We start from the raw sequence: 55,653 nt of genomic DNA, 5'->3' as shown, positions 1-55,653 counted from the left end.
CATGGGGAACTACGACCGGACGCGCGCGATCGTGGACGGCCGCGTGCAGATCGACGGGGTCGATCCGGTTCCGATGCTGCTTTCGCCGGAGGAGATGTTCTTCCGCGCCTTCCGCCACCAGGCCTTCGACATCAGCGAACTGTCGCTGTCCTCCTATTCGATCTCGGTCGCGCGCGGAAACCCGCATTATGTCGCGATCCCGGTCTTCCTCAGCCGCGCCTTCCGCCACACCTCGGTCTATATCCGCACCGACAAGGGCATCGAGACGCCCGAGGACCTGAAGGGCAAGCGGATCGGCATCGCCGAATACCAGCTGTCCGCGAACGTCTGGGTGCGCGGCATTCTCGAGGATGATTACGGCGTGAAGCCCTCCGACGTCATCTGGGTGCGCGGCGGCATGGACACGGCGGGACGCCCCGAGAAGATCAAGGTCGACCTGCCCTCCGACCTGACGGTCGAGGAGGCGCCGGAAGGCAAGACGCTGAACGAGATGCTCGCCGCGGGCGAGATCGATGGCTTCGTCGGTCCGCGCTGGCCGCGCTGCTTCTCCGAAGGTCATCCGCATGTCGGGCGGCTCTTTGCGGACAGCATCGGGGCGGCGGAGGATTACTATCGCCGCACGAAGATCTTCCCGATCATGCACGTCCTCGGCGTGCGCCGCAGCCTCGCGGAGGAATATCCCTTCCTTCCCGCGGCCCTGCTCAAGGCCTTCACGGACTCGAAGCGGCTGGCGGAAGAGGCGCTGTCGGACACTTCCGCGACGAAGGTGACGATGCCCTTCGTCGAGGATACGCTGAACCGCGTCCAGACGCTCATGGGCAAGGATCCCTGGAGCTACGGCGTCGCGGCGAACGCAGGTGTGCTCGACCGCTTCCTCGACTATCATGCAAGCCAGGGCCTCTCGCCGCGCCGTGTCCAGATTGACGAGCTGTTCCACCCGTCGACCCTTGAAGCCTACAGCCTTTGAAGAGGAGTTCTCACGTGGAAGAATACGCACCCGGTGACATCATCGAGATCCAGACGGAGAAGGGGCTGGCCTATGTCCAGCTCACCCATCTGCATCCGAGCTATCCGCCCGTCGTGAAATTCCTCAAGGGCCGCTACAAGGACCGCCCGGACAATGTCCTGTCGCTGTCGGGCAAGGGGGAGGAGACCGTCGCGATGGTCCCTCTGTCCGGAGTCCTGCGGAAGCTGAACCTGCCCCACGCCAAGGTGGGGGAGGCCGAGATCCCGCATGGCGAAAGGAAGTTCCCGACCTTCCGCACCCCGATCCGGGACAAGCAGGGACAGATCATCTACTGGTGGTTCTGGGACGGGCGCGGCCTGACCTATTCCTCGGAGCTCGATGAGGTGCAGGAAAGCCTGCCCCTGCGGGAGGTCATGTCCTCCGAGCGTTTCCTCGAACGGCTGCTCGAAGATGCGGTCTGACGGCCGGCGCCGATGACGCCGGTCCTCGGTGGGCTGCTGGCGACCTTCGGGGCGTTCTGTTACGCGCTCAGTTCGGTCGCCATCGCCAAGAGCTCCCAGTCGGCGCAGGGGCGCGGCAACGACGTCTTCCTGTCCATCCTGCTGACGGCCTCCGTGGCGGGCGTGCTGTGGGTCGCGATCGGCCCGCCGCTGCCCGACTACGAAAGTGCCGTGCTCTACGGCGTCGGCTATTTCGCGGCGGCCGGTCTTCTGGCGAATGTCATCGGGCGGCTCACCCTGTTCCGGTCGGTCGAACTGAGCGGCGCCATCGAGACGGGGCTGATCCGCCGGCTCATTCCCGTCTTTGCGGCGGTTTTCGCCTTCCTGCTGCTGGGCGAGGTCATCACGCCGCTGATCGTCATCGCCTTTTTCCTCGTGACCGCCGGCGTGCTGATCATGATGGTGCGTCCCTTGCAGAAGAGCAGGGCGCTCGCGGAGACGGTGCAGCGCCCGCATGCGGACCGCACCAGGGGCAGGGCGCTCGCGGTCATCTCCGCCGGGGGCTATGGCGGCTCCTTCGTGGCGCGCAAGCTTGCGATGATCACCTTGCCCGATCCGCTTCTGGGCGTGTTCATCGGGGCGCTGACGGGGCTTCTGTGGTTCGGAACCTCCTCCGTGGCGATGCCGCGCTCCCGGATCCGGGTGCGCCTGCCGCTGCAAAGGCCGAGCGGCTGGCAGTTCCTTGCCGCCAGCGCGATGACTGTGGGCCAGATTTCCCAGTTCTTCGCGCTGCGGCTCGCCAACGTGACTTCGGTCGCCATCATCTCCTCGGTCGAGATGTTCTTCGCCGCCTGGCTCGCCGCCCACATCTTCAAGACCGAACGCGCGCCGGGCGCGCGGTTCTACGTCGCCGCGCTGATTGCCGCGATCGGTGTCGTGCTTCTCGCGGTGGCGCCGGTGCTGGAATGAGCGCGCCGCGCTGACCGCGGGGGAGGGGCCGGGCGCCCTCAGATCTCCGAGGCGAGATTCCCGATCATCTTGTCGAGCGCCGTGAAGAGCTGGAGCAGCTCGCCCTCGTCGAAATTCCTCGATGCGAGTTCGGCAACGGCACGGGCCGAGGTCATCGACTGGTCGATCTTCGCACGGCCCTCTGCCGTCAGGCTGACCATGATCATGCGCCGGTCCTGATGGTGGCGTTCGCGATGGATGAGACCCCGCTGCGCGAGTTCGTCGAGAACCCGTGTCGAGGAGGCCTTTTCCAGACCGAGCTGGGCGGAGAGCTCGGACTGGCTGACCCGGCCTTCCTCCCGCAGCGTCCTGAGATGGATATACTGCGCCATACTCAGTTCCGCGCCGACCAGGCGCTTCTGCAACAGCTTGCCGTAAAGGTGATGCGCAAGTCGGAGCGAGGCGCCGAGACCCCGCCTCTGGGAAAGGGGAGCGGGACTGTGGTCGTTTTCCAGCATGATTGTCGAACCTCACTTCTTGACAAACCGTAGTGCAACGATAATAGTAAGACAATCTTACTATACGCACAGTAAGACTATCTTGCCACATTTAGGATAACGGGAGGAGCCTTCATGCCACAAAGACTGTTATGCGCCGCGTCCGATCTCAGCGATACGACTGCGAAAATCTTCGAAATCGACGGTGTCGAGATCGGTGTCATTCGCCACAAGGATCAGGTCGTGGCCTATCGCAACATCTGCCCGCATCAGGGCGGGCCGGTCTGCGAAGGTCTTAAAATGCCGAAGGTTTGCGTCGAGTTCGACGAGGAGAAACGGCCCCTGCGGCAGACTTTCGACGGCGCCGAGCTGCACTTCGTCTGCCCTTGGCACGGCTGGGAATTCAGGATCGAGACCGGCGAGGCCGTGGGCGATCCGAAAATCCGCTTGAGCCGCTACAAGGTGACCGAGCGCGATGAGCAGATCTATGTCGAAGTTTGAGCAGATGAGCGCGGACAAGTCCCAGTTGGACGCATCCTTTGATGACGTCCTCCGTGCCCTGCGTTCGCCGGAGACCGGCGCGCTGAGCCTCGAACAGGTCCAGGCCCTCTTCGCCCAGGTCGTGCGCGTCTACGCCGGCCTGCGGGAGAATGACGAGGGTGTGGCCGCCTTTCCCAGGAACCACGACATTTCGGCGACTGAAGTCGCAATTGCCGCAACCGGGATCCTCGACGCTGCCGATATGGCGGCTTTCGAACTCGGCATGTGGCAAACGCTGAAACACTGAAGACGCGGGAGCGAGACAAATGACACTGACACCGAACTTCGGATCCGACACCGATCCGGCAATCCAGGAATTCAACACCACGACGCTTCTGAAGAACGCGAAGAAGCAGGCGCTGGACCGGAATTACAAGGATTTCTTCATCTGTGATGTGGACAGCCATCACTACGAGACCGAGGCCCTGCCGGAAATCCTGCAATACATGGACGACCCGGTGATGCGCCATCTCGGCCTCTCGGCGGGGAACGTCGGCCGCGCGGGGCTGATCCCGCAGGCCATCGGTTCGCAGGACATGGCCGGCCGCGTGACGCGCTATGCCGGCCGGAACAAGGAGATCGTGCCCGAGACGCCGCATCGCGACATCACGCTGACCCGGCGCTGGATGGACGCGATGGGGGTGGACATGGCCTGCCTGTTCCCGACGCCGATGCTGCTGCTCGCGACCCATCCGCAGCCGGAGGTCGAGGTCACCATGGCCCGCGCCTACAACAGGTGGCTGTGCGAGCGGATCCTCGAGGAAGACAAGCGCATCGTCTCCATGGTCTATCTTCCGATGAACGAGCCGCACGAGGCCGAGAAGATGATCGACGAATTCGCGGAGCGCAAGGGCGTCGTCGGCTTCCTGTCCACGGGCTATCTCAAGCGGCCCGTGCATGACAACGTCAACATGCGCATCTTTGCCAAGCTCGAGGAGCACGGCAAGCCGCTCGGTTTCCATGCCGCCTATCACTGGGCCGATTCCTCGCTGTCGCAGCTGAACAAGTTCATCTCGGTGCACGCGCTCGGCTTCAGCTTCTGCAACATCATCCACATGACGAACTGGGTGCTGAACGGGATGCCGGAGCGTTTCCCCAAGCTCAAGACGCTCTGGATCGAAAGCGGCCTCGCCTGGGTGCCGTTCCTGATGCAGCGGCTCGACAACGAATACATGATGCGCACCTCCGACGCGCCGCTTCTCAAGAAGAAACCGAGCGACTACATGCGCGAGATGTTCTATTCGACGCAGCCGATGGAGCTCGTGGACAACCGCGAGGCGCTGGAAGTCACGTTTAAGATGATGAACGCCGAATCCCAGTTGCTTTATTCCTCGGACTATCCGCACTGGGACATGGACCTGCCGAGCACGATCTACGATCTGCCCTTCCTCGACGAGCAGGCGAAGCGGAACATCCTCGGCGGCAACGCGCAGAAGCTCTTCAACCTCGACCCGGTCATGTCGGAGTGGAAGCTCGACGCGCGGCAGGCCGCCGCCGTCTGATCGCGGACTCCCGTCCGGTCCGGCACTTTGCCGGGCCGGGCGACATTCTCCCGGCACCAGCCGGCGCGGCCGATCCGATTCGACGGGGCGGCGCGTGTGAGGCGGTGAGGTGACACGGGCACGGACGGCGCGGATCCGAGCGAGACGACGGGTCCCGGCGCGGAAAATCCCCGAAAATCCCGAGAAAAACCTGTATTTCTGACAGGGCGTCCCTCGCCGGGCGCCACTATATCTTGTGTGCCCAACCCTTGGGCGGAGAGTCTTCCGCAACCTCAGGATGTGCTTTTCCGGTCGCAGGGCGCTTATCCACAGATGCTTGGGTAAAACCTCAGGCGGCGCGCCGAAATCCATGGAAAACAAAAGAAAAAGTGAACGCACGGCGCGCGCCGAATCGAGGCGTCCTGTGGGCAGTTTTCGTCAACCGATTTTTGGATGCGGAAAGTTTAAAATTGCCGTTGACCAGAGGGGCAGACACGCTGCACATTGTGGGGGCCGATCAGGCGGACACTACATTTAGTGGCGATCTGGGCGGCGAGGGACTAGGCGAGTCGACGAGACGATCTGACGGACCGAAGGTGCGGGCACGGGACGGAACGCCCGGAAGACCGTGCCAGCGGGCGAAAACACGGGAGAGGGAGCGAAGTCGGGCTCTCTCGACAAGGATCGTTTCGCACCGGCCGACCGCGATGAGCGAGGCTTCTGAGGGATTCGCCGGACCGCAGCCGCGGGACCGGAATCGAAAGGGCATGCCTGGGGAACGGGCGTTTCGGTGCCCGTCCGCGCCCCACAAGATGTGGTGGCGCTCAGCGGCGCCGCCGGCACTCGTGCGGGCGCCGGAACGACGGTCCGGTAGGACCAGCGCAAAGACGACCGGGCGGCGGCCTATGCCGCGCGGCGCGATTGAAGAGAGACTTGAGTTAGGTCGGGGCAAGAAGATGAAGATCGAACGGAAATTCACGACGGCAGGGCAGGACGCTTACGCGGCACTGGAGTTCACGACGACCTCTTCGGAGATCCGCAACCCGGACGGCACGATCGTCTTCAAGCTCGACGCCTGCGAGGTGCCGGCGAAATGGTCGCAGGTCGCTTCCGACGTCATCGCGCAGAAATATTTCCGCAAGGCGGGCGTTCCGGCGGCGGTGAAGAAGGTGCGCGAAAAGGGCATGCCTTCCTTCCTGTGGCGCTCCGTGCCCGATGAGGACAAGCTCGCGCAGCTTCCCGAAGAGGACCGTTTCGGCGGGGAGACCTCGGCAAAGCAGGTCTTCGACCGCCTCGCGGGCGCCTGGTGCTACTGGGGCTGGAAGGGCGGCTATTTCTCCTCCGAGGAAGATGCGCGCGCCTATTTCGACGAGATGCGCTTCATGCTGGCCAGGCAGATGGCCGCGCCGAACTCGCCGCAATGGTTCAACACCGGCCTGCACTGGGCCTATGGCATCGACGGTCCGGGGCAGGGACATTACTACGTGGATCACGCCACGGGCGAGCTGACCCGCTCGCAATCCGCCTATGAGCATCCGCAGCCGCATGCCTGCTTCATCCAGTCGGTTGCCGACGACCTGGTCTCCGACGGCGGGATCATGGATCTCTGGGTGCGCGAGGCGCGCCTGTTCAAATACGGATCGGGCACGGGCACGAACTTCTCCAGCCTGCGCGCCGCCAACGAGAAACTCTCGGGCGGCGGCAAGTCCTCGGGCCTCATGGGCTTCCTGAAGATCGGCGACCGGGCGGCGGGCGCGATCAAGTCGGGCGGCACCACGCGCCGCGCGGCGAAGATGGTGATCTGCGACATGGATCACCCGGATATCGAGGAATTCATCAACTGGAAGGTCATCGAAGAACAGAAAGTGGCGTCCATCGTCGCCGGTTCGAAGATGCACGAGCGCCAGCTCAACGCGATCTTCGCCGCGATCCGCGAATGGGACGGCACCGAGGACGGCGCCTTCGACCCGGCGCAGAACACGGCGCTGAAGGCCGCGATCAAGGGGGCGAAACAGGTCGCGATCCCGGAAACCTATGTCAAACGTGTGCTCGACTACGCGAAACAGGGGTATTCCTCGATCGAGTTCCCGACCTATGACACCGACTGGGACAGCGAGGCCTATGCATCGGTCTCCGGGCAGAATTCCAACAATTCCGTGCGCGTCACCGATGCCTTCCTCAAGGCGGTGAAGGACGATGCCGAATGGGAGCTCCTGCGCCGCACCGACGGTAAGGTCGCCAAGGTGGTGAAGGCCCGCGATCTGTGGGAACAGGTCGGCCATGCCGCCTGGGCCTGCGCCGATCCGGGCATCCAGTTCCACGACACGATCAACGCCTGGCACACCTGCCCCGAAGACGGTGAAATCCGCGGCTCGAACCCCTGTTCGGAATACATGTTCCTCGACGACACGGCCTGCAACCTGGCGTCGATGAACCTGCTGACCTTCCTGAAGGACGGCGCCTTCGACGCGGAAAGCTACATGCACGCGACGCGGCTCTGGACGCTGACGCTCGAGATCTCGGTGATGATGGCGCAATTCCCGTCGAAGGAAATCGCGCAGCTCTCCTACGATTTCCGCACGCTCGGCCTCGGCTACGCCAATATCGGCGGGCTTCTGATGAACATGGGGCTCGGCTATGACAGCGACGAGGGCCGGGCGCTCGCAGGCGCTCTGACCGCGATCATGACCGGCGTGGCCTATGCGACCTCGGCGGAGATCGCGGGCGAGCTTGGGGCCTTCTCGGGACACGCCCGCAACGCCGCGCACATGCTGCGCGTGATCCGCAACCACCGCACCGCCGCCTATGGCAAGACCACGGGCTATGAGGGGCTCGAGGTGAAACCCGTCGCGCTCGATCACGCCAACTGCCCGGATGCGCATCTCGTGGAGCTTGCGAAATCGGCCTGGGACGAGGCGCTGGAGCTTGGCGAGAAACACGGTTACCGCAACGCGCAGGTCTCCGTGATCGCACCCACGGGCACCATCGGGCTCGTGATGGATTGCGACACGACCGGCATCGAACCCGATTTCGCGCTGGTGAAGTTCAAGAAACTCGCGGGCGGCGGGTATTTCAAGATCATCAACCGTTCGGTCCCCGCCGCGCTCGAGAAACTCGGCTATTCCTCCGCGCAGATCGAGGAGATCGTCTCCTATGCGGTCGGCCACGGCACGCTCGGCAACGCGCCCGGCATCAACCACACGGCACTGATCGGCCATGGCTTCGGCCCGGCGCAGATCGAGAAGATCGAGGCGGCGCTGCCGTCGGCCTTCGACATCCGCTTCGTCTTCAACCAGTGGACGCTGGGCGAGGAATTCTGCACCGGCACGCTCGGCATCCCGAAGGAGAAGCTCAACGATCCGTCCTTCGACCTGCTGCGCTCGCTCGGCTTCACCCGGAAGGACATCGAGGCGGCGAACGATCACGTTTGCGGCACGATGACCCTCGAAGGCGCGCCTTTCCTCAAGGAAGAACACTATCATATCTTCGACTGCGCCAATGCCTGCGGCAAGAAGGGCAAGCGCTACCTGTCGGTGAACAGCCACATCACCATGATGGCGGCGGCGCAGAGCTTCATCTCCGGCGCGATCTCCAAGACGATCAACATGCCGAACGATGCGACGATCGACGACTGCCTCGCCGCCTACGAACTGTCCTGGTCGCTCGGGGTGAAGGCCAACGCGCTCTATCGCGACGGCTCGAAACTGAGCCAGCCGCTCGCCACCGCGCTCATCGAGGATGACGAGGAGGCCGAGGAGATCCTCGCCACCGGCTCCGCCCAGGAAAGGGCCGCCGTGCTGGCCGAGAAGATCGTCGAGAAGATCGTGATCAAGGAGATCGCCCGCGGCCGCGAGAAACTTCCGTCCCGCCGCAAGGGCTATACCCAGAAATCCATCGTCGGCGGGCACAAGGTCTATCTGCGCACCGGCGAATATGCGGATGGCAAGCTCGGCGAGATCTTCATCGACATGCACAAGGAAGGCGCCGGCTTCCGCGCGATGATGAACAATTTCGCCATTGCCGTTTCTGTCGGCCTGCAATACGGCGTGCCGCTGGAGGAATTCGTGGATGCCTTCACCTTCACCAAGTTCGAACCCTCGGGCATGGTGCAGGGCAACGATTCGATCAAGAACGCGACGTCGATCCTCGACTACATCTTCCGCGAGCTCGCGGTCTCCTATCTCGACCGCACGGATCTCGCCCATGTCAAACCGCAGGGCGCGGCCTTCGACGATCTCGGGCGCGGTGAGGAAGAGGGCGTGTCGAATATCAAGGCGCCCTCGGAAAGCGCCTCGGCGAAGTCCATCGAGGTGCTGAAACAGATCTCCTCCTCGGGCTATCTGCGCAAGCGCCTGCCGCAGGAACTTGTGGTGCTGCAAGGCGGGATGCAGGCGGGCGCGGTCGCGCTCGGCGGTTCGCTCGACGCGGAAACCGCGCTGCACACGCTGGTGCCGGAAACGAAGGCGACGGCCGCCTCCGCGAGCTCCGACACCGCGCTCTCCTCGGGCACGATCGCGATGGACGCGCGCACCAAGGCGAAGATGCAGGGCTACGAGGGCGATCCCTGTGGCGAATGCGGTAATTACACGCTGGTCAGGAACGGCACCTGCATGAAGTGCAACACCTGCGGCGGCACGTCGGGCTGTAGCTGAGGCGCCATGATGGATCTCGTTTTCGACATCGCCGGACGTCTCTGCGTCGCCGACCGCGTGAAGATGCGCGGCAATACGCTCGAGGCGGAATTCGACCGCAACGTCGCGGGCGCCCTGGCCGATGCCTATGAGGGCAGCCAGTCGGTTTCCGTGCTCAACATGCCGGCGCTGTCGGTGACTTGGTCGGTGCAGGATTACCGCGCCGAGGGCGACAGCCGCTGCACCGCGATCTTCTCGGTCAACAGCTCCGCCGGGCGGGTGCTGCACTGAGGCAAAGCAAGTCGTCCCGCCCCCTCACATCCGGGCGGGACGGGCAGGGGCGGTCCACGCGATCCGGACCATCCCGCGAGGGGGCGAAGGAACACCTTTCCGGAGCGAATGCGTTCGCTCCCGGCGCGGATCAGGCCGCAGGCATAAAATCCACCGGGCAGTATCAATACGAGCCTGATCAGCGAACCTCAGGGGATCCTTCGGGATCCCCTTTTTTCTTGGGCCTTTCCGTGCAGATCGCCCGCGACGGTCCTCCGGCGGGCCTGCGGGACCGGCGCGGGGGAGGGCCGCGTCAGCCCTTGCTGCCGCGGGCGAGCGCCGCGACGCCGGTGCGTGCGGTCTCGATAAGCCCGAGCGGGCGCATCAGATCGGCAAAGGCGTCGATCTTCTCGGAGGTGCCGGTCATCTCGAAGACGAAGCTTTCAAGCGTGCTGTCGACCACATTGGCGCGGAAGATCTCCGCGAGCCGCAGCGCCTCGATGCGTTTCTCTCCGGCGCCCTGGACCTTGAAGAGGGCCAACTCGCGCTCGATCGACGGCCCTTCCACGGTCAGGTCGTGGACCTCGTGCACCGGCACGATCCGCCCCACCTGGGCCTTGATCTGTTCGATCACATCGCGCGTGCCGGTGGTGACGATGGTGATGCGGGAGCGGTGGCCCTCGTGATCGACCTCCGCCACGGTGAGGCTTTCGATGTTGTAGCCGCGGCCCGAGAACAGGCCGATGACCCGCGCCAGCACGCCCGGCTCGTTTTCGACCAGCACGGCGAGCGTGTGTTTCTCGATCACCTCGGCATGGTAGTCGCGGAGGTCATAGGCGGAATGGCTGGAGGAGCCTTGCTGGATACGTAGGGCAGACATGTCTTTCCTCTCCCTCAGGCCGCGCAGTCGAGCGTGGCGTCGAATGTGTTGATTTCATCGCGTTTCACCAGCGTGCGCACGGCACAGCCGGAGGCGGTTTCGATGGCGGAACGGGCGGCCTCCTCGAGTTCCGCGAAATTGAGGCGGCCCGTGTGGTAGTTGCGCGCGACGGCGGTGCCGCCCTTGAGTTCGACCGCGAAGTCGAAGCCGCCCTGTGACACCGGGATCGCGTCGGGCGAGGCCATGCAGCCCGCGAGCCCCCAACTCGCCACCAGTGCGGCGAGGGCGGTGCGGAGCACTTTCCCGAGGCGGCTCATCAGACCAGCACCGCCCCGTCGGACCGGATCGCGCCCTCGACCGAGGCTTCGCCGAGGAGCATCTCGTTATGCGGCTTGCCCGAGGGGATCATCGGGAAGCAGTTTTCGTGTTTCTCCACGAGACAGTCGAAGATCACCGGGCCGTCGTATTCGAGCATTTCCATGATCGCATCGTCCAGATCCTTCGGATCCTTGCACAGGATGCCCTTCGCGCCGAAAGCCTCGGCAAGCTTGACGAAATCGGGCAGGGCCTCGGACCAGCTCGAGGAATAGCGCTCGCCATGCAGCAGCTGCTGCCACTGGCGCACCATGCCGAGGCGTTCGTTGTTGAGGATGAACTGTTTCACCGGCAGGCGGTATTGCACCGCCGTCCCCATCTCCTGCATGTTCATGAGCCACGATGCCTCGCCCGCGACGTTGATCACGAGGCTTTCGGGATGGGCGAGCTGCACACCGATCGAGGCGGGGAAGCCATAGCCCATCGTGCCCAGCCCGCCCGAGGTCATCCAGCGGTTCGGATCCTCGAAGCCGAGGAACTGCGCCGCCCACATCTGGTGCTGGCCCACTTCGGTGGTCACGTAGCGGTCCATGCCCTTGGTCAGCGCCTCGAGCCGTTCGAGCGCGTATTGCGGTTTGATCACCGTTTCCGAGGGCTGATAGGTGAGGCAGCGGACGTCGCGCCAGCCGTCGATCTGCTTCCACCAGGCCGAGAGGTCCTGTTTCCTGCGCCCGCGCGATTTCCAGACCTTGAGCACATCCTCGAGCACATGACCCACATCCCCGATCACCGGCAGGTCGACGCGGATGATCTTGTTGATCGAGGAGGGGTCGATGTCGATATGCACCTTTTTCGAATTCGGGGAGAAATCCTGGATCCGGCCGGTGATCCGGTCGTCGAAGCGCGCGCCGATGTTGACCATCAGGTCGCAGCCGTGCATCGCCATGTTGGCCTCGTAGAGACCGTGCATGCCGAGCATGCCGAGCCAGTGCCTGCCAGAGGCCGGATAGGCGCCGAGGCCCATCAGCGTGGAGGTGACCGGAATGCCGGTCGCATCCACCAGCTCGCGCAGCAGTTGCGAGGCGCCGGGGCCGGAATTGATCACGCCGCCGCCGGTATAGAAGACGGGGCGTTCCGCCTTCTCGATCAGCGCGACGATGTCGTTGATCTCCTCGATGGAGGCTTTCACCTTCGGCTGGTAATGGCTCACCTTCGCCTTGGCGGGCGGCGTATATTCGCCGTCGGCGAACTGCACGTCCTTCGGCAGGTCGATGAGCACCGGTCCCGGACGGCCGGAGGTCGCGACGTGGAAGGCCTGGTGAATCGTTTCCGACAGCTTGTCGGTGTCCTTCACCAGCCAGTTGTGTTTCGTGCAGGGGCGGGTGATGCCCACCGTATCGGCTTCCTGGAAGGCATCGGTGCCGATCATGAAGGTCGGGACCTGGCCGGAGAAGACGACGAGCGGAATGCTGTCCATCAGCGCATCGGTCAGCCCGGTGACGGCATTGGTCGCGCCCGGCCCGGAGGTCACCAGCGCAACGCCGGGCTTGCCGGTCGAGCGCGCATAGCCTTCCGCGGCATGGATCGCGCCCTGTTCGTGGCGCACCAGGATATGCCGGATATCGTTCTGCTGGAAGATCTCGTCATAGACAGGTAGGACGGCGCCCCCCGGATATCCGAATACCGTGTCCACACCCTGATCCTTCAGGGCCTGGACCACCATTTTCGCTCCGGTCATCTGACGTGTCATCTTCGGTCTCCGTTCACGCGTCGCTCATGTGTTTTCGGCAATAAAAAACCCCCGGATCTCTCGAGCGGGGGCGCATGGGTTCCGTTATGGTCAACCGTCACCGGCCCATGCGCGTGTTCCCTACGAGTACGATAATGCCAGTCATGGCGTCCGGGCTCCTTACTGCGTGGGCGGACATTAGGTCGCCCCCGCGCGGGCGTCAACTGCAAAAGAAGGCTTTCCTTGCATAAAATGTCGTGCGAAAACTTCAGGGTGAAACATTGTTGCGCCCTTTGGTCGGGCGCGGCGGGGATCACAGGTCGAGGGGCTGCGCGCCCTCCTCCCCCGGATCGGGTGCGCCGGGGATCTCGGGCCCTCCGGGATCCGGCAATTGCGTCTCCGGGTCGAAGAAGGCCGCCCCGTCGGTCATGATCGCGCGCCACCATTCGATCGTGTCCTCGAAGGTCTCCCGCGGCAACCCGCCGAGCAGGGAGAAGCTGAAATCGAGCGCGAGGTCGCCCTCCGGGTCCACGGAGGCCTTGCCGAACCGGTATTCGTAGTTGAACCGGTTCACCCGCTCGAGATCGGTCAGGTAGTAGTCGCCGTCGAAATAGGCCGAGAAGGAGGCGGTCTCGCAGGCGGTGCGCTCCTCGCAATTGTAGAACAGGAGGCTGTATTTCATGCCGTCCATGCGGCCCTGGAACATCGGCACGCCCTCGCCGTCCACATCGCGGGTCACCTCGCCGTGGCCGGAGAGGATGTCCTCGATCCGGTCGAGCGTCTCGAAACCGATCCACTCCCTCTCCTCGGCGGCAAGGGGGGCTGCGAGGCCGGCGATCGCGAGGCCAAGGGCGGCGGGCGTCAGGCGGCCCGCACGGCGGAACCTCGGGAGGAGGGGCAGGGACATGGAACACTCCTGTGCGTCGTCCGTCCAAGCCTAGTCCTTTCGGCGCGCGCGGTGCAAGGGGGGCAGGGCGCGCCCGCGGCGCTCCGTGGCGTTTCACATGGCTGTCGCAAATCCGTCATCCCGCTGTTGCGCGGGCTTGGCACCTGTTGAGACCGGAGCGCGTGCGAGTCCCTCGCGCCGCGCCTGGTCTATCCAGCAACAGAGATACAATGGAGCGAGAGATGAAGGACAAGGACATCATCAGACTGTCTTGGGACGAATTCGACGAGATGCGCGATCCGCGCCCGGCGACGAACGATTTCGATGCGGTGGTGGAGCGCGCGATTTCCCGCCGCGGCTTCCTCGGCGGTGTGCTGGCCTTCGGGTCGGGGGCCGCGGTGATGGGCACGGGGCTTCTGTCTTCGACCACTTCGGCACAGGCGCAGGCGGCGGCCTTCCGGTTCACGCCGATCGACATCGCCACCGACCATGACATCCACGTCCCCGAGGGCTACCAGTGGAAAGTGCTGGTGCGCTGGGGCGATCCGCTCTTTTCCGAGGCGGAGGGCGCCTATTCCCCCGAGACCGGCGTGCCGGTCGGGATGTCCGACAAGGTCTTCGGCGAGAATACCGACGGCATGGAGACCTTCGTCGACGGCGACCATACGGTGCTCGCGATCAACTCCGAATACGTGAACCCGGAGATCAACCTGCCCGCCGCCTCCGAAGGCGTCGCGAAATCGGCCGAGGAGGTGACCCTGCTCAAACACATGCAGGGCGTGACCGTGATGGAGATCGCGGACAATGGCAACGGCTATGAGGTCGTGGTGGACAGCCCCTACAACCGGCGCATCCATCACGAGACGGAGATGGTCGCGGACGGTCCGGCTGCCGGTTCGGACTGGTTCAAGACCGATGCGGATCCGACCGGTCTCGCGCTCAGGGGCACGATGAACAACTGCGGCTCCGGCAAGACGCTCTGGGGCACCTACCTGACCTGCGAGGAGAATTTCAACGGCTTCTTCGGGGCCACCGGCGCCCATGAGGAGCGCGAGGATTATGCGCGCTACGGGATCGGCGGCGAAAGCCCCTATGCCTACGAGAAATTCGATGCGCGTTTCGACATCTCCCAGGAGCCGAACGAGCCCTACCGCCACGGCTGGGTGACGGAGATCGACCCGCTCGATGCGGCCTCGACCCCGGTCAAGCACACCGCGCTCGGCCGGTTCAAGCACGAGAATGCGGAGATGGTGCAGGCCGCCGACGGGCGTGTCGTGGTCTATATGGGCGACGATGAGCGCGGCGAATTCATCTACAGGTTCGTCTCGAACGGCGTCTACGAGGAGGGCGGCTCCACCGAGGGGCTTCTCTCCGACGGCACGCTCTTCGTGGCGAAGTTCAACGACGACATGACCGGCGAGTGGCTCCCCCTCACGCCCGAGACGACCGGGATGCCGGTCGAGGAGATCCTCGTCTTCTCGCGCATGGCGGGCTCGAAAGTGGGCGCGACCACGATGGACCGCCCGGAATGGGTCGCGGCCCATCCGGGCCGGTCGGAGGTCTATTGCGCGCTCACCAACAACTCCAAGCGCGGCGGCGACGCCATGCCGGTGAACGCGGCGAACCCGCGCGAGACCAACGAATACGGCCAGATCGTGCGCTGGCGTCCGGAGGGCGAGGATCACGGCGCGGACACCTTCACCTGGGATCTCTATGTCATGGCCGGCAATCCGAAACTCCACGACGACGCCTATCGCGGGTCGGAGAATATCACCGAGGGCAACATGTTCAACTCGCCCGACGGCATGGCCTTTTCCTCCGACGGGCTGCTCTGGATCCAGACCGACGGCGACGACAGCAACGAAGGCGAGTTCGAGGGGCAGGGCAACAACCAGATGCTCCTCGGCAATCCCGATACCGGGGAGATCGCGCGTTTCCTCACCGCGCCGAAGGGCGCCGAGGTGACCGGCCTCACCTGGTCGCCCGACCGGAAGGTGGCCTTCGTCGGCATCCAGCACCCCGGCGGGTCCTGGCCGGACGGGGAGGGCAAGCCCCGCTCCGCCGTGATCGCCGTGTGGCGGGAGGACGGGGCGCTCATCGGCTGAGCCGCCACGCCGGTCCGGGACGGGCGCGAGGGAGATCTCGCGCCCGTTTGCTGCGTTTCGGGATGCCCTTGCGCAATCTTGTTGCGATCGGGCGGCAAAATAACTCACCTTTTTGCACGAAACAGCTCACGGAGCCTCTTCAATCCGGCGTGCAGTCTCTATAGGCTGCCGACGATTTCGTCGCGGCCGGGCTTACCGGTCGCGACCCGGACAGAGTGAGGAGACCTGACCCATGGACCGCCGTTCCTTTCTGAAAACTTCCGCCCTCGGGGGCGCTTCCGCCGCGCTGGCCGCGCCGGCCATCGCGCAGGGCGCGGGCCGGACGCTCACCATGGTCTGCGCCTGGCCGCGCGGCCTCGCGGGCGTGTGGGATGCCGTGGAACGTTTCGTCGACAACGTGCAGACGATGTCGGACGGCGCGCTGACCATCGACGCGCGCGCCGCGGGCGAGCTCGTCGGCGGGCTCGAGGTCTTCGACGCCGTCACCGCCGGCCAGGCGGACATGTATCACGCCGCGGATTACTACTTCACCGGTCAGCACCCGGCCTGGGCCTATTTCACCACCACCCCCTTCGGCATGACCGCGCCGGAGATGATGACGTGGTATTACGGCATGGACGGCCAGCGGCTGCACCGCCAGTTGGGCGAGGTCTTCGGCCTTCACACCACCATTGCCGGCCAGACCGGCGCGCAGGGCGGCGGCTGGTTCCGCAAGCAGATCAACACGGTTGCCGATTTCCAGGGGCTGAAACTGCGCATGCCGGGCCTCGGTGGCGAGGTGGTCGGCAAGCTCGGCGCCTCGGTGCAGGTGATGGCCGCGGGCGAGATCTACCAGGCGCTTTCCTCGGGGGCGCTCGACGGCACCGAATGGGTCGGCCCGTGGTCCGATGAAAAGCTCGGCCTCCAGGAGGTCTGCGACTATTTCTATCCGGCGGGCTTCCATGAACCGGGCTCCGCGCTTTCGGTGAACACCAATCTCGAGGTGTTCAACAGCCTCACACCCGCCCAGCAGCGCATCATCGAGGTGGCCGCCGCCGAATGCCACCAGTTCGACTACGCGCTGTTCAACGCCAACAACGGCCCGGCGCTCGAACGCCTCATCTCGGGGGGCACGCAGATCCAGGAGTTCTCCGACGAGATCTGGGACGCCTATGGCCAGGCCTCCCAGGAAGTGCTCGACAGCCACATGGACGACGACATCTTCCGGGAGATCCGGACCTCCGCCGATGCGGCGATGAGCACCACGGCGGGCTGGCTCGGACGGTCGGACAACGTCTACACCCGTCAGCGCACGCGGGTGCTGTCGAGCATGTGAGCCCTCGGGACAATCGGACGACCGAACGCGCGGGGGAGCTTTCCCCGCGCGTTTTTTGCCTGCGGTGCCCGGAGGGGCGGCCGCACAGGATCGGCACCACCGGCCCCGGCCGGTCGCCAGGGTCATGTGCTCTCATACGGAACCGTCGGCGCGCGCGGAGTACTCCAGAGTGTCCTCCTCCGCCGCCTTCGCCGGCCTTGCGCTCCCCTGCGACAGGAAGGGCCCGAGGGTCATCAGGAGATCACGCGATGCGGCGGGTGTCGCCGCGGGTGGGCCATGTCGCGACCTCCTGCGGTTCTTCGTGAAACCTGCGCGCCATGGCTGGCACGCGCGGAGCGGCGTATAACCCTGCTGCGCCGGCCACGGCTGCCGATGAAGGTCGCGCCTCGCGATGCCGGCTCCGCGTCATGCTTTCGCGTCGCTCCATGAGATGTCTCCGCCCGGAAGACGGTTTTCGTGCCGTCCGGCACAGCCCCGCGCGGGACGGCCCGATGGTTCCGCGACGCGCCTGGGACCGGCCGCCCGCAATGGCCGGCCTGTCGTCGTCACGAGACCGGCGGGCAGGGGCGGCGCCGGGAAACGGAGCCGGAGAGAGGTTCGGGACGTGACGAAAAACGGGATGCGCCCAAGTTTCGCACGTCTTTTTCGCCTCACCAACTTGCCGCCTGCGCCCTGTCGCGCTAAGGCAGCGCCGGAGCGGCTGGCAAGGGCGCGGGTTCCGACAGGCGGAAGGGACAACGGGGACATGGAAGAACAGGCGACCACATCGGGGCTCGGCGCGCTGGCGGAGGCGATCCTGTCGCTTTTCGTCAATCTCGGTCTGGGCCTCTGGCACAGTCTCTACGCACTCTCCCATCCGGGCCTCTGGCTCGACTGGTCGGACAAGGAGAACCTCGCGCGCTTCGTCTATTACGGCGGCTCGAAGGAATTCCTCTTCGTCTTCATCGACATCGTGCTGATCCTCACCGTGATCGGCTTTCTCCACCGTCCCTTCCTCTGGGCGCTGGTGCGCGGGCTCGAGGCCATCGCCAACACCACCGGACGCATCGCCGCCTGGGCAGGGCTTCTGATGGTGCTGCAACAGATCATGGTGGTGTTCCTCCAGTCGGTCTTCCGGCAGGGGGAGATCACCATCGCGCCCTTCGGCGCCGGGTTCACCCAGTCGGTCGGCTGGTTTTCTGAAAGCCTGAAGTTCGAAAATGCGCTCGTCGTCGCGCTCTGCGTCTCCTACGCCTTCGTGCAGGGCGCGCATGTGCGCGTCGACCTGATCTATTCGGGCGTCGGGCATCGCGCGAAACGTGCCATCGACATGTTCGGATCGCTCGTCTTCATGCTGCCGGTCGCGCTTCTGACCTGGATGTATGCCTGGTTCTTCCTCTGGCGGCACCTCATCACGCCGAAGGTCTCGGCCACGAGCCAGCTCGACCTGCTGCTGCGCCAGTCGGCGGTGATGCGCTGGAACGTGGAGACCGTGTCCTTCTCGGCCAACGGCTTCAACGGCTATTTCCTGTTCAAGATCCTGATGCTCGCCTTCCTCGCGCTGGTGATCCTCCAGGCGCTCGCCTTCTTCTACCGCTCCTTCCTCGAATTCGCGGAAGGCGAGGAGAGCGCGGGGAGATACCTCGACCGCGACACGCTGGGCGAGGGCGAAGAAGCCTACGAAGGCACACATTGATTCAGGGGCGGTGAGACATGCTTTTCGGACTTGATGGCGTAGAAATCGGCCTCATCATCGTATTCCTCTGCCTCTTCGGCGGGATCCTCACGGGCTTTCCGGTGGCCTTCGCCATCGGCGGCGCGGGGCTTCTCTCCTTCGGCATCATCGCGGCGCTCGACAGCGCGGGCATCCTCGTGCACCAGGCGATCGACACGGGTTCGCAGGCCTATCGCGAGATCGTCAATTCCGGGGTCAACCCGGTCAATATCTCGCATTTCAGATATCCCGACCTGCCGACCCTGACCCAGCCGCTGTTTCCCGGCGGCTGGGAGAGCGCGGTGGACCGCAACCTCTCCTTCATCGTGAACCGGATGAACGAACGGGTCTTCGCCGGCGCCTCGATCGAGACGCTTCTGGCGGTGCTGATGTTCGTGATGATGGGGATCGTGCTCGAGCGGTCGAAGATCGCGAACGACCTTCTGACCACGATGGCGCGCGTCTTCGGTCCGCTGCCGGGCGGCCTCGCGGTCTCCGTCGTGATCGTCGGCGCCTTCCTCGCCGCCTCCACCGGCATCGTGGGCGCGACCGTGGTCACGATGGGGCTCCTGTCCCTGCCGACCATGCTGCGCCACGGCTATTCGCCGCAGCTCGCCACCGGCGTGATCGCCGCCTCCGGCACGCTCGGCCAGATCATTCCGCCCTCCATCGTCATCGTGCTTCTCGGCACGCTCGCGGGCGACATCTATTCCGCCGCACAGGAGGCGCGGGCGCAGGCGGCGGGCTGTACCGATGCGCTCACCTACCTCGGGGAACCCGCCGTCGTCTCGGTCGGCACGCTGTTCCAGGCGGCGATGCTTCCGGGCATCTTCCTCGCCGGGCTCTATGCGCTCTACGCCTTCGGCTACGCGCTTCTGAACCCGCACAAGGCGCCGCCGGTGCACCTGTCGCACACGCGTCACGAGACGATCACCCGGCGCGAGGGCATCCTGTGGTTCCTCGCGGTGCCGGTCCTTCTCGTCGGCGGGGTGCTCCTGTCCGGGCAGGCGGGACTGTCCGGCAGCCAGAGCATCGTGGTCTCCGGCTTCACTCAGGCGGGGGATCGCGCGAGCCTGCGCACCAATGTCTCGCCGCAATGCCAGGAGGCGATGATCGAGCTGCACGGCCAGATCGCGTGGAACGCGGCGGTGGCCGAACAGGAAGCGATCGACGCCGCCGGCGGCAGCCAGCAGAGCGTCGCGCGCAGCCCCGAAGAGATCGAGCGGCTCACCGCGGAGGCGGTACGGACTGCGCCGAAACTCTCCGGCAGCCTGCTGGCCGTCATGCTCCTGATCGGCCTCGTCTTCTCCTTCGCGCGCGGCTCGGCGCCGTCGGCGAACCCGCTGCCGCTGCTCGTGGGCACGGCGGGGATCGCAGCCGTGCTCGCCCTCGACGCGGCCTTCGTCAGCCCGCTTGCGAGCTCCGGAACCGCGCTTCTGATCTATCTTTTGCCCTTCGCGGCGATCGGCTACGGCCTTGTCGACGCGACGCGGCACCTCGCGAGGAACGAGCTGTTCCGCGTCGTCTTCCCGCCGCTCGTGCTGATCGTCGCGGTGCTGGGCTCGATCCTCGGCGGCGTCACGAACCCCACGCCCGCGGCCGGGCTCGGGGCAGGGGGCGCGCTCCTGCTCGCCGCCTATCGCAAGCTCGCCGATCACCGCAAATCGGGCAGGATGATCGTCGGCACCGCCTTCGCCATCGTCCTGATGATCCTTGTCGGCTCGAATTTCGACCTGCGCATGGGCCGGGGCAACGTCCCCTTCGAGGACTGGGTCGCCTATCTCGTGGCGCTCGGCGCCTATTACGTCGCGATGTTCGGCATCCTCTACGCCTGCTGGGTGCTGCTGCGGGACGGCACGCTCGGCATCATCGTGCGCGAGACGGCGAAGGTGACCTCGATGGTCTTCACCATCCTCATCGGCTCGCAGCTCCTGAACCTCGTGGTGATCTCCTTCGGCGGGGAGCATTACATCCAGCAGTTCCTGCGCTCCTTCGACAACGAGTTCACCGTGTTCCTCCTGGTGATGCTGGTGCTCTTCATCCTGGGGTTCGTGCTCGATTTCCTCGAGATCATCTATATCGTCGTGCCGATCGTCGGACCCGTGATCTACGGCGGCACGATGGACCCGAAATGGGTGACGATCATGATCGCGGTGAACCTCCAGACCTCGTTCCTCACGCCGCCCTTCGGCTTTGCGCTCTTCTACCTGCGCGGGGTCGCGCCGGCGAGCGTCACCACCGGGCATATCTACAGGGGTATCCTGCCCTTCGTGCTCATCCAGCTCGCGGGGATCGGCATCCTCTGGACCTTCCCCGAGATCGTCACCATCGTGCCCAACCTCCTGTCGCGCTGATCCGCGCGACAGGCACAGGCAAGGCTCCGCTCACCGGCGGGGCCTTTTTTCTTGCCCGCGCAAAATCGGGGATTGCGTCACGGCAAATAACTTATAAAAATAGTAGGACATTAGTCAGGAGCGCCCCATGTCCTTTCAGAACCAGAATCCTTTCGCCACGCCGTCCCCCCGCGAAGGCGCGATGCCCGTGGGCAAGCTCGCCCAGCTCGACGAGCCGGGCCGGCTGGTGGTGACCCTTTTCCGCGGCTCCGAGGCGCTCCGGCGCGACAGCGACATGGGCCGCATCTTCAGCCAGATGATGATGGTGTTCGACCGCCACGGCCGCCGGCCGCTGATGCGTCACGGCATGGGCTGCGATTGCCTCGGGGCGGACGAGGCGGTGCTCGCGCAATTCGTGCGCCTCGCCGCGCAGGGCGCGCGCGAGGATGCGACGCTGATGGCGATGCTGCTGGTGCGCGGGGACATGGCGCCGCTCGCGGTCTCGCTGGCCGAACAGCTCGGGCTGACGATCCGCCAGACGGTCGGATTGCGTCCCCGCCCGCCGGTCGGGATGGCGATGCACTGAGCGCTCGGGGGGCTTGGCAAAACCCTGCCGCCGCCCGCGCGGTCGCATTTCCTTCCGCTGCGGGCGGGTCTAGCTTCGCGCCATGACGATGCTGAATTTCCACGTTCTCGATGCGCGCGGACATCTGTCGGGGGACCGGGACTGGCTCCTCGACCGGCTCCGTGCAGCCTATGCGAGCGCGGCACCGCTGTTGCCGCTCGGGCCCCTCGACGTCGTGCTGCGGGCGGGCGACAGGGTCATTCCGGAAAAGGGCCATCTGGGCTATGCGCCCGAGGCGGGGCGGATCGAGATCGTGGTCGATCCCGCCAATCCCGCGCTGCGGGACAATCGCGCCGCCTCGCTCGAGAGGATGTTCGCCCATGAGCTCCACCACGCCGCGCGCTGGGAAGGGCCGGGCTATGGCGCGACGCTGGGCGAGGCGCTCGTGTCCGAGGGGCTCGCCGGCCAGTTCTCCTACGCGCTCTACGGCCCGCCGGTCGAACCCTGGGACGCGCTCCCCATGAACGAGGTGCGGGCGCATTTCGACCGGGCGGCGGAAGACTGGACCTCCGGCTACGATCACGCGCGCTGGTTCTTCGGCACGGGCGATCTGCCGCGCTGGCTGGGCTATTCCATCGGATATCTTCTCGTGGGGCGGCTTCTGTCCACGGCCGCGGGCCTCAGCGCCGCAGGGCTCGTGCACGCGCCCGCCCTGCGCTTTCGCGCCGGGCTGAAGATGGCCTGAGCGAGCTCAGATCTCCGTCTTCGGTTTCATCGGTGCGGCCGGGCGGGTGCCATGGGTGTCGGGCAGGTCGATCTTTGCCACCTGCTGCGCGATCGGCTCGGCTTCGAGCGGATGGGCATCGGGCGAATAGGCCTCGGGATCGAGGAGGTCCTCCCAGTGCCCGCCCTGGTAGACCTCGAGCGCGGAGAAGCGCGCCTTGTATCCCATCTTCTTCGAGCCGGGCACCCAGTAGCCGAGATAGACATAGGGCAGGCCCGCCTCCCGCGCGATCTCGATATGGTCGAGGATCACATAGGTGCCGAGGCTGTCCTTGATCAGTTCGGGCTTGTAGAAGCTGTAGACCATCGACAGCCCGTCATCGAGCAGGTCGGTGAGACAGGTCGCCACAAGCTCGCGCGGCGCATCCGGCGTCGGCGGGGCGTAATATTCGATCACGCGGGTGCGGATTGGCGTTTCCTCGATCATCGCGGCGAATTCGAACACGTCCATGTCGGCCATGCCGCCGTCGGCATGCCGGTGTTCGAGATATTCGCGGAAGAGCTCGTATTGCGCCTCCGTCGCCCAGGGGCTTGTCGCGGCGCGTTGCAGATAGCTGTTCTTGTTGAAGGCGCGGCGCTGCGATTTCGACGGCTTGAAATCCGCCACCCGGATCCGGGCGGAGAGGCAGGCGTTGCAATCCGCGCAGGTCGGCCGGTAGAGCACGTTCTGCGAGCGCCGGAAGCCCTGTTTGGACAGGCTGTCATTGAGCTGGTCGGCATGTTCCCCCTGAAGGGAGGTGAACAGCTTGCGCTCCATCCGGCCCTCCAGATAGGGGCAGGGCTGGGGAGCGGTCACATAGAACTGCGGCGCGAGGGGGAGGGTGTGACGCATGTGGTCGGCTTAACGGGATGTCGCGAATGGTGAGTTGATGGCGGATGAAACCAAAGGTAGCCCTTCGCCGGGGGAACGCCAAGTCCCCGCGGCTCTCAAATTTCGATGAAGCGCGGGGGAAATGGCAAAAGGGCGCAGGTTGCGCCCTTTTTCATCGCTGCGTCCCGGCGCCGCTCCCCGGCTCAGTAGATCGAGGGCCGGTTGATGGCGGCGGTGCCGAGGATGAGGTCGGAAAGCCCCTGCTTGCGTGCCGTGGTGAGCATCAGCACGACGGAGACCACCTGTGCGAGGCCGATCGAGCACCATACGGTGAAGAGCCCAGTATGCAGTACCGCCATGCCGAGGTCAAAACGCTCGCCGCGTGCGGTGCGGAACTCGATGCCCATGAGGCGCATGCCGAGCGTGGCGGAGGCGTTCGCCAGCGTCACCACGCGATAGGCAAATCCGACGACGGCGACGAGGACGGGAAAGAAGAAGATGCCGATGAAGGCCGTGAGAGGCACGATCAAGGCGGCGATCACCACCGTCACGATGAGATCGACGACGAAGGCGAGAAGCCGCTTCGTCGGCACCGCGTCGTAAAAGGCGGACTGGGCCGCCGGATCGGGCAGACCCCAGAGGGTGCTGTCGCTGTCGTTCAGGATCTCCATGGGTCTCGTCTCTCGTTGCTGGGGTGTCGGGCGGGCCCTTACGGGGCATAGATGGGAAGGATCGGGGACGGGGGCAAGCCCTTGCGGGCCCGCCCCGGTCGCAAGGCTCAGGCGCCGGCGGTTTCGTCCGTGGCGCGCTCTTCGGCGGCACGCTTGCTGCGTTCGTCCATGAACTGATCGAACTCGGCCTTGTCCTTCGCGGCGCGCAGCCGCTCGAGGAAGGCTTCGAACTGGTCCTGTTCCTCCTCGAGGCGCCGCAGCGTCTCGGCCTTGTAGGCGTCGAAGGCGGAGTTGCCGGAGGGACGGGCGGCCGCGCGGGCGGCGCGGAAGCTTTCGTGGCGGATGCCGCAGGCATGGGCGCGGCGGGACTTGCAAGAGAACATGCGTTTGCTCCAGATCATGTAGGCAAGAAGGGCGAGGCCGACGGGCCAGACGAAGACGAAGCCGAGCACCATGGCGGCGATCCAGGCGCCCTTGCCCTTGTCGTCGAGCCAGGCCTCGGCCCGGCGCAGCCAGCCCAGCGGGCCGTCCTGCGCGGGAACGGTGGTGGCGGTATGCGTCATGTGGGTCCCCTTTCGGATTTGGGAAAACTCTATGTGAATGCCTTTCACATCCCCAAGATGGGCTGCCGTCCCGAGTCTCGCAAGGGGGGATGTGAATGTTTTTTACATTCGGGTCCGCCCGCTGTGCGGAGATCCGCCGCGCCCTGCCGCCCCGGCTGGTCTTCGCGCGGCGCGGTGCCGGTGCGGGGCAGACGGGCCTTGCCCTTGGCACGGCAGAGAAAATCCTGTCGATTGGCCTTGCGCAGGGCGGCGAAACCGCCATTCTCTTGCGCGGAAATGGAGGAGCCCCATGTCGCAGACCACATCCGTCGCAGCCCGCATCACCCGGTTGCCGCGTGCCTATGAGCCCGAGCGCGGACGCGAGGCGCGCGCCGCGGTGCCGGACATCACCGGCGATGCTGCCGCGCTGGTCGAGGGCACGGCCGGCAGCGCGCCCTTCCTGCACGGGCTGGTGCTCAAGGAGGCCGGCTGGCTGCCCGGCGCCTTCGACGATCCGATGGGCGCGGTGGCCGCGGAGATCGCGCGGATGGAGGAGCTGCCCTTCGATCAGGTGAACGCGGGGCTGCGCGCGGCCAAGCGGCGGATCGCGCTGCTCGTCGCGCTTTGCGATCTCGGCGGGGTCTGGGCGCTCGAGGACGTGACCGGAACGCTGTCCCGGCTGGCCGACCGGGCGACCCATGTGGCGCTCCGCGCCCATGTCGGACGCGAGATCGCGAAGGGCAAGATCCCCGGCCAGACCGAGGCCGATGTCGAGAGCTGCGGCGGCATGTTCGCGCTCGCCATGGGCAAGCATGGGGCCTATGAGCTCAACTATTCCTCCGATATCGACCTGATCTGCCTCTTCGACGAAAGCCGGTTCGATCCCGTCGACCGGATGGAGGCGCGGGCCGGGTTCATCCGGGCGACGCGGCGGGCCATGGCGGCGCTGTCGGACCTGACGGGGGATGGCTATGTCTTCCGCACCGATCTCCGGCTCAGGCCCGATCCGTCGGTGACGCCGGTCTGTTTCGCGATGGAGGCCGCCGAACGCTATTACGAGAGCGTGGGGCGCACATGGGAGCGCGCCGCCTATATCAAGGCGCGCGCCTGCGCGGGCGACACGGAGGCGGGGGCGCGCTTCCTCGCCGATCTGCGGCCGTTTGTCTGGCGGCGCCATCTCGATTTCCACGCGATCCGCGAGACCCATGACATGCGGCTGAAGATCCGTGCCCACAAGGGGCTCGGCGGCGCGCTCCGGCTCGAGGGGCACAACATGAAGCTGGGCCTCGGCGGCATCCGCGAGATCGAGTTCTTCGCCCAGACGCGCCAGTTGATTGCCGGCGGCCGTGACCCGGAGCTGCGCCTGCGCGGCACCGTTCCCGCGCTCGAGAAGCTCGCGGAAAAGGGCTGGGTCGAGGCGGAGGCGGCAGAGGTGCTGACCGCGGATTACCGGGCGCACCGCGAGGTCGAGCACCGGCTCCAGATGTTGCGCGACGCGCAGACCCACGAACTGCCCTCGGCGCCCGAGGAATTCGATCGCCTCGCTGCGCTGATGGGGGCCGAAACGGAGGCGATGCGCACGGAGATCGCGGAACGCTGCCTGCGCGTGCATGAGCTGACCGAGGAATTCTTCGCCCCCGGAGAGGCCGCGCCCGCGCCGGACCTCTCGCGCGAGGAGGCGGAGATCACCGCGCGCTGGTCGACCTATCCCTGCCTGCGCGCCGCGCGGGCGCAGGAGATCTTCGAACGGCTGAAGCCTGAACTCCTGGCGCGGATCCAGCGGCTCGACAAGCCGCTCGAGGCGCTGGGCCATCTCGACGGCTTCCTCGCGGGGCTGCCGGCGGGGGTGCAGCTCTTCGCGCTGTTCGAGGCCAATCCGCAGCTTATCGACCTCATTCTGGACATCGTCTCCACCGCGCCGCATCTCGCGCGCTACCTGTCCCGCAATGCCGGCGTGCTCGACGCGGTGATCGGCGGATCCTTCTTCGCGCCCTGGCCGGGGCGGGCGGGGCTGACGGCGGAACTCTGCGAGGGGCTTGCGCGCGCGGGCGATTACGAAAGCGAACTCGACGCCTGCCGCCGCTGGGCGAAGGAATGGCATTTCCGGGTGGGCGTGCACCAGTTGCGCGGCCTGATCTCCGCCGACGAGGCCGGGTCGCAATATTGCGACATCGCCGCGGCCTGCCTTGCCGGGCTCTTTCCCCGCGTGGTGGCGGATTTCGCGCGCAAGCACGGCACGCCTCCGGGACAGGGCGCGATGGTGCTTGGCATGGGGTCGCTCGGCGCGGGCCGGCTGACGGCGGCCTCCGATCTCGACATGATCGTGATCTACGATGCCGGCGGGGTCGAGCAGTCGGACGGGAGAAGGCCATTGCCGTCAAAGACCTATTACACGCGCTTCACCCAGGCGCTGATCACCGCCATGACCGCCCAGACCGCCGAGGGACGGCTCTATGAGGTGGACATGCGCCTGCGCCCCTCGGGCCGTCAGGGACCGGTGGCGACCTCGATCGAGAGCTTCCGGACCTATCAGCGCGAGGAGGCCTGGGTCTGGGAACATCTCGCGCTCACCCGCGGTGCGGCGATCGCCGGGGACGGCGCGGTTCTGGCAGAGGTGGAGGCCTTCCGCCGCGCGCTCATCGCCGGGCCGAAGGACGAGGCGCGGATCCGGCAGGAAACGCGGGAGATGCGCGCCCGGCTGGCCGAGGCGAAGCCCGGCGGGCCCTGGGATCCGAAGAACGGGCCGGGGCGGATGATGGATATCGAGCTTGTCGCGGAGGCGGCGGCGCTGCTGACCGGTGCGTCCTGTTCGGATCTCTACGACCAGCTCGAGGCGGGGCGGACCGGCGGCTGGCTGCGGGCGGAGGAGGCCGAGCGCCTGGCGCAGTCCTACCGGCTGATGTGGCGCCTGCAATCGGCGGCGCGGCTCCTGAGCGGGGAGACGCTCGACCCGGCCGCGGCGGGCACGGGCGGGCGCGATTTCCTGCTGCGCTCGAGCGGGGCGGCAAGCCTCGAGGCGCTGTCGGAGGAGCTGGAGCTGCGTGCGCGCGAGGCGGCCGCGGTGATCGACGCGGTGCTTGCGCGGCCGCTCCCGGCGGGCTAACGGAGAGACGAAAAGGGAGATCCGCATGGCACAACAGACCGATTGGCCGGACGTGGATCCGGCGCTCGATCCGGGCGGGCTGATCCGCGAATCCTACCGCATCGAGGGGCTGGGCCTTCTCGAGGCGCGCTCGATCTTTCTCGATTGGGCGATCAAGCTCGATCCGAAGCTCGACGCCACCATCGCGATCCGCCGGCTCCTCGCGCTTTATGCGCCGGTCGCGGATCCCGCCCATCCGATGACGCGCGTGCTCGAGGAGGGGCTGGGGGAAATGCGGCTTCAGACCGGGCGGCGCGGCGGCTCCCGCGGGCGCCGGGGCTGAGCGCGCCCGGTCCGGCGCGGAGGGCGATCCTCCGCACGCGGCCGGACATGTGCATGTCCCTTCCCGGTCCTCGCGGTGTCATGCAGAACGATGAGAGGCATGAGGGTGAGACGAAGCGCGCCTGCGCGGCGCGCGGGCATCTCAGCGCGGCAGGGCCGCAGCCTCGCGCGCGAGTTCCTCGATCGCCTTCCAGTCGCCCTTCTGCACCAGATCGTTCGGCGCAACCCAGCTTCCGCCGACGCAGAGCGTGTTCGGGAGAGAGAGATACTCGCCCGCGTTCTTCAGCGAGATGCCGCCCGTCGGGCAGAATTTCATCTGCGGCAGCGGTGCGCCGATCGCCTTGAGCGCGGGCGCGCCGCCATTGGCCTCGGCGGGGAAGAATTTCGCGACGGTATAGCCGCGCTCGAGCAGGCGCATGACGTCGGAGGCCGTCGCCGTGCCGGCGAGAAGCGGCAGATCCGCCGCCTCGCAGGCGTCGAGAAGCCGGTCGATCGCCCCCGGAGAAACGCCGAATTTCGCCCCCGCGGCCACGGCGGCGGCGACGTCGTCCGGCGTCAGCAGCGTGCCCGCGCCGACGATACCGCCCTCGACCGCCGCCATCTCGCGGATCACGTCGAGGGCCGCCGGCGTGCGCAGCGTGACCTCCAGGGCCGGGAGACCGCCGGCAACGAGCGCCTCCGCGAGCGGGCGGGCATGGGCGACGTCATGGACGACGAGAACGGGAACGACGGGGGCGAGCGCACAGACCTCTGCGCATTTCACACTGGCCTCTTGGGGCGTCATGGCGGAACCTTTCCTTGCCGGATCTCGGCGCATGTTAGCGCCTGACAGGGCGGGTTTGAACCCCGTTCGGGCGCTCGGCGCCGTCCTTGGCGGGTGCGGGGGCCGGGCTCCCTGCGGATCGGGCCGCCACCGCGCCCGCAGGGCGATTGACCCGGCGCGACGGGGCGATAGTATCGCTGCTGTGTCCTTCCCCGCCCCCGGAGCCCGTCATGTCCGAGAAGACCGACATCCTGTTTCGCCCCTTCAACCATGGATCCCTGCATCTCGGGAACCGCATCGTGATGGCGCCGATGACGCGCAACATGGCGCCGCAGGGCATTCCGGGCGCGCCGAATGCCGCCTATTACGCCCGGCGTGCGGCGCGGGATGTGGGGCTGATCCTGTCGGAGGGCACGGTGATCGACCGCCCCGCCTCCCGCAATCAGCCGCATATCCCCTTCTTTCACGGGCCCGACGCCCTGACCGGATGGAAGCGCGTGATCGACGCGGTCCATGCGGCGGGGGGCAAGATGGGCCCGCAGATCTGGCACACGGGGTCGACCCGCAGCGGCGATTGGGAGCCCGCCGCGCCGGTGGAAAGCCCCTCCGGCCTCGTCGGTCCGGGCGAACCGCGCGGCGTCGCGATGAGCGAGGAGGATATCGCGGCGACGATCGCGGCCTTCGCGCATGCCGCGAAATCGGCGCGGGATCTGGGGTTCGACGTGGTGGAGCTGCATGGTGCACATGGCTATCTCATCGACCAGTTCTTCTGGGAGGGAACGAACCTGCGCGAGGACGGCTGGGGCGGGGTCAGTCTGTCCGAGCGGGCGCGCTTCGCCGTGGAGGTGGTGAAGGCCGTGCGCGCCGCGGTCGGGCCGCATTTCCCGATCCTGATGCGCGTGAGCCAGTGGAAACAGCAGGATTACGGCGCGAAGCTCGCGACGGATCCGCAGGAGATGGAGGCCTGGCTCGCGCCGCTCGTGGAGGCGGGTGTGGATATCCTGCATTGCTCGCAGCGGCGGTTCTGGGAGCCGGAATTCCCGCAGATCGACGGCGAGCACGGGCTGAATTTCGCGGGATGGGCGAAGAAGCTTACCGGCGCGCCCACGATCTCCGTGGGATCGGTCGGTCTGTCGGGCGAGTTCCTTGCGGCCTTCGGCGGCGAAAGCTCGCAGGCGACGCCGCTCGATCTGCTCGTGCGGCGGATGGAAGCGGAGGAGTTCGATCTCATCGCCGTCGGGCGCGCGCTTCTGGCCGATCCCGACTGGGCCTCGAAGGTGAAGCGCGGCGCCTCCCACGAGCTTCAGGGCTTCCGTCCGAAGGCGCTGAGCGATCTGGCCTGAGCGGCCCCGGCCCTCTGCGCGGCCATTCTCGCAGGGTGCCGGGCGGGTGCGCGCGGCTCAGATCAGTGCGCAGGCGCCCTGCGTCGCGGGTCCGGCATTCTGGCGGAAGGTCTCGAAGAGTTCGCGCCCGATGCCCGCCCTGTTGGCGGAGAGGTCCGCCACGACGGGGGTGCGGGTGTCGAAATCCGCCTCGAGCACTTCGAGCGTGCCGGCCACCGCATCGACCCGCACCAGATCGCCGTCGCGCAGTTTCGCGAGCGGCCCGCCGGTCTCTGCCTCAGGAGAGACATGGATGCAGGCCGGCACCTTGCCCGAGGCGCCCGACATGCGCCCGTCGGTCACCAGCGCGACCTTGAAGCCGCGGTCCTGCAATACGGCAAGGGTGGGGGTCAGCGAGTGCAGTTCCGGCATGCCGTTGGCACGCGGCCCCTGGAAGCGGACGACGACGACGGTATCGGCGGTGAATTCGCCCGCCTGGAAGGCCGCCTTCACATCGTTCTGGTCGTGAAAGACCCGCGCCTTCGCCTCGATGACGTGATGTTCGGGCTTCACGGCGGACACTTTCATCACCCCGCGGCCGAGATTGCCGGACAGCTCCTTCAGCCCGCCGGTCTTCTGGAACGGGTCGGAGGCGGGGCGGATAATCCTGTCGTTGAGGCTCTCGCGCGGGCCGTCCTCGAAGGTGAGGACGCCGTCGCGGAGCTTCGGCTCCTTCGTGTAGAGCGCAAGCCCGTCGCCGGCCACCGTCTTCACATCCTCGTGCAACAGCCCGGCCTCGAGCAATTCCCCGATGAGATAGCCGAGCCCGCCCGCGGCGTGGAAATGGTTCACGTCGGCAAGCCCGTTGGGATAGACCTTCGCGAGCAGCGGCGTGGCGTTCGAGATGTCGGAAAAATCCTCGAGATCGAGGAGGATGCCCGCCGCTCGTGCCATCGCCGGAAGGTGCAGAACGAGATTGGTCGAACCGCCGGTCGCCATCAGCCCGACGATGCCGTTGACGAAGGCCTTCTCGTCGAGGATCTGGCCGACCGGGCGATAGTCGTTGCCGAGCGCGGTGATCTCGAGCGCGCGCTTCGCCGCCTCCCGCGTCAGCGCCTCGCGCAGGTCCGTGCCCGGATTGACGAAGGAGGCGCCCGGAAGGTGCAGCCCCATGATCTCCATCAGCATCTGGTTGGTGTTGGCCGTGCCGTAGAAGGTGCAGGTGCCGGGACCGTGATAGGCCTTCATCTCGCTGTCCATCAGCTCGCGGCGGCTGATCTGGCCGGTGGCGAATTTCTGGCGGACGGCGGATTTCTCGTCATTGGTGATGCCCGAGGTCATCGGCCCGGCGGGGATGAAGACGGAGGGCACATGGCCGAAGGCGGCGGCGGCGATCATGAGGCCGGGCACGATCTTGTCGCAGACGCCCATGTAGACGGCGGCGTCGAAACAGTTGTGCGACATGGCGATGGAGGCGGCGAGGGCGATCGTGTCGCGCGAGAAGAGCGACAGTTCCATGCCGGTCTGTCCCTGGGTGACGCCGTCGCACATCGCGGGCACGCCGCCCGCGACCTGCGCCGTGCCGCCCGCCGCGCGCGCCGCCTCGCGGATGATGTCGGGATAGTCCTCGTAAGGCTTGTGGGCGGAGAGCATGTCGTTATAGGCGGTCACGATGCCGAGGTTCGGCGCGCGCCCGTCGGCGAGCACGTCCTTGTCGGCCCCCATCGCGGCATAGGCATGGGCCTGGTTGCCGCAGGAGAGATGGGCCCGCACCGGCCCCTGGTCGGCGGCCGCGGCGATCCGGTCGAGATAGGTGGCGCGGCTGTCGCGGGAGCGTTCGGTGATACGTTGGGTGACGGCTGCTATCGTGTCGTTCAGTGGCATGTCAGGCCTTTCGGCATTTCGCGGAACATCGGTTCGGTGGTCTGTCTGCGGTGGCGGACGGGGCGGGGAGCGGTCGCGTGCGGCCAGGGTCCGTTAGCGCTAACGTCCCGCACTCTAGATCGCTGCGCCCGCGAAGTCCATGGCCGGATGCGGCTTTCCTGTCATCTAGGCCAGCCTCGGCCGTTGTCATGTCGAAATGCGCGCCGCGCATAGCGGGTCTTCCCGATCGGCACTCGCGCCCATGGGCGCGCGGGCCTAGATAGGAAAGTGACGGGAGGATCACATGTAACGTCCGGCCGGGGATGGTGTTTCGCACAAGGCACCCCACGGTGAAGCGGGCGGAGGAAAGGCAGATCCGATGACGACCAACACCAACACCACTTTCGAGACCTTCGACCTTCAGGCCGCCGAGGCCGAGGCGCACCGTCTGCGCGCCGAAACGATGCGCGAGTTCCTGCGCTCCGCACGCGCCTGGGTCCGCGCCCATCTCGCGGCGCCGCACTCCGGCAAGACCGCCTGACGACGGTTCGGGCTCCGGCCCGGCCAGACAGGCGGCATGGCGGAAAACGCCGTCAGAATGTCATCGAAAGCGCAACAAAATCCCGGAAACGTTCCGGGATTTTCTCATTTCGGTCCAATTTATTGCGGATCATGACGCCGGAAAACACAGTCCGGAGACCCGTCATGAAACACATCGCCAAAGCCATCGCCGCGCTTGCCCTCGCTCTTGTCGCGAGCGGCTGCACGACTGGCTCACTCTCGTCCGCTGCCCCTGTCGTCCCCGCCGCGTCGGCGGGGCAGGGCGCGCAGTCGTCCGGCGAGACCGCCCCGGACATCCGGGTGGCGCGGATCGACGTCTCCGTGCCGCGCAGCCTCACCGTCTCCGAGGCCGACACGATCAAGCCGCGGGCCGATATCGTCTGGCACGGCGACCCGGCGGGCGACCGCCATGCACAGGTCGGGGCGGTGGTCGAGGCCGGGCTCGCCCGCGGCGTGGCGCCCTTCGCCGGGGCGAGGCCCGTGGTGCTCGAGGTCGAGTTGCTGCGCTTTCACGCCCAGACCCATCGCGTGCGCTATTCGCGCCTGCCGTCCGAACACGAGATCGAATTCCTTCTGACCGTCCGCGATGCGCGGACCGGCGCCGTGCTGCGGCCCGCGCGCAAGGTCGATGCGACCTTCCGGGCCTATGGCGGGCAGGCGGCGGTGGAAGCGGACCGGCAGGGTATCACCCAGACCATGCGCATCACCGATCGTCTCGCGCAGGTGATCCGGCAGGAGCTGGGCGGGCTCTCCGGCCTCTGATCGCGCTTTCCAACATCCCGAAACACGGCTAAGAGGGCAGGCATGACCGAGCCCTCTTTTGCCCTGCCGACCATCCGCCTGAAGCCGAAGGCGAACGCCCGCGCGATCCGCCACGGCGCCCCCTGGATCTATGACAACGAGCTTGTCACCGACCGCCGCACGAAGGCGCTCGCGCCCGGCGAGATCGCGCGGCTCGAGGATGCGGAGCGCACTTTCCTCGCCCTGGTCGCGGTCAATCCGAAGTCACGCATCTTCGCCCGCGTGCTCGACCGCGAGGAGACGGCGCGCATTGATGCGGACTGGTTCGCCGCGCGGCTCGGGACGGCGCTCGCGCATCGCGAGCGGCTGTTCGACGCACCGTTCTACCGGCTTGTCCATGCCGAGGCCGACGGGTTGCCGGGCGTGGTCGTCGACCGGTTCGGCGACACCTGCGTGATACAACCGAATGCCGCCTGGGCGGATGGGCGGATCGAACCGCTGGCGGAGGCGCTGCGGGCGGTGACGGGGGTCGCGACCGTGGTGATGAACGGCACCGGCCGCGCGCGCGGGCTCGAGGGCTTGCCGGAGGAGACGCGCGTGCTCTGCGGCGCGGTCGACGGGCCCGTTCCCGTGCCGATGAACGGGGCGACCTACATGGCCGACCTGATGGGCGGGCAGAAGACGGGGCTGTTCTATGACCAGCGCCCGAACCATGCCTTCGCGCAGCGCCTCGCCGGCGGGGCGCGCGTGCTCGACGTCTTCTCCCATGTCGGCGGCTTCGCCCTTGCGGCGCTCGCCGGCGGCGCGGCGCAGGCGCTTTCCGTGGACAGTTCCGCCGCCGCGCTCGATCTCGCGGGCAAGGGGGCGCAGGCCATGGGCCGGGCGGACGATCTTGCGACGCGCCGCGGCGATGCCTTCGACGTGATGGCGGCGCTCGCCGGCGAGGGGGCGCGTTTCGACGTGGTGATCTGCGATCCGCCGGCCTTCGCCCCCGCGAAACCGGCACTGGAGAAGGGGCTCAGGGCCTATGAGCGCGTCGCGCGCATGGCCGCGCCGCTGGTGCGGGAGGGTGGCTATCTCGGCCTCTGTTCCTGTTCCCATGCCGCCGATCTCGACGCCTTCCGCGCGAGCTGCAATCGCGGCATCGGGCGCGCGGGGCGCAGCGCGCAACTGATCCATACGGGCTTTGCCGGGGCCGATCACCCGCTGATGCCCCAGCTCGCCGAAAGCGGCTATCTGAAGGCGCTGTTCTACCGGCTCATGCCATGAAGGTGCTGCTCGACGCCTGCGTGCTCTATCCGACCGTGATGCGGGAGGTGCTTCTGGGCGTGGCACGGGCAGGGCTCTACGAGCCGCTCTGGTCGGCACGCATCCTCGAGGAATGGGCGCGGGCGGCGCGCAAGCTCGGCCCGGAGGGGGAGGCCGTGGCGCGCGGCGAGGTGGCGCTCGTGCGGGCCGCCTTCCCGCGGGCGGAGGTGCCGGAGCACCGGGGGCTCGAGGCGCGGCTCCACCTGTCCGACGAAAACGACATCCATGTGCTCGCCGCCGCCATCGCGGGCGGGGCCGAGGCCATCGTCACGCTGAACGCGCAGGATTTCCCGCGTCACGTCCTCGCCGAGGAAGGGCTCGCGCGCTGGGATCCCGACGGATTCCTCTGGCGGCTCTGGTCGGATCATCCCGATGTGGTCGCGGGCGTCGTCGAGGCGGTGCGCGGCGAGGCCGAGCGGCTCTCCGGCGAGCCCTGGGACAGGCGGCGGCTGTTGAAGAAGGCGCGCCTTCCGCGGCTGGGCAAGGCGCTGGCCTGACGGTCGGACGCGAGTATTTCCGGCAGCAAAAAGCCGCGCGGATTCACGCCTGCCATTTCGCCTCGTTGGCTTCGATGGCGGCGATGCGCTCGGCGGTTTTCGGATGCGACAGGAGCCAGGCGGGCGTCGCCGCGCCGCGCGCGCCGGTCAGGTGCTCGAGCTTGCGGAAGAGCGATTTCTGCGGCTCGGTGCCGAGCCCCGCCTTGGTCATCAGCGCGCTGGCATAGGCGTCCGCCTCGTATTCGTCGCCGCGCGAGAGTTTCGCGGCCAGCAGATGCACGAGCCAGTTGGCGAGCCAGACGCCGGCGAAGGGGATGAGGCGGGCGAAGATCATCACGAGCGCGGCGCGCAGCGCGTTCTGGCCGGAAAAGTCGATCATCCGCCGCCGCGCGTGGCCGAGCGCGACATGGCCGAGCTCATGGGCGACGACGGAGGCCATTTCCTCCGCGCTGATCTCCCCCGCGCGGAACTTGTTGTAGAAGCCGCGGGTGATGTAGACCTTGCCATCGGGGGCGGCGAGGCCGTTCACCGGGGCGATTTCGTAGAGATAGACCTTGACCCGCGGCAGGTCGAGCGCCCCGGCGAGGCGGCGCAGGACCGGGGCGAGCGCGGGATCGGCCAGCGCGCTCGACCGCGCCTCCAGCTCGCGCAGGGTCCGCCAGGCGGAGAAGCGATACATCGCGTATCCGAGCAGCAGGGCGAGCAGGATGGGCGTGAATTTCAGCATGGTCGGAATATGGGGGCGGGGCGCCCGCGGGGGAAGGGTCAGCCGAGGAGTTTCATGCCCCGCGTCAGCCCCTCGAGCGTCATCGGCACCATCCGGTCCTCGAAGATCCGGCGGATCATCGCGATCGACTGGGTGTGGTCCCAGTATCTCTCCGGCACGGGGTTGAGCCAGAGGTGGTCGGGCCAGGTCTCCCGCGCGCGGTGCAGCCAGGTTTCCCCCGCCTCCGCGTTCCAGTGTTCGTTTGCGCCGCCGGGCAGGGCGATCTCGTAGGGCGACATGGAGGCGTCCCCGACGAAGATCACCTTGTAGTCGCGCCCGTAGGTGTGGAACACCTCGCGTGTCGGCACGCGCGCCTCCCAGCGCCGCAGGTTGTCGCGCCACACGTCCTCGTAAAGGCAATTGTGGAAATAGTAATATTCGAGATGCTTGAACTCGGCGCGCGCCGCGGAGAACAGCTCTTCCACCACCTTCACATGATCGTCCATCGAGCCGCCGATGTCGAAGAACATCAGCACCTTCACCGCATTGCGCCGTTCGGGGCGCGTCTTCACGTCGAGATAGCCGTGTTCGGCGGTGGCGCGGATCGTGCCGTCGAGGTCGAGCTCGTCATGGGCGCCGTCTCGGGCCCATGTCCTCAGCCGCTTCATCGCGATCTTGATGTTGCGCGTGCCGATCTCCACGCCGTCGTCGAGATTGCGGAACTCGCGCCTGTCCCAGACCTTCACCGCGCGGCGGTGGCGGCTTTCCTCCTGCCCGATCCGCACGCCCTCGGGGTTGTAGCCATGGGCGCCGAAGGGCGACGTTCCGCCTGTGCCGATCCATGTGTTGCCGCCCTGATGGCGGCCTTTCTGCTCCTTGAGCCGCTTCTTCAGCGTTTCCATGAGCTTGTCGAACCCGCCCAGGGCCTCGATTTCGGCCATCTCCTCCGGGGAGAGATGTTTCTCCATCTCGCGCCTGAGCCAGTCCGCAGGCAGGGTCACCGCCTCGAGCACGTCTTCGCGGGACAGGCTCTCGAGTCCCTTGAAGGCGCGGGAGAAGGCGCGGTCGAAGCGGTCGAGGTGGCGTTCGTCCTTCACCATGGTCGCGCGCGCGAGATAGTAGAAGCCTTCGATGTCATAGGTCGCGAGGCCGCGGTCCATCCCCTCGAGGAAGGCGAGAAATTCGCGCAGGGAGACCGGAACACCCTCCGCGCGCAACATCTCGAAAAAGGGAATGAACATGGGGTCTCCCTAGAGCATGCGTTCGACGACCACCGTCAGCAGCAGGCCGACCAGCGAGAAGAGGATGAAGAAGACGGCCGCATATTGCAGCTTGTCGAGGCGGTTTCCTCCGCGGCGCGCGGCGATCTGCCAGCCGAGAAGGATGCCGAGGATGGCCAAGACGATGACGATCATATCTGTCGCTCCTTTCGCAGGGCGCGGCGTGGCGGCCGGCCCCGCGGTTGTCAGGATCGGCCGGTCAGCGCGGAGATCTCCGCCACGCGGTCCTGCACCGTTGTATCCGAGCCGAACCCATAGCGTGCCCAGCCGAGGCTGTCGAGCCGCACCGCGCGCGCCTCTCCGGGACGGCCGAGCTGGTCGAGCGCCGCGGCCTGGGTCAGCAGGAGCGAGGCGAGCAAGGCCGCGTTTTCCGCGTCGCGCGCGGCCGGGACGGCGGAGGCCGCCAACTGTTCCGCGCGCGTGTAATTGCCGTCCGAGAGCGCGAGCGCTGCGAGTTGCAGCGCGACGTGGCCGGCATGGAAGCGGGTGTCCGGCGACAGCGCGTAGATCCGGCCGGCCTCCTCGAGCGCGGCGCGGGCGAGCCTGCGGTCGCTCGCCATGGCGAGCCGGCCGAGAAGGAACCAGGAGAAGCCCGCCCGCGTGTCCTCCCAGCCCTGCTCGCGCGCGATGGAGACGGCGACCTGCGCGGCCATGCTGCGCTCGGACAGCTCGCCTGCGCCCATGGCGGCGGTCACGCTGTCGATCCAGAGCCGCGGGGTGGGGGAGGGCGGCGCCGGACGGGCCGGACCGCCCTCGGGATGCACCCGTGCGAGAATGCCCGGAAGCCGCGCGGCGACCTCCTCGGGGCTCATGCCGGAGTGCAGTTCCGGCGCATAGGTGACGCGCAGCACGAGCATGTCGAACGGCGTGAGCACGGAGTGCACGTTGTCGTCGTTGAACACGGAATCGGGCAGGCGATAGAGGTCGTTGAGCGGACCCAGGGCTTGCGCCAGTTCCTCGTGCAGGCAGTCGCGGATCTCCTGCGGGGCGACATCCTCGGGAATGAAGATCGCGAGCCGTTCGCGGGTTTCCACCGTGGTCCAGCTCAGCTTCTGGCGCCGGGTGTGGCGGAATTCCGACCAGTCGGAGACGTTCGGCGCGACGATGCAGGCGGTGTTCGGCGCGCGGCGCGACAGGTCCTCGTGCCGCAGCGTCTGGATGGTGATCGCCGCAGGCTCCGAGGGCGGCACGCGGGTGATCGTGATCCCGGCCTCGCGGTCGAGGCGGGACAGGAGATGCGCCAGATCGGGGCCGAGCGAGACCGGGATCTGCGCGCCGGTCACGCGCAGGGTGATCGGCCCCTCGAAGCGGGTGAAGCGGTCGAGCCGCGTGCCATTCTCGAGCGCGAAGGTGAGCTCGAGGAAGTCGCGCGCCACCGTGGCGTTCGAGCGATGGCTCGGCTGCGGCGGCGCGGCTGGAAAGACCTTCATCGGCGGCAGGTCCAGCGCGGGAGAGGCCGCGCGGGCCGAAGGCTGCGGCGTCGCGGTGCCGCAGGCGCCGAGCGACAGCGCGAGGAGGAGGACGGTCAGGCGGGGGAACAGGGGCGAACGGGCAGGTCGGGCCACGGGGGGAGGTCTCTCTCACTTCGGTTTTCTGGCGGGGCCGGTCTTTTCCCGCGGCACCCGATGGGCCGCGTCCCGCGCCGGAACAATCTAGGTCGGCTCAGGGGAAAGAAAACGGCGCCGGCGGCTCAGCGGCGCTGATATTTGATGAAGGGGGTGAGCGCGCCGATCCGGTCATAGAGCTGGCGGGCTCCGTCGTTACCCGCCTCCGTCATCCAGTAGACCTGCGGCGTTCCGTTCGCGTCTGCCGCGGCATAGACGCCCTCGATCAGCGCCCGGCCCGTGCCGCTGCCGCGTGCGGCCTCGCCGACATAGAGGTCCTGAAGGTAGCACACGTCCTCGCCCCGCCAGTTATGCGCGTGAAAGATGTAATGGGCGAGGCCGACGAGCCGTCCCTCCCGCTCGGCCACGAGGGCGCCGCGTTCGGCATTGTGCGGGTCGGTCAGCCGGCGAAACGTGGTCTCGTGGATGTCCTCAGGCAGCGCCGTACCGGAGAAGGCGAGATAGGCGCGCCAGAGCCCTTCCCATCCGGGACGGTCGGAGGGCGCCAGCGGGCGGACCGCCGTCGGCGCGCTCACCGCCGCCCGCCCCGCGCCATGAAGGCCAGCCGTTCGAACAGCGCGACGTCCTGTTCGTTCTTGAGCAGCGCGCCGTGGAGCTTCGGCAGGGCGTTGACGCCGTCGCGGGCGAGATCCTCGGGCGTGAGATCCTCGGCCAGGATGAGCTTCAGCCAGTCGAGCACCTCGGAGGTGGAGGGTTTCTTTTTCAGCCCCTGCATCTCGCGGATCTCGTAGAACTGGGTGAGCGCGGTGGCGAGAAGCCGCTCCTTGAGGCCGGGGAAATGCACCGCGACGATCTCCCGCATCGTGTCGATGTCGGGAAAGCGGATGTAGTGGAAGAAGCAGCGGCGCAGGAAGGCGTCGGGCAGCTCCTTTTCGTTGTTCGAGGTGATGATGACCACGGGACGCTGGCGCGCGCGGATCGTCTCGCCGGTCTCGTAGACGTGGAATTCCATCCGGTCGAGCTCCTGCAACAGGTCGTTGGGGAATTCGATGTCGGCCTTGTCGATCTCGTCGATCAGCAGCACCGGGCGCGTGTCGGCCTCGAAGGCCTGCCAGAGCTTGCCCTTGCGGATATAGTGTGCGACGTCCTCGACCCGCGGATCGCCGAGCTGGCTGTCGCGCAGGCGCGAGACCGCGTCGTATTCGTAGAGCCCCTGCTGCGCGCGGGTGGTGGATTTGATGTTCCATTCGATCATCTCGAGACCGAGGGAGCGGGCAACCTGCCGTGCCAGTTCCGTCTTGCCCGTGCCGGGCTCGCCCTTCACCAGAAGCGGGCGTTCGAGCGCGATCGCCGCATTCACGGCGATCGTGAGGTCGGGCGGGGCGACATAGCTGTCGGTGGAGGCGAATTTCATTACATTGCGGCCATAAAATGAACGGGTTGCGACGTGATCATAGAGCAGGACGTCAAAGGTGCAAGGCGGGGGAGATTGTGACGTGACATCCCCCGGTAAACACGGTAAACGGGCGTGCAATTGGAGGGAGCCGAATGGCTGACGACACCAAAGACCCAGCCACCGGCGATACAGAGGTGAGCAACGAGATGAAGGCCGAGGTTTTTCTGCCCGATGACTACCGTCCCGCCGAGGACGAGCCTTTTATGAACGAGCGCCAGCTCGAATATTTTCGCCGCAAGCTCTTGACCTGGAAAGCCGAATTGCTCGATGAGAGCCGTCACACGATCGAGGGCCTCCAGGACAGCAGCCGCAACATCCCCGACATCACCGACCGCGCCTCCGAGGAGACCGACCGCGCGCTCGAACTGCGCACCCGCGACCGCCAGCGCAAGCTGGTGGCGAAGATCGACTCGGCGCTGCGCCGCATCGAGAACGGCGAATACGGCTATTGCGAGGTGACCGGTGAGCCGATCTCCCTCAAGCGCCTCGACGCCCGCCCGATCGCGACCATGACGCTCGAGGCGCAGGAGCGCCACGAACGCCGCGAGAAGGTTCACCGGGACGACTGATCCCCGACGGGCCGCGGCGGAATGCGCCGGTGACATCGCGACAGGGCATATGGCAAACACCGGGCGGCGCCCGGTGTTTTCTTTTGGGGCGCAGGCGGAAAGGACAGGCAGGCAATGCTGATCGGTCAGGATGTGGCGGTCTTGGGGGCGGGTGTCGCCGGGCTCGCGGTGGCGCGCGCGCTGGCACTCCGCGGGGCGAAGGTGACGCTCTACGAACAGGCGCCGCGGATCGCGGAGGTCGGGGCGGGGCTCCAGATCACGCCGAACGGCGCACGGGTGCTCGCGGCGCTCGGCCTCGACGCGGCCGCGCAGGCGATGCGCTCGGAGGGCGTGCGGCTGGCGGACGGGCGGACGGGGCGCGAGGTGCTGTCTCTCGATTTCGCGGCCGCGCGTCCGGGGGCGGATTTCCTGCTGATGCACCGCGCCGATCTCATCGGGCTGCTCGAGGCGGGGCTGCGCGACCTCGGTGTCGCCGTGCACCTGTCCCATGAGGTCGCCGAGGTCCGGGAGGAGGCCGCCGGTGTCGATCTGGTCTTCGCGGCGGGCGGGACGCGGCGGCATGAGATCGTGCTCGGGGCCGACGGGGTGAAATCGAGGCTGCGCCCGCGGCTCAACGGGCCGGAAGAGCCGTTCTTCACCGGCCAGACCGCCTGGCGCGCGACGGTGCCCGCCCTCGGCACCGAGCCGGCGGTGGCGGTGGTGCATATGGAGGCGGGGCGGCATGTGGTGAGCTATCCCCTGCGCGGCGGCAGGCTGATGAACATCGTCGCGGTGGAGGAGCGGGCGGAATGGCGCGAGGAGGGCTGGAACCATCCCGGCGAACCCGACGACCTGAGGCGCCGTTTCAACGGGTTCTGTCCAGAGGTGACGGGGCTGCTTTCGCGGGTGTCGGACGTGTCCCGCTGGGGCCTTTTTCGCCACCCGGTCGCCGCGCGCTGGCATTCCCGGCGCAGCGCGCTCCTCGGCGATGCCGCCCATCCGACGCTGCCCTTCCTCGCGCAGGGGGCGAACATGGCGCTCGAGGATGCCTGGGTCCTGGCGGAATGCCTCGCCACGCTGCCGCTCGAACAGGCGCTTCCTGTCTATCAGGCAAGGCGGCGCGACCGTGTCCTGCGGGTGATCGGGGCGGCCAATGCGAATGCGCGCAACTATCACCTGAAGGGGGTTCCGCGCCTCTTCGGCCATGCTGCGCTGCGCCTCGCCGGGCAGCTTGCCCCGCGGCAGGCGGTCGAGCGGTTCGGCTGGCTCTATGATCACGACGTCACGGCCGGCTGATCCGCCGGGCGCCTCCGGCGGGAGTATTTCGTGCACAAAGGAGGAGGGGGTGCGGAAAGAGGGCGGGCGCGGCTACGCCTCTTCCAGCGCCTTGACGATGCCGGAGAAATCGGCGGCCTTGAGCGAGGCCCCGCCGACGAGCGCGCCGTCGACATTGGAGGTGTCGAAGATCTCCATCGCATTGCCGGGTTTCACCGATCCGCCGTAGAGCAGCGGGATATCCGCCGCAGCGTCGCCGAAGCGGGCGGAGAGCGTGGCGCGCATGTCGTCATGGACCTCCGCGATCTGCGCGAGGGTCGGGGTCTTTCCGGAGCCGATGGCCCAGACCGGTTCGTAGGCGATCACGAGCCGTGCGGGATCGCAGTCCTCCGGCAGCGAGCCGGAGAGCTGGGCGCGGATGATCCCCAGCGTCTCCCCCGCCTCGCGCTGTGCGAAGGTCTCGCCCACGCAGACGATGGGGACGAGCCCTGCCGCGAGGGCGGCGGTGGTCTTCAGCGAGACGAGGTGGTCGGTCTCGCCGTGATCCGCGCGGCGCTCGGAATGGCCGAGGATCACATAGCCCGCGCCGGCATCCGCCAGCATCGCGGCGGAGATGTCGCCGGTATGGGCGCCCGAGGCGGCCGTGTGGCAGTCCTGTCCGCCCACCTCCACTGATGTCCCGGAGAGCATCTCGGCCATGCCGGAGAGCAGCGTCGCGGGAGGGCAGAGCAGGATGTCGACGGAGGGGGCGGGGAACATGTCCGCGAGCGTCTTCGCCTCCGCGAGCGCGGATCTGAGCCCGTTCATCTTCCAGTTGCCAGCGGCCAGTTTGCGAGCCATGCGCACGCCCTCCCATTCCTGTCGGTTCGAGTATCGTCCGGGCATCATTGCCGAGTTTCGCGGACAGTCAACCCGACAGTCCGATGCGGGCGGCGCGGCGCTCAGCGGCTGTCGAAGGCGGGCGCGTCCTCGGGCCGGGGATAATAGTCGCCCTTGTCCGCGACGAAGATGTGCTTGCCGATCCGCATGCCGGTCGTGTCCTCGAGGCAGCCCGCGGCGATGGCGAGGCCCGCCGCGCCGTTGCGCCGGTAGAACAGGCTCGATCCGCAGGTGGCGCAAAAGCCGCGCGTGGCGCGGTCGGAGGAGGCATACCAGCGCAGGCTGTCGCCGGCGATGAAGGTGAGGCTGTCGAACGGCGCCTCGGTCGAGGCCCAGACATGGCCGCTGATGCGGCGGCACTGGCTGCAATGGCAGAGGATGACGGTGTCCCGCACCGCGGGAAGTTCGAAGCGGACCCCGCCGCAGTCGCATCTGCCCCTGACCATCGTCACCGGTCCGGCGGGCCTATTTGCCCAGGGCGGCGTCGAACTTGATCGACTCGCCGCAGCCGCATTCGTCGACGACATTCGGGTTGCGGAACCTGAAGCCCGCCTCGAGCAGCGAAACCTGATAGTCGATTTCCGTGCCGAAGAGGAACATCTGCGCCATCGGCGCGATCATCACCCGCGCGCCGTCCTGTTCCACGACCTCGTCCATCGGGTCGATCTCGGCCACGTAATCCATGGTGTATTCCATGCCCGCGCAGCCGCCCTTCTTGATGCCGATGCGCAGGCCCTTGGACCCGTCCTTCGCCATGAGCTTCGCGATCTGCGCCGCTGCGGCGGGCGTCATGGTCACGGCCTGTTTTCCGGGAATGCCGAACATGTGCGATCTCCTTTGCCCCCAATCTAGGGCGTGAGCGGCGTGATTCCAAGCGGGGGAAGCTGTGCGGACAGGAACATCACCGCGAGCGCCACGGAAATCGCCCAGCCGAAGGAGGCGAGCGTGCCGATGATCACCCATTCGGCCATCCGCCCGTCCTGCGTCGCCTCGAAGCGCAGGACGGATTTCGCCGCGACGAGAAAGCCGATCCCGCCGGGCATGCCGCCGAGCAGCAGCAGGTAGATCAGCGCCCGTTCGAACAGGCCGATCCAGAAGCCGCCCTTCTCGAGGCTCTCGGTCATCGGATTCTCGCCGAATCCCGTCATGAGCTTGCCGACCGCGAAGCCGCCCGCGCGGGTGGCGTAGATCGCGCCCGCGAGGAAAAGCATCGCATGGGCGACCCAGGCGGGCGCCCCGGCATAGGCGCCGGTGGCGAACAGGTCGGGGGCGGCGGCGGCGATCAGGACGAGCGTTGCGAGATGGGCGAGCTGGTCGGCGACATGGGGCAGGACATCGTCGGAAAAGAGCCGCACCTTCACGAGGTCGATGGCGACATGGACGAGCGCCAGGACATAGAGGAGCGGGGAGGCGGGCTGGCCCGTCGTCGCCATGGCGGTCAGGAGCACGACGAGGGCATGCAGGAACAGGGTCTCCGCGCGCGCCTTGTCCTCCACCATCCAGCGGGTCTGGAAGACATAGTCGGCAAGGACATGGCCGAGGAAGAGGGCGGCGAGGGTTTCGGCCATCACGCATCCTCCTCCAGCGAGGTCAGGGCGATCCGGATATTGTGGTATCCCGCGCTGGCGAGGGACTTGGTCACGGCCTGGCGCGACTTGCCGAGGGACCGCGCCAGGTCCGTGTAGGACGGCGCGTTTGCCGGCACGAGCATGGGACGCAGCGCGCCCGCCTGGGCCGGCGTCCACCCGGCACAATAGCGGTCGGCGAGCGCGAAGACCGCATCGAGGCGACGGTCCTCCGGCATCGACATGCGGATGTCGCCGTCGGACGCTTTCGTGTGCTCCAGGGCCGCACCGGACCGGGCAAAGACCGCTCGGGTCTCCTCGTTCAGATCCGGCGCCACCTCTCCCTCGACCTCTCCCTGGGCGCTCCCGATATAGGTGTCGTATTCCTCGCCCAGCGCCCGCAGGGCCGCGCGGAACGCGAGCGCCGAGCGCAGGGCGTATTTCGGTTCGGCCAGGGCCACCTGCCAGCCGTCGCCGCGGTGGCGGGTGAAGTGGAGGCTTTGCCCGTCCATCCAGGCGGCCTGCGTCTCGGCGCAGCCCTCGAGCGCGGCGAAGGCACGTTGCACCTTTTCCGGGCCGAGGCCGGTGGAATTGACGAGATCGCCGGTGAGCACGGCGAGGGGATGGGCGGGGCGAGTCATGATGCAACCTGTACAGGTTGCAAAAAGGAAAAGCAACCTTGTAAGGTTGCAGAGAAAGGTCGCAACATATAAAGGTTGCGTTTATAAATTGCATCCCATAAGGGTTGCGATCCTCCCAAAGAAAAACGGCCCCGCAGGGCCGTTCGCTCACGCGCGGGGATCCACGCGGGTCTTGGGGCTTTGTGCGATCACATAAAGCCGAGTTCGAGCCGGGCCTCGTCCGACATCATCTCCATGCCCCAGGGCGGGTTCCAGGTGAGATCCACATCGACCTGTTTCACCCCTGGCAGCGGCTCGATCGCGTCGGCGACCCAGCCGGGCATGTCGCCCGCGACCGGGCAGCCCGGCGCGGTCAGCGTCATGATCACGCGCACCGCGTTGTCGTCGCTGATCTCGATCGTGTAGACGAGCCCCAGATCGTAGATGTTCACCGGGATCTCGGGGTCGTAGACCGTGCGGCAGGCCTCGACCACCGCTTCGTGCAGCGGGTGGCCGGTGCTCGACGGCTTGATCAGCGGGGTGCCTTCGACCGGGCCGTCGCCCGTGTGTGCCTCATCGCTCATGCGCGTTCTCCTAATTCCGACTGTTCATATAGGAAACGGGAGCGCGCGCGTCCAGAGCTTCACAGGCGCAGATCGCCGCGCCAGGAGCGCAACGGCGCGAGGCGGGCGGATTTCTTGGACATGTGCCGGTCCATCCGGCCGAGCACGCGGGACAGGAAGCGGATCGTCTCCACCGCGAAAGGCCCCTTGTTGAGCATGACGCAATCGGCGCGCTGCGCCATCGCCGCGTCGGTCGTCTCCGCGCGGGTGGCGAGACCGTCCTTCATCTGGGCCTCGAGCACCTGCGTGGCCCAGACCACGGGCGTGTGCGCGGCCTCGCAGAGCCAGAGGATTTCCTCCTGGATCTCGGAGAGGCGTTCGAGCCCGATCTCGACGGCGAGATCGCCGCGCGCGATCATCACCGAGGTTTCGGTGAGCGCGCCGGCCTGCACGATCAGGCGCGGCAGGTTGCGCAGGGCGAGCGCCGTCTCGATCTTCAGCACGAGGCCGGGGCGATGCGCGTCCGGGCCGAGGCGCGCGTCGATTTCGGCGATCAGCAGGCGGATGTCCTCGGGCGTCTGGACGAAGGAAAAGCCCACCAGATCGGCACGCCCCACGACCAGGTCGAGCGCGGCCCGGTCGGCCTCCGTCAGGGCAGGGATGTCGATCTCCACGCCGGGCAGGTTGAAGCCCTTCTCCGGTTTGACCTTCGCGCCCTTGCCGCTCTTGCCCGCCGCCCGCGTCACGCGCAGCGTCGCGCCGGAGCCGTCGCAGGTCACGACCTCCGCGCCGATCTTCCCGTCGTCGAGAAACACCGCCATGCCGGGCGCGAGCCGGTCGAGCAGGGCGGGGTGGCTGAGGGTGATCGCCACATGACCGGGTGTTGCGTCGGGCGCGGCGGGGAGGATGTCGAGCCGGTCGCCCGGCCGCAGGCGCGGCTTGTCGGGTCCGTAGACGCCGGCGATGCGCAGCTTCGGTCCGGCGAGGTCCATCAGGACCGGGATATAGCGCCCCGCCGCCGCCTGCGCCGCGCGAATGCGGGCGATCATTGCCTGCCAGGCCTCCGGTCCGTCATGGGCACAGTTGATCCGCATCGCATCGGCCCCGGCGGCGATCAGCGCGGGGATGAGATCGGGGTCGGTCGCCGCCTCGCCCGGCAGCGTGACGAGGATGCGCGAGCGCGGCGCCCCGGACGCGCCGGTGCCGAAGGCCGTGTCGCGCCGGGCGGCGAGGCGGGCGGGGCCGCGGGTGAAGCGCTCGGGCGCGGGGAAATCGGACGTGCCGCCCGACAGCCGCACCAGCGCCGCCTCCACCGCGTCGAGCGAGGCGCACACATGCGGCTCGGCCCGCCCGAGGCTCGAGAGACCCAGCGCGGCGAGGTCGGGCTGGAGCCGGGTGAGATCGGCATGGCGGAAGGCGAGATAGGTCGCGAGGTTCCGGGCCGAGGGCCGGAAGGTCGCCCGCATCTCCGCCTCTTCCCACTGGTCCCGGATCGCCGTGGCCTCCGCCGCGATCCGGCTCCGCTCCGCGCGCAACTCCGCCAGCAGCCGGGCGGGATCGGCGGGCAGCGGGCAGGACAGGTTCGACATGGGTGCACTCCCCCTTGGACTCTCTGTCCGATCCATCCCCCGTCTTCGTGACGTTAACATGACGCCGGGCGCCGGGAGCGGCAAGAGAGCGCCGGACGCGGCCTATGCGCGCGCCTTGCCCTGCCCCATGCGCCGCCCCTTGCGCGCAGGCGTCGGCCGCACACGCTTCTCGATCATGTCGAAGAGCGCGCCCGCGAGGTTCTTGCCGGTCGTCGTTTCCGCCCCCTCGAAGCCGGGGGAGGAATTGACCTCGAGCACCTTTGGACCGTCCTCCGCACGCAAGAGGTCCACGCCCGCCATGCGAAGTCCGAAGGCCTTGGCCGAGCGCACCGCCGTCTCGCGTTCCTCCTTCGAGATCCGCACCGGGGTGGCGGTGCCGCCCAGATGCAGGTTGGAGCGGAAGTCGCCGCCCGAGGAGGAGCGCTTGATCGCCGCCACCACCTTGCCGTCGATCACGACGCAGCGGATGTCGACGCCCGCCGCCTCCTTCACGAAATGCTGAACGAGGAAATTCGCCTTCAGCCCGCGAAAGGCGGAGATCACCGATTGTGCGGCCTTCTTCGTCTCCGCGAGCACCACGCCGCGGCCCTGCGTGCTTTCCAGCAGCTTGACGATCAGCGGCGCCTGGCCGGCGAGCGCGATGAGGTTGTCCGTATCCTTGGGCGAGGCGGCGAAGGCGGTCGTCGGCATGCCGATCCGGTGGCGGGCGAGTTCCTGATGGGCGCGCAGCTTGTCGCGCGATTTCGCGATTCCTTCCGAGCCGTTGACGCAATAGGTGCCGATGGTCTCGAACTGGCGGATCACGGCGGTGCCGTAGGAGGTCACCGAGGCGCCGATCCGCGGGATCACCGCGTCGTAGCGGGGCAGGCGGGTGCCGTCGTAATAGATCTCCGGCGCCATGGCGTTGATCGCCATGTAGCAGCGCGTGGTGTCGATCACCTCGACGACATGGCCGCGCCCTTCGCCCTCCTCGACGAGGCGCCGGGTCGAGTAGTTGTCGGGCTCGCGCGACAGCACCGCGATGCGCAGCGCGCGGGCGGGGCCGGTCTCCCGGATGGCGGTGGAGAAATAGACGGCGTCGTCGAGCTTCGGCTGGAAGAAGCTCCCCGAGGGCTGCACGATCATGTCCTCCCCGATCGCCTGGCGCCCGAGCAGCATCCGGTAGGCCATGTTGATGCGGTTCGTCAGCGTGATCTCGATGGGCCAGGTCCGGTCGCCCATCTCGATCCGGGAGGCGATGACATAGCGCAGCTCGGTCTCGCCGTTCGAGGAGGTCACCTCGCGCCGGTCCACCACATCGGCGGAGCAGGAAATCGTGATGTCCTCGCGTCCCGGCACCGGGTGGATGTTGAAGCGCACCTTGGGCGCGTCGGCCTTGCCGAAGGGCTCGATGTCGAAGGCATGGAGCGCGGAGGTCCGCGCGCCCGTGTCCACCTTGACCTTGAGGGCCGGCAGGCCAAGCTCGGGCAGGGCGGCCCATTCTTCCCAGCCCAAAGCGAAGGGGGCTTTGTCTGTCATTGTCGTCTCTCGCGTCATGGGGAAAGGCCGGGCGGATCGCCGCTCCGGCCGAATGCGCCCAATGTCATGTCCCGCGCCTTATGGCAAGGGGCTGTGAGGCTTTTGTGACGATGCCGTGAGGGCACGCGCAACGCGCACGGCCGGTGCGTCGTCGCCGGTCGGCCGGCGGGAGACCGGGCCATGCCGCCGGGCCGGTCAATGGGCGGTGGTCAGGACGTCCGGCACCTCCGGGAGCGGGTCGACGGGCATCCAGCCGGCGGGATCGCGGGCGAACCTCTGATGCGCGCGGGGGTGGAAGCCGGGCCGGCCGTCCTCCGTGCTCCAGAGCGTGACCGACATCTGCGCCTCTCCGGTGATGTCGATCTGGTTGAAGGTGTTCTGCTCTCCGCGCAGGCGGGTGGAGAGCGCCGTTCCCGCCTGTACGAACAGAAGCCCCGGCACCGCGGCGAAGGGGGCGGAGACGGCGGTGTGCAGGTGGCCGGAGAGCACGAGATCGGTGCCGCAGGCCGAAAGCGCGGTGAGCGCCGCCTTCGCGCCGCGCGTCTTCGGCTTGTCGAGGGTCGGGGGCTGTTCGAGCGGGTGGTGGAGCACCGCGACATTCACCCGGTCGTCGTCCTCGGCAAAGGCTTCGGAGACCTGCGTCAGCTTCCTCTCCGAGATCCGTCCGCTCTGCCAGGCATAGGGGTTGACGGTGTTGATGCCGATGACATGCAGGTCGTCCGTCTCGAACCGCGGTTCGAGCACCCGTCCGACGGCGTGGCGGTAGCGCGAGAAGGGGCGCAGGAAGCGCACGAAGAGATTGTCGAGCGGCGTGTCGTGATTGCCGGGCACGGCGAGCACCGGCGGGGAGAGCCGGCCGAGAAAGGTGCGGGCGCGCTCGAACTGGCCGCGCCGCGCCCGCTGGGTGAAATCGCCGGAGATCACGATAAGCGTCGGCGCGAGGGCATGGATCGTCTCGATGAGCGGGGTTTCGAGCGCCGGATCGTCGCGGCCGAAATGCAGGTCGGACAGGTGGACGATGCGGCTCATCTCAGACCGCCTCCCGCGCGGCCGCGACCTGCGGCAACAGGATCCTCAGCCGCTCGGGAGCCATGTGGAACTCCACCGGGCTCGCCATATGTGCCTTTTCCCCGTCGAAGGCCACGAGGACGCGCGGTCGCGCGGCGCGGATCTGCACCTCCTTCGCCTCGATCAGGGTGAAGTCCTCGCGCCGGGGCATCTGGCGGGTGGCCAACTGGAAGGCGAGGCGCAGCAGCGCCGCACGGGAGGCGGCGTGGATGATGAAGACCGCGAACCCGTCGGCAGAGATCGCCTCCGCCCCGTCGAGCCCGAAAAACCCGAGCTGATAGGCCGAGCGCGCGACGAAGACGAGCGGCGTCTTGACCTTCTGCGGCGTGCCGTCGGCGGTGATGGTGAGGCGCATGGGGCGCTGGAAGCGCAGGATCGTCTTGACGACCGACCAATGCGCGACGATCCGGCGGCGTCCCCAGCGGGCATAGATGTCCTCGCGGCTCTTCAGGATCGCCGGGTAGACGCCGAGCGAGGTGTTGTTGAGAAAGACCTTTCCGTTCACCGTGCCCACGGCGATGTCATGGGCGACCCCCTCCACGATCTGCCGGGCGGCTTCCTCGGGCACTTCCGACAGGCCGAGCCCGCGGGCGAAGAAGTTGAACGTGCCGAGCGGCAGCACGCCCATGGCGGCCTCCTTGCCCAGCATCGCGCCGGCCACCGCCATCACCGTCCCGTCGCCGCCCGCCGCGACGATGGTCGTCGCGCCCTGCGCGATCTCCGCATCGATCAGCGCGCCGAGATCGGCATCCGTGTCCCAGTAGAGCACGCGGCAGTTCCCGCCGATCTCCGCACAGGCGCGCTCGAGCGCCTCGGCATCGCGGGCGTTGGTGCCGGATTTCTCGTTGGCGACGATGGAGATCATCCTGTCCTCTCTGCTCTGCTCGGCCACCCGCGGGGCGCGGGCAGGGCGACAACGCCCGAGCGGTGCGGAAAGTTCAGCGCGGCGCGGGCCGGCGGCGGCGGCGAGACTGGCTCCCGCGCCGCTTTGGCGCTATTCCGACGCGCATGACCCAGCGATTCTCCTTTTCCCTCCATGCCACAGACGGTCACGCCCGCACCGGTGCGATCTCCACCCCGCGCGGCGAAATCCGCACGCCGGCCTTCATGCCCGTGGGCACCGCCGCGACGGTGAAGGCGATGATGCCCGAAAGCGTGCGCGCCACCGGGGCCGATATCCTGCTGGGCAACACATACCACCTGATGCTGCGCCCCACCGCCGAGCGGATCGACCGGCTGGGCGGGCTGCACCGGTTCATGAACTGGGACCGTCCCATCCTCACCGACAGCGGCGGGTTCCAGGTGATGAGCCTCAGCGACCTGCGCAAGCTCACGGAGGAGGGCGTCACCTTCCGGTCGCATGTGGACGGCTCGAAGCATTTCCTGTCGCCGGAACGCTCGATGGAGATCCAGCGGCTTCTCGGCTCCGACATCGTGATGTGTTTCGACGAATGCCCCGCGCTGCCCGCGGACCGCGACCGGATCGCGCAGTCGATGCGCCTGTCGATGCGCTGGGCGGAACGGTCGCGCGAGGCCTTCGGCGACCGTCCGGGACATGCGCTGTTCGGGATCCAGCAGGGCGGGCTGGAACGCGATTTCCGCGAGGAGAGCGCCGCGGCCTTGAAAGAGATCGGCTTCGACGGCTATGCCATCGGCGGTCTGGCCGTGGGCGAGGGGCAGGAGGCGATGTTTTCCGCCCTCGATTTCGCGCCCGGCATGCTGCCCCACGACAAGCCGCGCTACCTGATGGGCGTGGGCAAGCCGGACGATATCGTCGGCGCGGTGAAGCGCGGCGTCGACATGATGGATTGCGTGCTGCCCTCGCGCTCGGGACGGACCGGGCAGGCCTGGACCCGGCGCGGGCAGGTGAACATCAAGAACGCGCGCCATGCCGATGATCCGCGCCCGCTCGACGAAGCCTGCACCTGTCCGGCGTGCAGCCACTATTCGAGGGCCTATCTGCATCACGTCTTCCGCGCGGGGGAGATGATCTCCGGCATGCTCCTGACCTGGCACAACCTCCATTATTTCCAGCAGATCATGGCGGAGATGCGCGCGGCCATCGCGGCGGGCACCTTCGCCGGATGGGAAGCCGGATTCCACGGGACGCGCGCGGCGGGCGATATCGAGCCGCTCTGAACCGCGCCGGGCCGTCATGCGGCGGGATCCGCGCGCGCCGCTCTGAATCGCGCCGCGCCGCGGCGTTTCTGCCGTGGTCTCAGGCGGTTGTGCCGGAGGCGGCCGGCGGCAGGCGCGCGAGACCGGCCGGGCGGGTGGCGGAGATGCGCAGGCGCGGCAACTCCGCCCTTGCGGGCCTGCGCCGCGACGGGCAAAGTAATCGCCAATACGTGAGGCTGGCTTGGTTGAATATGTCGGGGCGGCCCCCCAGATGTAGAGGCGAAGACAGGAAAGGGCGCAAGATTGCCGCGAGGCGGGATCCGGCCCTTTTGCCAGGATAAGGAAAGAACATGCACGAGCAACTCCAGACATATCCCGTTCTGCCGCTCCGCGACATCGTGGTTTTCCCGCATATGGTGGTGCCGCTGTTCGTGGGGCGCGAAAGATCCGTGAACGCGCTCGAAGAGGTGATGGCGCAGGACAAGCAGATCCTTCTCGCCGCGCAACGCGACCCTTCGGTCGACGAGCCGGATACGGACGGGATCTACCGCGTGGGCGTTCTCGCCAACGTGCTCCAGCTTCTCAAGCTGCCCGACGGCACGGTGAAGGTGCTCGTCGAGGGTGAAAAGCGGGTGAAGCTCACCGGCTTCGTCCAGAACGACGCCTTCTTTGAGGCGCAGATCGAACCGCTCGAGGAGAGCGAGGGCGATCCGGCCGCCGTGGCCGCGCTCCTGCGTTCCGTGCGCGAGGAGTTCGAGCATTACGCCAAGGTCAAGAAGAACGTGCCCGAGGAGGCGCTCGCCGCCGTCATGGAGACGCGCGAGCCCGCGAAGCTCGCGGATGTGGTCGCCGGCCATCTCGGCGTCGAGGTGGAGCAGAAGCAGCAGCTTCTCGAAACCCTGCGCGTCGACGAGCGGCTCGAGACGGTCTATGGCCTGATGCAGGGCGAGATGTCCGTGCTCCAGGTCGAGAAGAAGATCAAGACCCGCGTCAAGTCGCAGATGGAGCGCACCCAGCGCGAATACTATCTGAACGAGCAGATGAAGGCCATTCAGAAGGAGCTGGGCGACGGCGAGGAGGGCGCGAACGAGATCGCCGAGCTCGAAGAGCGGATCGCGGCCACGAAGCTTTCCAAGGAGGCGCGCGAAAAGGCCGAGGCCGAGTTGAAGAAGCTCAAGTCGATGTCTCCGATGTCGGCGGAAGCGACCGTCGTGCGCAACTATCTCGACTGGATGCTGTCGATCCCCTGGGGCGTGAAATCGCGCGTCAAGAAGGACCTGACCCGTGCCGAGGACATTCTCGACAAGGACCACTACGGCCTCGAGAAGGTGAAGGAGCGCATCGTCGAATATCTCGCGGTGCAGCAGCGTAGCCAGAAGCTGCGCGGCCCGATCCTCTGCCTCGTCGGCCCTCCGGGCGTCGGCAAGACCTCGCTCGGCAAGTCCGTCGCGAAGGCCACGGGACGCGAATTCATCCGCATCTCGCTGGGCGGCGTGCGTGACGAGAGCGAGATCCGCGGCCACCGCCGGACCTATATCGGCTCCATGCCGGGCAAGATCATCCAGGCGCTGAAGAAGGCGAAGACCACGAACCCGCTCATCCTGCTCGACGAGATCGACAAGATGGGCCAGGACTTCCGTGGCGACCCGGCTGCGGCGATGCTCGAAGTGCTCGATCCGGAACAGAACTCGACCTTCGTGGACCACTATCTCGAAGTGGAATACGACCTGTCGAACGTGATGTTCCTGACGACCTCGAACAGCTACAACATGCCGGGGCCGCTGCTCGACCGGATGGAGATCATCCCGCTCTCGGGCTATACCGAGGACGAGAAGGCCGAGATCGCGAAACAGCACCTGATCCCGAAACAGATCCGCAACCACGGTCTGAAGGCCAGGGAATTCTCGATCACCGATGCGGCCGTCACCGATGTCATCCGCTACTACACCCGCGAGGCGGGGGTGCGGAACCTCGAGCGCGAACTGGCGAAGATCGCGCGGAAGGCGGTGACGCAGATCATCAAGAAGGAGGTCGAGAGGGTCGAGGTGACGCCCGACACTCTCGAGACCTTCCTCGGGGTGAGGAAGTTCCGCTACGGCCTGGCCGAGAAGGAGGACCAGATCGGGGTCGTGACCGGCCTCGCCTATACCTCCGTCGGCGGCGATCTCTTGCAGATCGAGGCGTTGAAACTGCCCGGCAAGGGGCGGATGAAGACGACCGGCAAGCTCGGCGACGTGATGAAGGAGTCGATCGACGCAGCCTCGAGCTACGTGCGCTCCATCGCGCCGCAGATCGGGATCAAGCCGCCGCAGTTCGACACGATGGACATCCACGTCCACGTCCCTGACGGGGCGACGCCGAAGGACGGTCCCTCTGCCGGTCTGGCCATGGTGACGACCATCGTCTCGGTGCTCACGCGCATTCCGGTGCGCAAGGACATCGCGATGACGGGCGAGGTGAGCCTGCGCGGCAATGCCACCGCCATCGGCGGGCTGAAGGAGAAGCTTCTCGCGGCGTTGCGCGGCGGGATCAAGACGGTGCTGATCCCCGAGGAGAATGTCAAAGACCTCGCGGACATCCCGGACAACGTGAAGGAGGGGCTGGAGATCATCCCCGTCAGCCACGTCTCCGAGGTGCTCAAGCACGCGCTCGTGCGTCAGCCGGAGCCGATCGAGTGGGACGAGGAGGCCGAAGAGGCCGCACGCCTCGCCCGCCTGTCGGCACAGGGCGGCGACAACGCCGGGGCGACGGCGCACTGATCCGGTGGATCTTCACCGCTGATGCTCATGAACGCGCGCGAGGTCTCTCGCGCGCGTTTTTGTTTTTCATGTGCGGCTTTCCGTCCGGCCGCGGGACGGGCATTGCCGCTTTTCCCGTCGCTCCGGGAGTCGCGCGCCAGGCGAGCCGGGGCGTGGGCGCCTTCTTCTCCCCATGGCCACGATTCGCATTTGCACCCGCGCCCCGGTGGGCGCTAGGGTCTGGGCAGGCGAAACAAGGCAGAGAGCGAAAAGGGGAAGAGATGGCAACCCGGAAGACCTCGACCCGCACCCGGACGACCACGCAGGGCAAGACCGCGACGGAGGCGGGTCCGGCCGACATCGCCGCCACGCCCGAGACGGGGGAGCGCACGGGCCCGGCGAAAGCCGCCGCGCCTGCCGCCGCAGGGGTCAAACCCGCGCCGAAGATCACCCTGCCGGACAGCACGCCCGCCGCCCCGGTCGAAGCGCCCAAAGCGACTGTCGTGATGAAGAAGAAAGAGATGATCGCGAAGGTGGCCGAAGCCTCCGGCGTGAAACGCGGTGACGCGAAAAAGGCGATGGAGGCGACGCTCGCCCTGCTGGGCGAGGCGTTGCAGAGCGGCCAGAAACTCGACCTGCCGCCGCTTGGCAAGCTGTCGATCAAGAACCAGCGCGAGAGCAGCGGCGCCCATATCATCGTCACCAAGCTCCGCCGCCCCAAGGGCATGCTGGAAACCGCGGAGGCAGCGGCCTCCGGGACGGCCGGGACGGACGATGCGGAGGACGCCGCCGAAAGCTGAAAAATCTCGATTTGGCCTCTTGCATCGTCGCGGGGCAGAGGCTAAACACCGCGCCACGGCGGGTGATTAGCTCAGTGGTAGAGCGCTTCGTTCACATCGAAGATGTCAGGAGTTCGAATCTCTTATCACCCACCATTTCCTTTCCGAAAGAGGGACGCGAACGTCCGTTCGGAAGGAGACCCCCGGAAAAGATCTTCCCCCGACAGATCGGTCGCCCGCGCCTCCGGCTCGCGTATAATGCTTTGATATTGACTTAATTACGCGGTGAACTTCTGTTGCGAGGCCGCGCCAACGGCCTTAGCCTCGAAAGCCGAAGACACCACGGGACTCCCTTCATGATTGCCACGCCCCTCGACCTCATCGGGTGCACGCCACTCGTCGCGCTGGACCGGATCCATGACGGGCCGGGCCGGATCGTCGCCAAGGCGGAGTTCCTGCACCCCGGCGGCAGCGTGAAGGACCGCGCGGCGAAGGCGATCCTTTT

53 protein-coding genes and 1 tRNA gene (2 of these 54 cut by a window edge) are annotated in these 55,653 nt (G+C 67.1%); 28 read left to right on the top strand and 26 right to left on the bottom strand.

The window, feature by feature from the left end:
• The 3 genes in view from P73_RS14930 to P73_RS14920 are tightly spaced (at most 14 nt apart) and all read left to right on the top strand, a layout consistent with a single transcriptional unit that may run on beyond the window.
• Nucleotides 1–967 carry the 3' portion of an ABC transporter substrate-binding protein gene (locus P73_RS14930; RefSeq protein WP_174446910.1) on the top strand. The gene continues 26 nt to the left of window position 1, outside the view, so 967 of the gene's 993 nt are visible here — the last part of the coding sequence; the start codon falls outside the window, past its left edge; the stop codon is at nucleotides 965–967.
• Between the two features lie 14 nt (nucleotides 968–981).
• A complete protein-coding gene (locus P73_RS14925) occupies nucleotides 982–1,428 on the top strand; it encodes a hypothetical protein (protein WP_043870184.1) in 447 nt (148 codons plus the stop codon).
• 12 nt (nucleotides 1,429–1,440) lie between these two features.
• Nucleotides 1,441–2,376 (top strand): DMT family transporter, encoded by a 936-nt coding sequence (locus P73_RS14920; RefSeq protein WP_043870183.1) that lies wholly within the window; start codon nucleotides 1,441–1,443, stop codon nucleotides 2,374–2,376.
• 38 nt (nucleotides 2,377–2,414) lie between these two features.
• Here the strand turns inward: P73_RS14920 and P73_RS14915 are convergent, their stop codons facing one another.
• Nucleotides 2,415–2,873, bottom strand: coding sequence for a MarR family winged helix-turn-helix transcriptional regulator (locus P73_RS14915; protein WP_245629176.1), 459 nt, complete (start codon nucleotides 2,871–2,873; stop codon nucleotides 2,415–2,417).
• A gap of 114 nt (nucleotides 2,874–2,987) precedes the next feature.
• Between P73_RS14915 and P73_RS14910 the strand changes: the two genes are divergently transcribed.
• The 5 genes from P73_RS14910 to P73_RS14890 all read left to right on the top strand — a co-directional run bounded on the left by P73_RS14910 (nucleotide 2,988) and on the right by P73_RS14890 (nucleotide 9,795).
• A complete protein-coding gene (locus tag P73_RS14910; protein WP_043870182.1) occupies nucleotides 2,988–3,353 on the top strand; it encodes a Rieske (2Fe-2S) protein in 366 nt (121 codons plus the stop codon).
• Complete coding sequence (locus P73_RS14905; protein WP_043870181.1) at nucleotides 3,340–3,639, top strand: hypothetical protein; 300 nt, start codon at nucleotides 3,340–3,342, stop codon at nucleotides 3,637–3,639. The genes P73_RS14910 and P73_RS14905 overlap by 14 nt, the downstream gene beginning before the upstream one ends.
• 19 nt (nucleotides 3,640–3,658) lie before the next feature.
• Nucleotides 3,659–4,894, top strand: a complete 1,236-nt coding sequence (locus P73_RS14900) for an amidohydrolase family protein (protein WP_043870180.1) — start codon at nucleotides 3,659–3,661, stop codon at nucleotides 4,892–4,894.
• 935 nt (nucleotides 4,895–5,829) lie between these two features.
• Nucleotides 5,830–9,525: a vitamin B12-dependent ribonucleotide reductase gene (locus P73_RS14895; RefSeq protein WP_043870179.1), complete on the top strand. Its 3,696-nt coding sequence runs from the start codon at nucleotides 5,830–5,832 to the stop codon at nucleotides 9,523–9,525.
• A 6-nt stretch (nucleotides 9,526–9,531) separates the two neighbouring features.
• The gene (locus P73_RS14890) at nucleotides 9,532–9,795 is read left to right on the top strand and encodes a hypothetical protein (RefSeq protein ID WP_043870178.1); all 264 of its coding nucleotides are present in this window, start codon (nucleotides 9,532–9,534) and stop codon (nucleotides 9,793–9,795) included.
• 292 nt (nucleotides 9,796–10,087) lie between these two features.
• On the opposite strand, the gene ilvN is transcribed toward P73_RS14890, so the two are convergent.
• From ilvN to P73_RS24485, 4 genes are all read right to left on the bottom strand, one after another.
• The gene (gene ilvN, locus P73_RS14885) at nucleotides 10,088–10,654 is read right to left on the bottom strand and encodes an acetolactate synthase small subunit (protein WP_043870177.1); all 567 of its coding nucleotides are present in this window, start codon (nucleotides 10,652–10,654) and stop codon (nucleotides 10,088–10,090) included.
• Between the two features lie 14 nt (nucleotides 10,655–10,668).
• Nucleotides 10,669–10,971 carry a hypothetical protein gene (locus P73_RS14880; RefSeq protein ID WP_043870176.1) on the bottom strand — a complete coding sequence of 101 codons (303 nt, stop codon included), beginning with the start codon at nucleotides 10,969–10,971 and terminating at the stop codon, nucleotides 10,669–10,671.
• A complete protein-coding gene (locus P73_RS14875) occupies nucleotides 10,971–12,719 on the bottom strand; it encodes an acetolactate synthase 3 large subunit (RefSeq protein ID WP_043870175.1) in 1,749 nt (582 codons plus the stop codon). Before P73_RS14875 ends, P73_RS14880 begins: the two co-directional genes overlap by 1 nt.
• Nucleotides 12,720–13,011: 292 nt before the next feature.
• Complete coding sequence (locus tag P73_RS24485; protein ID WP_052453312.1) at nucleotides 13,012–13,605, bottom strand: YbjN domain-containing protein; 594 nt, start codon at nucleotides 13,603–13,605, stop codon at nucleotides 13,012–13,014.
• A gap of 221 nt (nucleotides 13,606–13,826) precedes the next feature.
• On the opposite strand from P73_RS24485, the gene P73_RS14865 reads away from it, so the two are divergent.
• From P73_RS14865 to P73_RS14840, 6 genes are all read left to right on the top strand, one after another.
• Complete coding sequence (locus P73_RS14865) at nucleotides 13,827–15,689, top strand: PhoX family protein (protein WP_043871778.1); 1,863 nt, start codon at nucleotides 13,827–13,829, stop codon at nucleotides 15,687–15,689.
• A gap of 232 nt (nucleotides 15,690–15,921) precedes the next feature.
• On the top strand, nucleotides 15,922–17,004 hold the full coding sequence (locus P73_RS14860; RefSeq protein ID WP_043870174.1) for a TRAP transporter substrate-binding protein: 1,083 nt from the start codon (nucleotides 15,922–15,924) through the stop codon (nucleotides 17,002–17,004).
• Nucleotides 17,005–17,749: 745 nt separating this feature from the next.
• On the top strand, nucleotides 17,750–18,679 hold the full coding sequence (locus P73_RS14855; protein ID WP_043870173.1) for a TRAP transporter small permease subunit: 930 nt from the start codon (nucleotides 17,750–17,752) through the stop codon (nucleotides 18,677–18,679).
• Nucleotides 18,680–18,696: 17 nt separating this feature from the next.
• Nucleotides 18,697–21,051, top strand: coding sequence for a TRAP transporter large permease (locus tag P73_RS14850; protein WP_043870172.1), 2,355 nt, complete (start codon nucleotides 18,697–18,699; stop codon nucleotides 21,049–21,051).
• 127 nt (nucleotides 21,052–21,178) lie between these two features.
• The gene (locus P73_RS24480) at nucleotides 21,179–21,616 is read left to right on the top strand and encodes a hypothetical protein (protein ID WP_052453311.1); all 438 of its coding nucleotides are present in this window, start codon (nucleotides 21,179–21,181) and stop codon (nucleotides 21,614–21,616) included.
• Between the two features lie 82 nt (nucleotides 21,617–21,698).
• On the top strand, nucleotides 21,699–22,340 hold the full coding sequence (locus tag P73_RS14840) for a DUF2268 domain-containing putative Zn-dependent protease (protein ID WP_043870171.1): 642 nt from the start codon (nucleotides 21,699–21,701) through the stop codon (nucleotides 22,338–22,340).
• 6 nt (nucleotides 22,341–22,346) lie between these two features.
• Here P73_RS14840 and P73_RS14835 read toward each other — a convergent pair whose 3' ends face one another.
• The 3 genes from P73_RS14835 to P73_RS14825 form a co-directional block, all read right to left on the bottom strand.
• Nucleotides 22,347–23,210 (bottom strand): arginyltransferase, encoded by an 864-nt coding sequence (locus P73_RS14835; protein WP_052453310.1) that lies wholly within the window; start codon nucleotides 23,208–23,210, stop codon nucleotides 22,347–22,349.
• A 182-nt stretch (nucleotides 23,211–23,392) separates the two neighbouring features.
• Nucleotides 23,393–23,860: an RDD family protein gene (locus P73_RS14830; protein WP_043870170.1), complete on the bottom strand. Its 468-nt coding sequence runs from the start codon at nucleotides 23,858–23,860 to the stop codon at nucleotides 23,393–23,395.
• 107 nt (nucleotides 23,861–23,967) lie between these two features.
• The gene (locus tag P73_RS14825) at nucleotides 23,968–24,423 is read right to left on the bottom strand and encodes a DUF2852 domain-containing protein (protein WP_043870169.1); all 456 of its coding nucleotides are present in this window, start codon (nucleotides 24,421–24,423) and stop codon (nucleotides 23,968–23,970) included.
• A 289-nt stretch (nucleotides 24,424–24,712) separates the two neighbouring features.
• On the opposite strand from P73_RS14825, the gene P73_RS14820 reads away from it, so the two are divergent.
• Together P73_RS14820 and P73_RS14815 are read left to right on the top strand one after the other, a co-directional pair.
• The gene (locus P73_RS14820; protein ID WP_043870168.1) at nucleotides 24,713–27,505 is read left to right on the top strand and encodes a [protein-PII] uridylyltransferase family protein; all 2,793 of its coding nucleotides are present in this window, start codon (nucleotides 24,713–24,715) and stop codon (nucleotides 27,503–27,505) included.
• 25 nt (nucleotides 27,506–27,530) lie between these two features.
• Nucleotides 27,531–27,827: a hypothetical protein gene (locus P73_RS14815; protein ID WP_043870167.1), complete on the top strand. Its 297-nt coding sequence runs from the start codon at nucleotides 27,531–27,533 to the stop codon at nucleotides 27,825–27,827.
• A gap of 141 nt (nucleotides 27,828–27,968) precedes the next feature.
• Here P73_RS14815 and eda read toward each other — a convergent pair whose 3' ends face one another.
• A complete protein-coding gene (gene eda / locus P73_RS14810) occupies nucleotides 27,969–28,610 on the bottom strand; it encodes a bifunctional 4-hydroxy-2-oxoglutarate aldolase/2-dehydro-3-deoxy-phosphogluconate aldolase (RefSeq protein ID WP_043870166.1) in 642 nt (213 codons plus the stop codon).
• Nucleotides 28,611–28,819: 209 nt separating this feature from the next.
• On the opposite strand from eda, the gene P73_RS14805 reads away from it, so the two are divergent.
• Nucleotides 28,820–29,932: an NADH:flavin oxidoreductase gene (locus P73_RS14805; RefSeq protein ID WP_043870165.1), complete on the top strand. Its 1,113-nt coding sequence runs from the start codon at nucleotides 28,820–28,822 to the stop codon at nucleotides 29,930–29,932.
• A gap of 57 nt (nucleotides 29,933–29,989) precedes the next feature.
• Here P73_RS14805 and edd read toward each other — a convergent pair whose 3' ends face one another.
• Nucleotides 29,990–31,795 (bottom strand): phosphogluconate dehydratase, encoded by a 1,806-nt coding sequence (edd, locus tag P73_RS14800; protein ID WP_043870164.1) that lies wholly within the window; start codon nucleotides 31,793–31,795, stop codon nucleotides 29,990–29,992.
• A 358-nt stretch (nucleotides 31,796–32,153) separates the two neighbouring features.
• On the opposite strand from edd, the gene P73_RS26010 reads away from it, so the two are divergent.
• From P73_RS26010 to P73_RS14785, 4 genes are all read left to right on the top strand, one after another.
• The gene (locus P73_RS26010) at nucleotides 32,154–32,315 is read left to right on the top strand and encodes an RSP_7527 family protein (RefSeq protein ID WP_158401946.1); all 162 of its coding nucleotides are present in this window, start codon (nucleotides 32,154–32,156) and stop codon (nucleotides 32,313–32,315) included.
• A 164-nt stretch (nucleotides 32,316–32,479) separates the two neighbouring features.
• Complete coding sequence (locus P73_RS14795; RefSeq protein ID WP_043870163.1) at nucleotides 32,480–33,097, top strand: DUF6778 family protein; 618 nt, start codon at nucleotides 32,480–32,482, stop codon at nucleotides 33,095–33,097.
• Nucleotides 33,098–33,139: 42 nt separating this feature from the next.
• Complete coding sequence (locus tag P73_RS14790; protein ID WP_043870162.1) at nucleotides 33,140–34,345, top strand: RSP_2647 family RNA methyltransferase; 1,206 nt, start codon at nucleotides 33,140–33,142, stop codon at nucleotides 34,343–34,345.
• Nucleotides 34,342–34,881: an RSP_2648 family PIN domain-containing protein gene (locus tag P73_RS14785; RefSeq protein WP_043870161.1), complete on the top strand. Its 540-nt coding sequence runs from the start codon at nucleotides 34,342–34,344 to the stop codon at nucleotides 34,879–34,881. The genes P73_RS14790 and P73_RS14785 overlap by 4 nt, the downstream gene beginning before the upstream one ends.
• Nucleotides 34,882–34,924: 43 nt before the next feature.
• Here the strand turns inward: P73_RS14785 and P73_RS14780 are convergent, their stop codons facing one another.
• From P73_RS14780 to P73_RS14755, 6 genes are all read right to left on the bottom strand, one after another.
• Entirely contained in the window at nucleotides 34,925–35,608 is a 684-nt protein-coding gene (locus P73_RS14780; RefSeq protein WP_043870160.1) for a M48 family metallopeptidase, read from the bottom strand.
• 38 nt (nucleotides 35,609–35,646) lie between these two features.
• Nucleotides 35,647–36,828, bottom strand: coding sequence for a vWA domain-containing protein (locus P73_RS14775; RefSeq protein ID WP_043870159.1), 1,182 nt, complete (start codon nucleotides 36,826–36,828; stop codon nucleotides 35,647–35,649).
• A 9-nt stretch (nucleotides 36,829–36,837) separates the two neighbouring features.
• Nucleotides 36,838–37,002: a hypothetical protein gene (locus P73_RS14770; RefSeq protein WP_043870158.1), complete on the bottom strand. Its 165-nt coding sequence runs from the start codon at nucleotides 37,000–37,002 to the stop codon at nucleotides 36,838–36,840.
• 50 nt (nucleotides 37,003–37,052) lie between these two features.
• A complete protein-coding gene (locus P73_RS14765) occupies nucleotides 37,053–38,432 on the bottom strand; it encodes a DUF2927 domain-containing protein (protein ID WP_245629175.1) in 1,380 nt (459 codons plus the stop codon).
• 125 nt (nucleotides 38,433–38,557) lie between these two features.
• On the bottom strand, nucleotides 38,558–39,007 hold the full coding sequence (locus tag P73_RS14760) for a GNAT family N-acetyltransferase (RefSeq protein WP_043870157.1): 450 nt from the start codon (nucleotides 39,005–39,007) through the stop codon (nucleotides 38,558–38,560).
• Entirely contained in the window at nucleotides 39,004–39,846 is an 843-nt protein-coding gene (locus P73_RS14755) for an AAA family ATPase (RefSeq protein WP_043870156.1), read from the bottom strand. Before P73_RS14755 ends, P73_RS14760 begins: the two co-directional genes overlap by 4 nt.
• Nucleotides 39,847–40,034: 188 nt before the next feature.
• Between P73_RS14755 and dksA the strand changes: the two genes are divergently transcribed.
• Both dksA and P73_RS14745 read left to right on the top strand, forming a co-directional pair.
• Nucleotides 40,035–40,457 carry an RNA polymerase-binding protein DksA gene (dksA, locus tag P73_RS14750; RefSeq protein WP_043871774.1) on the top strand — a complete coding sequence of 141 codons (423 nt, stop codon included), beginning with the start codon at nucleotides 40,035–40,037 and terminating at the stop codon, nucleotides 40,455–40,457.
• Nucleotides 40,458–40,571: 114 nt separating this feature from the next.
• On the top strand, nucleotides 40,572–41,732 hold the full coding sequence (locus tag P73_RS14745; protein ID WP_043870155.1) for an FAD-dependent oxidoreductase: 1,161 nt from the start codon (nucleotides 40,572–40,574) through the stop codon (nucleotides 41,730–41,732).
• A gap of 72 nt (nucleotides 41,733–41,804) precedes the next feature.
• On the opposite strand, the gene tpiA is transcribed toward P73_RS14745, so the two are convergent.
• The 10 genes from tpiA to P73_RS14695 form a co-directional block, all read right to left on the bottom strand.
• Nucleotides 41,805–42,551: a triose-phosphate isomerase gene (tpiA, locus tag P73_RS14740; RefSeq protein ID WP_043870154.1), complete on the bottom strand. Its 747-nt coding sequence runs from the start codon at nucleotides 42,549–42,551 to the stop codon at nucleotides 41,805–41,807.
• A 101-nt stretch (nucleotides 42,552–42,652) separates the two neighbouring features.
• A complete protein-coding gene (locus P73_RS14735; protein ID WP_043870153.1) occupies nucleotides 42,653–43,036 on the bottom strand; it encodes a GFA family protein in 384 nt (127 codons plus the stop codon).
• 19 nt (nucleotides 43,037–43,055) lie between these two features.
• A complete protein-coding gene (locus P73_RS14730; protein ID WP_043870152.1) occupies nucleotides 43,056–43,415 on the bottom strand; it encodes a HesB/IscA family protein in 360 nt (119 codons plus the stop codon).
• Between the two features lie 23 nt (nucleotides 43,416–43,438).
• Nucleotides 43,439–44,158, bottom strand: a complete 720-nt coding sequence (locus P73_RS14725; protein ID WP_043870151.1) for a DUF3307 domain-containing protein — start codon at nucleotides 44,156–44,158, stop codon at nucleotides 43,439–43,441.
• The gene (locus P73_RS14720) at nucleotides 44,158–44,796 is read right to left on the bottom strand and encodes a hypothetical protein (protein ID WP_052453308.1); all 639 of its coding nucleotides are present in this window, start codon (nucleotides 44,794–44,796) and stop codon (nucleotides 44,158–44,160) included. Before P73_RS14720 ends, P73_RS14725 begins: the two co-directional genes overlap by 1 nt.
• A 188-nt stretch (nucleotides 44,797–44,984) precedes the next feature.
• Nucleotides 44,985–45,359, bottom strand: coding sequence for an SUF system Fe-S cluster assembly protein (locus P73_RS14715; protein WP_043870150.1), 375 nt, complete (start codon nucleotides 45,357–45,359; stop codon nucleotides 44,985–44,987).
• A 59-nt stretch (nucleotides 45,360–45,418) separates the two neighbouring features.
• Complete coding sequence (locus P73_RS14710; protein ID WP_043870149.1) at nucleotides 45,419–46,927, bottom strand: pyruvate kinase; 1,509 nt, start codon at nucleotides 46,925–46,927, stop codon at nucleotides 45,419–45,421.
• 102 nt (nucleotides 46,928–47,029) lie between these two features.
• A complete protein-coding gene (gene rimK / locus P73_RS14705; protein WP_043870148.1) occupies nucleotides 47,030–48,445 on the bottom strand; it encodes a 30S ribosomal protein S6--L-glutamate ligase in 1,416 nt (471 codons plus the stop codon).
• Between the two features lie 195 nt (nucleotides 48,446–48,640).
• Nucleotides 48,641–49,474: a metallophosphoesterase family protein gene (locus tag P73_RS14700; RefSeq protein ID WP_052453306.1), complete on the bottom strand. Its 834-nt coding sequence runs from the start codon at nucleotides 49,472–49,474 to the stop codon at nucleotides 48,641–48,643.
• A gap of 1 nt (nucleotide 49,475) precedes the next feature.
• Nucleotides 49,476–50,378, bottom strand: a complete 903-nt coding sequence (locus P73_RS14695; protein WP_052453305.1) for a diacylglycerol/lipid kinase family protein — start codon at nucleotides 50,376–50,378, stop codon at nucleotides 49,476–49,478.
• 143 nt (nucleotides 50,379–50,521) lie between these two features.
• Between P73_RS14695 and tgt the strand changes: the two genes are divergently transcribed.
• The 5 genes from tgt to P73_RS14670 all read left to right on the top strand — a co-directional run.
• The gene (gene tgt / locus P73_RS14690) at nucleotides 50,522–51,652 is read left to right on the top strand and encodes a tRNA guanosine(34) transglycosylase Tgt (RefSeq protein ID WP_043870146.1); all 1,131 of its coding nucleotides are present in this window, start codon (nucleotides 50,522–50,524) and stop codon (nucleotides 51,650–51,652) included.
• 329 nt (nucleotides 51,653–51,981) lie between these two features.
• Entirely contained in the window at nucleotides 51,982–54,390 is a 2,409-nt protein-coding gene (gene lon, locus P73_RS14685) for an endopeptidase La (protein WP_043870145.1), read from the top strand.
• Nucleotides 54,391–54,650: 260 nt separating this feature from the next.
• On the top strand, nucleotides 54,651–55,169 hold the full coding sequence (locus tag P73_RS24475) for an HU family DNA-binding protein (protein WP_052453304.1): 519 nt from the start codon (nucleotides 54,651–54,653) through the stop codon (nucleotides 55,167–55,169).
• A 60-nt stretch (nucleotides 55,170–55,229) separates the two neighbouring features.
• Nucleotides 55,230–55,304 (top strand) — tRNA-Val (locus P73_RS14675).
• Nucleotides 55,305–55,504: 200 nt separating this feature from the next.
• Nucleotides 55,505–55,653, top strand: the beginning of a protein-coding gene (locus P73_RS14670; RefSeq protein WP_043870144.1) for a PLP-dependent cysteine synthase family protein. 775 nt of this gene lie beyond the right edge of the window; only the first 149 of its 924 coding nucleotides appear in the window; it begins with the start codon at nucleotides 55,505–55,507; its stop codon lies beyond the right edge, outside the window.

The organism is Celeribacter indicus (assembly GCF_000819565.1).
GTDB lineage: Bacteria > Pseudomonadota > Alphaproteobacteria > Rhodobacterales > Rhodobacteraceae > Celeribacter > Celeribacter indicus.
The sequence above is the reverse complement of the archived record's forward strand: the minus strand, read 5'-3'. Positions and strand labels throughout refer to the sequence as shown.

What these genes read in the sequence shown, in the direction of transcription:
- P73_RS14920 (WP_043870183.1), top strand. Translation starts at nt 1,441, where the DNA reads ATGACGCCGGTCCTCGGTGGGCTGCTGGCGACCTTCGGGGCGTTCTGT.
- P73_RS14915 (WP_245629176.1), bottom strand. Translation starts at nt 2,873, where the DNA reads ATGCTGGAAAACGACCACAGTCCCGCTCCCCTTTCCCAGAGGCGGGGT.
- P73_RS14910 (WP_043870182.1), top strand. Translation starts at nt 2,988, where the DNA reads ATGCCACAAAGACTGTTATGCGCCGCGTCCGATCTCAGCGATACGACT.
- P73_RS14905 (WP_043870181.1), top strand. Translation starts at nt 3,340, where the DNA reads ATGTCGAAGTTTGAGCAGATGAGCGCGGACAAGTCCCAGTTGGACGCA.
- P73_RS14900 (WP_043870180.1), top strand. Translation starts at nt 3,659, where the DNA reads ATGACACTGACACCGAACTTCGGATCCGACACCGATCCGGCAATCCAG.
- P73_RS14895 (WP_043870179.1), top strand. Translation starts at nt 5,830, where the DNA reads ATGAAGATCGAACGGAAATTCACGACGGCAGGGCAGGACGCTTACGCG.
- P73_RS14890 (WP_043870178.1), top strand. Translation starts at nt 9,532, where the DNA reads ATGATGGATCTCGTTTTCGACATCGCCGGACGTCTCTGCGTCGCCGAC.
- ilvN (WP_043870177.1), bottom strand. Translation starts at nt 10,654, where the DNA reads ATGTCTGCCCTACGTATCCAGCAAGGCTCCTCCAGCCATTCCGCCTAT.
- P73_RS14880 (WP_043870176.1), bottom strand. Translation starts at nt 10,971, where the DNA reads ATGAGCCGCCTCGGGAAAGTGCTCCGCACCGCCCTCGCCGCACTGGTG.
- P73_RS14875 (WP_043870175.1), bottom strand. Translation starts at nt 12,719, where the DNA reads ATGACACGTCAGATGACCGGAGCGAAAATGGTGGTCCAGGCCCTGAAG.
- P73_RS24485 (WP_052453312.1), bottom strand. Translation starts at nt 13,605, where the DNA reads ATGTCCCTGCCCCTCCTCCCGAGGTTCCGCCGTGCGGGCCGCCTGACG.
- P73_RS14865 (WP_043871778.1), top strand. Translation starts at nt 13,827, where the DNA reads ATGAAGGACAAGGACATCATCAGACTGTCTTGGGACGAATTCGACGAG.
- P73_RS14860 (WP_043870174.1), top strand. Translation starts at nt 15,922, where the DNA reads ATGGACCGCCGTTCCTTTCTGAAAACTTCCGCCCTCGGGGGCGCTTCC.
- P73_RS14855 (WP_043870173.1), top strand. Translation starts at nt 17,750, where the DNA reads ATGGAAGAACAGGCGACCACATCGGGGCTCGGCGCGCTGGCGGAGGCG.
- P73_RS14850 (WP_043870172.1), top strand. Translation starts at nt 18,697, where the DNA reads ATGCTTTTCGGACTTGATGGCGTAGAAATCGGCCTCATCATCGTATTC.
- P73_RS24480 (WP_052453311.1), top strand. Translation starts at nt 21,179, where the DNA reads ATGTCCTTTCAGAACCAGAATCCTTTCGCCACGCCGTCCCCCCGCGAA.
- P73_RS14840 (WP_043870171.1), top strand. Translation starts at nt 21,699, where the DNA reads ATGACGATGCTGAATTTCCACGTTCTCGATGCGCGCGGACATCTGTCG.
- P73_RS14835 (WP_052453310.1), bottom strand. Translation starts at nt 23,210, where the DNA reads ATGCGTCACACCCTCCCCCTCGCGCCGCAGTTCTATGTGACCGCTCCC.
- P73_RS14830 (WP_043870170.1), bottom strand. Translation starts at nt 23,860, where the DNA reads ATGGAGATCCTGAACGACAGCGACAGCACCCTCTGGGGTCTGCCCGAT.
- P73_RS14825 (WP_043870169.1), bottom strand. Translation starts at nt 24,423, where the DNA reads ATGACGCATACCGCCACCACCGTTCCCGCGCAGGACGGCCCGCTGGGC.
- P73_RS14820 (WP_043870168.1), top strand. Translation starts at nt 24,713, where the DNA reads ATGTCGCAGACCACATCCGTCGCAGCCCGCATCACCCGGTTGCCGCGT.
- P73_RS14815 (WP_043870167.1), top strand. Translation starts at nt 27,531, where the DNA reads ATGGCACAACAGACCGATTGGCCGGACGTGGATCCGGCGCTCGATCCG.
- eda (WP_043870166.1), bottom strand. Translation starts at nt 28,610, where the DNA reads ATGACGCCCCAAGAGGCCAGTGTGAAATGCGCAGAGGTCTGTGCGCTC.
- P73_RS14805 (WP_043870165.1), top strand. Translation starts at nt 28,820, where the DNA reads ATGTCCGAGAAGACCGACATCCTGTTTCGCCCCTTCAACCATGGATCC.
- edd (WP_043870164.1), bottom strand. Translation starts at nt 31,795, where the DNA reads ATGCCACTGAACGACACGATAGCAGCCGTCACCCAACGTATCACCGAA.
- P73_RS26010 (WP_158401946.1), top strand. Translation starts at nt 32,154, where the DNA reads ATGACGACCAACACCAACACCACTTTCGAGACCTTCGACCTTCAGGCC.
- P73_RS14795 (WP_043870163.1), top strand. Translation starts at nt 32,480, where the DNA reads ATGAAACACATCGCCAAAGCCATCGCCGCGCTTGCCCTCGCTCTTGTC.
- P73_RS14790 (WP_043870162.1), top strand. Translation starts at nt 33,140, where the DNA reads ATGACCGAGCCCTCTTTTGCCCTGCCGACCATCCGCCTGAAGCCGAAG.
- P73_RS14785 (WP_043870161.1), top strand. Translation starts at nt 34,342, where the DNA reads ATGAAGGTGCTGCTCGACGCCTGCGTGCTCTATCCGACCGTGATGCGG.
- P73_RS14780 (WP_043870160.1), bottom strand. Translation starts at nt 35,608, where the DNA reads ATGCTGAAATTCACGCCCATCCTGCTCGCCCTGCTGCTCGGATACGCG.
- P73_RS14775 (WP_043870159.1), bottom strand. Translation starts at nt 36,828, where the DNA reads ATGTTCATTCCCTTTTTCGAGATGTTGCGCGCGGAGGGTGTTCCGGTC.
- P73_RS14770 (WP_043870158.1), bottom strand. Translation starts at nt 37,002, where the DNA reads ATGATCGTCATCGTCTTGGCCATCCTCGGCATCCTTCTCGGCTGGCAG.
- P73_RS14755 (WP_043870156.1), bottom strand. Translation starts at nt 39,846, where the DNA reads ATGAAATTCGCCTCCACCGACAGCTATGTCGCCCCGCCCGACCTCACG.
- dksA (WP_043871774.1), top strand. Translation starts at nt 40,035, where the DNA reads ATGAAGGCCGAGGTTTTTCTGCCCGATGACTACCGTCCCGCCGAGGAC.
- P73_RS14745 (WP_043870155.1), top strand. Translation starts at nt 40,572, where the DNA reads ATGCTGATCGGTCAGGATGTGGCGGTCTTGGGGGCGGGTGTCGCCGGG.
- tpiA (WP_043870154.1), bottom strand. Translation starts at nt 42,551, where the DNA reads ATGGCTCGCAAACTGGCCGCTGGCAACTGGAAGATGAACGGGCTCAGA.
- P73_RS14735 (WP_043870153.1), bottom strand. Translation starts at nt 43,036, where the DNA reads ATGGTCAGGGGCAGATGCGACTGCGGCGGGGTCCGCTTCGAACTTCCC.
- P73_RS14730 (WP_043870152.1), bottom strand. Translation starts at nt 43,415, where the DNA reads ATGTTCGGCATTCCCGGAAAACAGGCCGTGACCATGACGCCCGCCGCA.
- P73_RS14725 (WP_043870151.1), bottom strand. Translation starts at nt 44,158, where the DNA reads ATGGCCGAAACCCTCGCCGCCCTCTTCCTCGGCCATGTCCTTGCCGAC.
- P73_RS14720 (WP_052453308.1), bottom strand. Translation starts at nt 44,796, where the DNA reads ATGACTCGCCCCGCCCATCCCCTCGCCGTGCTCACCGGCGATCTCGTC.
- P73_RS14715 (WP_043870150.1), bottom strand. Translation starts at nt 45,359, where the DNA reads ATGAGCGATGAGGCACACACGGGCGACGGCCCGGTCGAAGGCACCCCG.
- P73_RS14710 (WP_043870149.1), bottom strand. Translation starts at nt 46,927, where the DNA reads ATGTCGAACCTGTCCTGCCCGCTGCCCGCCGATCCCGCCCGGCTGCTG.
- rimK (WP_043870148.1), bottom strand. Translation starts at nt 48,445, where the DNA reads ATGACAGACAAAGCCCCCTTCGCTTTGGGCTGGGAAGAATGGGCCGCC.
- P73_RS14700 (WP_052453306.1), bottom strand. Translation starts at nt 49,474, where the DNA reads ATGAGCCGCATCGTCCACCTGTCCGACCTGCATTTCGGCCGCGACGAT.
- P73_RS14695 (WP_052453305.1), bottom strand. Translation starts at nt 50,378, where the DNA reads ATGATCTCCATCGTCGCCAACGAGAAATCCGGCACCAACGCCCGCGAT.
- tgt (WP_043870146.1), top strand. Translation starts at nt 50,522, where the DNA reads ATGACCCAGCGATTCTCCTTTTCCCTCCATGCCACAGACGGTCACGCC.
- lon (WP_043870145.1), top strand. Translation starts at nt 51,982, where the DNA reads ATGCACGAGCAACTCCAGACATATCCCGTTCTGCCGCTCCGCGACATC.
- P73_RS24475 (WP_052453304.1), top strand. Translation starts at nt 54,651, where the DNA reads ATGGCAACCCGGAAGACCTCGACCCGCACCCGGACGACCACGCAGGGC.